Below are 57550 nucleotides of genomic sequence, written 5' to 3'. Positions count from 1 at the left end.
ATCCCCTCCCAGTCCGAGTTCGCGTCGGCTTCCGACCCCTGGTCTTCCGGGTAGTCGCACGGATCGGGATCTGCGAGTCGACGGACCAACTGGGTGGCGATGCATTGCCGCCTGGACGATTCACAACAGTAATACCTGTCCATTCCGGCCAGCACCACCGCGGCGGTCTCGGGTTCCATCGCATCCACCATGTCTGCAAAGTCGGCATAATCGCGGCGACTGTTACGGCACATGATGAGGTAGCCCTTGAGCCGCAGGGTCTCCGCGCCGGTCGGGACCAGCAACCGGTCGCCGGTGGGCAGCTGCACATGGGTCGTCTCCACCGGGCTGCGCCGCGCGTACCTCGGACGGTCGGTGGCCCCCGCCGGTGCGGCGTCCGGGTCGGTCTCGAGCGCGTCGATCGCCACCGACAGGCGGCCGCGCCACAGCGTCACCGGATGAACGGGCCGGTCCGACCCGGAGATGGCCTTGGCGATCCCGTTGCGCGCCGCCAGCCCGCCGACGAGCTTCTTGGGCCCCGACGAACCGTTGGCATGGCCGTTGGTGGCGGTCTTCCTGTCGCCCGCGGTCACCCCGACGGCGACCTTCTCCTCGCCCAGCGCGACCTGGTGGGGGATCTGCCCGGGCCCCAGGCCGCGGGTGCGTTCCTCGTCGGGACCCGACGAAGCCTGACCGCCGCTGCGCCCGCAGCCGCTGAAGGCCAGCGGATCGGTCACGCAGATGGCGTCGGGCGCCAGGTGCTTGAGCTTGGCGGCGGACTTGAGCACCATCCGCAGGTCCGCGCTGGGCGCCACCAGCGCCGAGATGTCGTCGGGAATGACGACGACGTCGCCGAGGTCGACCTCCGGCAGCGGCCGGTCGAAGTCGACCGACGGCAGCACGCGGGACAGCCACGGCGGCAGCCACCAGTTCCACTGGGCGAACATCGCCATCAACGCCGGAACCATCACCAGCCGCACCACGGTGGCGTCCACCGCGATCGCCACGGCGCAGGCCACGCCGATCTCGGCCACCAGCGGCATGCCGGCGAAGGCGAACCCGACGAACACCGCGATCATGATCAGCGCCGCGCTGGTGATGGTGCGGGCGCTGGTGCTGACGCCGTAGGCCACCGCGTCACGGGTGTTGCCCGAATGCAGGAACCGTTCCCGGATGCGGGTGAGCAGGAAGATCTCGTAGTCCATCGACAACCCGAAGGTCATCGCCAGCACCAGCGGGGGAACCGTGCTGTCGATCGAGCTGATCTGGGCGAAGCCGAGATCCTTCAGCCACCCCCACTGGAACACCATCACCAAACTGCCGTAGGCGGCGGCGACCGACAGCAATGTCATCAGGACGCCCTTGAGCGCCAAGAACACCGAGTGGACGGACACCAACAGCATCACGAACGCGATCAGCGCGACGAAGCCCAGCACCAACGGTTCCGTCGCCGACACCTGGTCGTCGAAGTCCTTGATCAGCGCGGTCGGGCCGCCGACGTCCACGCGCGCGGTCCCCAACTGCGGGACCTTGGGGAGCTCCCCGCGCATCCAGCCCACGGTTTCGCGGGCCCGCATGTCCTCGGGGTCCACCGACAGCACCGCGGACAGCAGCGCGCTGCCGTTGTCCTCGGCGTACTGGGGCGGTGACACCGAGACGATGTTCGGCGCCTGCGTCATCCGCTGGCGGACCGCGCCGACGGTGTGGCTGTGCTCGGGCGAGGCCGCCCCGCCCTCGGGGAAGTTGATCAGCACCCGGATCGGCCCGAGCGCGCCCGGACCCAACGCCTGGGCCGCGGCGCCGACGCCGGCGCGGATCTCGTGGGACGAGTCGAACTGGCGTAACAGGCTGTTGCCCAACACCATTGACGCCGCGGGCGCGGCCATCACGAGCAGCACCAGCGACGCCGCCAGCGCGGACATCCACGGCCGGCGCATCACCCATCCGATCCACCGGTTCCAGAACCGCGACTGGGTGCTTTCGGGCCGACGGGACCAGTGCAGGAAGCCCGACCGCTTGGCGGCCGCCCGGCCGAACGTCGCCAGCGCCGCCGGTGTCAGGGTGGTCGAGGTCAGCATCGCGACGGCGACGGCCAGGATCGCGCCGGTGGCCATCGACTTCAGCGCCGGGGTGTTGATCACGTAGATCCCGGTGAGGGACGCGACGACGGTCGCGCCGGACAGCACCACGGCCAGCCCGGAGGTCGCCATCGCGGCGTCGACGGCCTCGCGGGGCTGGCGCCCGCTGCGCAGTTCCTCGCGGAAGCGCATCAAGATGAACAGCGAATAGTCCACGGCCAGCGCGATCCCGAACATCGACACCGTCGAGGTCACGAACACCGACATGGTGGTGTAAGCGGAGAGCAGGTACACCAGGCCCATCGTCACCACGACCGTGCACACGCCCAGTGCCAGAGGGATCGCCGCGGCGGCCAGTGAGCCGAACACGGCGAGCAGGACGATGAGGATCACCGGCAGGTTCCACCGTTCCGCGGCGGCGATGTCGTGCTTGGTGTTGGCGGCCGCGGCGGCGCTCAGCGCGCCCTGGCCGATGACGTAGAGCCGCACCCGGCCGTTGGCGGTCTGGCCGGGCTGGTCGCCCTTGATGCCGACCTTCGTGCGGAGCTTCTTGGCGACGTCGCTGGTGTTGCGGGAATCGAGCCGCACCGACAGCACGTAGGGGCGATCGGGTTGCGGCGGCCGCTGGGTGGGGTTGGGGATCTCCGAGGTGCCGGGGACCTCGGCGGTGAGCCGTCGCAACTGTGCGACCGCCTCGTTCATGTCCTGGTAGGTGGCGTCGGCGCGGGGCGCGGCCACCAGCGCCAGCGATGACCCGCCCTGGTCGTGGTAGAGCTCCTCGAGCTGGTCGTGGACCGCCAGCGATTGGGAACCGGCCACGTCGAAACCGCCGCCGGTGAGGTTGCCGGATTGCGTCAGCGCCAGGTAGACCGCAGGAACCAACGCCAGCAACCAGCCTGTGAAGACCAACCAGCGGTACTTACGCAGGCTGCGGCTGAGGCGCATCATCAACTGCTGGATTTTTCTCGCTCCCCGGTTCTCGCGTAACGCGTGCAGGCGAGGATACCGGAGCACGCTGTGGTTTATGTGGGGTTATGTAGTTCCTGAGCTGCGGTGACGGCGTCGTTGCCAAGAAGCTGCGGAGTCGTTGTGAACCGGTGACCAAGCGGGATCTCGGTCACATCCGCAGTTCGCGGCTGGCCGGGCGATATCGGCGGTGGCAGGATGTCGGTTGGCCTGGCGGGTCCTCGGGGGATTCATTGGGACCCGGCCATCGGTAAGGCCGTCCATTGCAGCTGTTTGCGACGCGCTCATCCGTGGCGGTCCGCGCAAACTGTGAGGAGTTCTCGATGACGACAGGCAGCGCTGGACGGCGTGGCAAAATCTTGGCCGGCCTGATCGCCGCCGCCGCGCCCGGCGCCGCCCTCGCGGTGCTCGCCGGTCCGCCGGCGACCGGCGCCAACGATCCGTGCGCGGCCAGCGAGGTCGCCCGCACCATCGGCTCGGTCTCGAAGTCGATGGGTGACTATCTGGATTCGCACCCCGAGACCAACCAGACGATGACCTCGATGCTGCAGCAGCAGGCGGGGCCGCAGTCGCTGAGCGGGCTGAAGAGCTACTTCGACGCCAACCCGAAGGTCGCCGGGGACATGACGTCCATCGCGCAACCCCTGACCAGCCTGTCGCTGCAGTGCAAGCTGCCGATCTCGATCCCGCAGATGATGGGCATGATGCAGCAGGCGCAGGGGGCCGCGGGCGCCCTGCCCGCGCTTCCCGGTAACCCCCCGGGCGCCTCCCCGCTGGGCGGAACGGGCGCCCCGCCCGCCGCGCCGCAGCCCGCTCCTCTCCCTGCCGGCACCAACCCGCTCTCGGGCCCGCCGCGCGGAAACACCGTCGGCTAGCTGTCCCGGCCCTCGGTCTCCGGGTTTCGGTCGGGCGGCAGCGGCCCCTGCAGGGCGGCCTCGGTCGGGTCGGCGGAAGCGTCGCCCGGCTGCGGCACGATCGGCAGCGGACCGGTGATCGGGTCGTCGTCGGAGTCGTCGACGTTCTCGGTGCGGAACACGAAGAAGAACACCACCCAGCCGACCGCGGCGATGAGCAGCCAGCTGATCAGCCGGTATATCAGCATGGCCGAGATCGCGCTCGACAGGGACATCCCGCTCGAGACCAGCCCCGGCACCAGCACCGCCTCGACGACCAGCAGCCCGCCGGGCATCAGCGGGATGGTGCCGACCGCGCGGGCCGCGGCGTAGGCGACGGTCAGCCCGGCCACCGACGCGTGATCCCCGGCGGCGTACGCGGCGAAGCCGAGGCAGGCGACGTCGGCGACCCAGTTGAACATCGACCACCCGAACGCCACCCCCAGGTCGCGGCGGCCCAGGCTCACCGATTCGAGCTGCATCAGCGTCTCGCGCCACTTGTCCAGGCCGGTGTCGGCGGGCTTTCCGCGCACCGAGTTGACCCACGCCAGGACCCGGCTGCCGATGCCTTCGATCAGCTCCGGCCGCGAGGCGACGGCCTGCGCCAGCAGCAGCAGGGCGACGAAACCGCCGAGCGTGAACAGCAACGAGAACGGGTTGTTCTTCGCGCCCAGCAGGAAAGCGCCGCCCAACCCGAGCAAAGCCAATCCCACCGCCTGCAGCACGCCCGACATCACCAGCTGCCACGACGCCACCACCGTCGAGGCACCCCAGAGCCGTTGCTGGCGGAACAGGAACGTCGCCGACAGCACGGGCCCGCCGGGCAGCGTGGTGCTCAGCGAGTTGGCCGCATAGAACGCGGCCTCCGAGCGCAGTTGCTTGACGTGCACCCCGGCCGACTTGAGCAGGGTGCGCTGGATCTGGGCAAAGCTGTGCATGGACGCGGCCGCCGCCACGACCGAGGCGAGCAACCACCACCAGTTCGCCTCGTACAGGCTCATCCACGCCTTGGCCAGCTGATCCCAGCCCAGGGAAACCTCGACGGCAAGCACGATGGCAACCATCCCGAGGATGACCCAGCGCACCCACCAGTACTTCCCGCGCGGGGTTTGTTCGCGCGGGAAGTCGAGATTGCGGGCGGGTGCGTCGTGCGACACGTGATTTAGGGTAACGGTGCAGGTGGCGCGGCGATCGCTGCGCGCCGCCGACTGTGTCGCCGTCGTAACCGGATCGTGCCGGCTCCGACGGCTGCGGGCGACGCGCAGCCCGTCGCGAACCGATTCGGGGCGGCGCCGCTACCGATAGGCTGGCCAGATGTCAGCAAACGTCGACGACGCGTCGGTGGAACCCGTAGTACGCAAGACCGCAGCCTGGGCGTGGCGTTTGCTCGTCATCCTGGCCGCCGCGGTTGCCCTGTTGTGGGTGGTCAAGAAGCTCGAAGTCATCGTCGTTCCGGTGCTGGTGGCGCTGCTGCTGAGCGCGCTGCTGGTGCCGGTGGTCGACTGGCTGGACCGGCGGGGCCTGCCCCGCGGCGGCGCGGTGGCGCTGGTGTTGCTGGGCGGCTTCGCGATCCTGGGCGGCATCCTGGCGTTCGTCATCCTGCAGTTCATCGACGGCCTGCCCGGCCTGACCGAACAGGTGACGCAGAGCATCGAGTCGACCCGCCGGTGGCTGATCAACGGGCCCGCGCATCTGCGCAGCGAACAGATCGACAGCGCGGGCAACGCCGCCATCGAGGCGCTGCACAACAACCAGGCCAAGCTGACCAGCGGCGCGCTGTCTACCGCGGCGACCGTCACCGAGCTGGTAACGGCTGCTGTGCTGGTGCTGTTCACGCTGATCTTCTTTCTCTACGGTGGCCGCAACATCTGGCGGTACGTGGTGCAGATCATCCCCGCCCACGTCCGCGACCGGGTGCACGAAGCCGGCAACGCCGGGTACGGGTCGCTGATCGGGTACGTGCGGGCCACCTTTCTGGTGGCGCTGACCGACGCGGCCGGGGTGGGCGCGGGCCTGGCGATCATGGGCATTCCGCTGGCGCTGCCGCTGGCCTCGCTGGTCTTCCTGGGTGCCTTCATCCCGCTGATCGGTGCGCTGATTTCCGGCCTGCTGGCCGTGGTGGTCGCCCTGTTGGCCAAGGGCATCGTGTACGCGCTCATCACGCTGGGGGTGTTGATCGCGGTCAACCAGATGGAGGCCCACCTGCTGCAACCGCTGGTGATGGGCCGCGCGGTCTCGATCCACCCGCTCGCCGTGGTGCTGGCCATTTCCACCGGCGGCGTGCTCGCCGGGATCGTCGGGGCCCTGCTGGCCGTCCCGACGGTCGCGTTCCTCAACAACGCGTTCCAGGTGCTGCTGGCGCCCAATCCCGAGGCGGAAGCCGAGAAGCAGACCGAGGAGGCGGACGAGAAGAACGCCATCCTGCAGGCCGAGCCGGACAAACCGGGCTCCGACTGAGACCAGCGTCAAGAGGCGCCGGGGCGCTTTCCTATAACCGTCCCTCGCGGCGCAGCAGATCCGCCGCGGACAGCCCGCCGCCGGAGCGGCGCCGCTGCCGCGCCGGGTCGCCGTTCTCGCCCTGGCCGCGGGGGTTCACCGCGTCGCCGGGGGCGTCGTTGTCGGGGTCGTCGGGCCGGTTGCCGGGGACGGGGATGGCCCGGGTCTGATCGCGGGACGGCGGCGCCGTCGGCGGACGCTGGGGTGCCTGCGGGGCCGGCGGCGAGGGCTTGGCCGGGGGGCGCGGTTCGGCCGGCCGGTCCCGGCCCGGGGCGCCCTGCGCGGCGAAACGTGTGGTCTTGGCCTCGGTCGGCTGGTTCGGCCGGGCCGGGATGCGGGTGGTGTCCACGCTGTCGTCGGCCCGTGTGGTCGACGCGCTCGGGGTGGGTTCCTTTGCGGGCCTGGGTTCCGGCGCCGGGCGCGCCGGTCGCGACGGCTCCAGCGGCGCGGGGTGGGTGGGGTCGTGCGGCGGACGCGGCGCGGCGGCGACCAGGCTGGCCGCCACCGGCGGCCGCGCGGGGCGCCCGTTGAGCGTCGGCCGCTTGCGCTCGTCGGGCAGATCGATCTCGCCCAGCCCGATCTTGTTCTGCAGGCGCCGGGCCCAGCGCGGCGCCCACCAGCAGTCGTCGCCGAGCAACTTCATCACCGACGGCACCAGGAACATCCGGACGACGGTCGCGTCCAGCAGCAGCGCCGCCATCAGACCGAACGCCAGATACTTCATCAACACCAGGTCGGAGAACACGAACGAGCCCGCGACCACGGCCAGCACCAGCGCGGCGGCCGTGATCAGGCGGCCGGTGGTCGCGGTGCCGATCCGGATGGCCTCGGCGGTCGACATGCCGCGTTCGCGCGCCTCGACCATGCGCGAGACCAGGAACACCTCGTAGTCGGTGGCCAGGCCGAAACCGACGGCGACAACCAGCGCGATGACCACCACCATCAGCGGGGTCGGCGTGAAATTCAGCACGCCCGACAGGTGACCGTCGACGAAGATCCACGTCAGGATTCCCATCGTGGATCCCAGCGTGAGAGCGCTCATCACCGCGGCCTTGACGGGCAACACCACCGAGCCGAACGCCAGGAACATCAACAGCATGGTGGCGCCGAGCAACAGCACCAGCATCAGCGGAGCCTTGTCGAACAGGCTGTGGATGCTGTCCTGCTCCAGCGCCGGGGTGCCGCCTACATAGAGATTCAGCCCCTTCGGGGGGTTGACCGCCCGCAGTTCGGTGATCTTCTTGGCGGCGTCGTTCTTGTTGACCAGGCCGTTCTGGATCACCCGCACCGAGCCGTCCTTGGGCACCGTGGTGCCGTTCGGGCCGGCGACGCAGGGATTGCCGGCGATGGTCGGACAGGCCCGCTCCTCCCATTGCTTGTCGGTGAACCCGCCGATCGAGGAGATCCTGTTGCGGATGTCGGCCACCTGCTGGTCGGTGACCTTGCTGTGGTTGTCGCTCTGGATCACCACCGTCAGCTGCTCGGTGCGGTAGCCGGGGAATCGCTTGTCGAAGTGTTCCTGCGCCAGGCGCACGGCGTTGTCGGGCGGCAGATACTTCTCGCTCATGCCGCCGAACGAGAGGTTGCCCAGGGGGATGACCAGCAGGATCATGCCGACGGCGATCGGGATGGCAAACGCCAACGGCCGCTTCATCACCCAGTTGACGAGTTTGCCCCAGAAGCCGGCCTCGACCTCCTCGCGGGTCTTGGTCTTCTGTAGCCGGTCGGCGAGCCAGTTCAGGTAGGCGCGTGAATACTTCCAGTTGCGCAGGAACGGCACCCGGAACGCGGTCCGCACGCCCAGCGCGTCGACGTGGCGGCCGAGGATGCCCAGGCAGGCCGGCAGGAACGTGATCGACAACAGCGCGGCAAGCCCCACCGCCGCGAAGATCGCGTAGGTCAGCGAATGCACGAAGCCCTGGGGCAACACCAACAGGCTGGCGCTCGAGGCGATGATCAGCACCGCCGAGAACGTCACTGTGCGCCCGGCCGTCATCACGGTTCTTCGCACGGCGGCCTCGGTGTCGTAGCCCTCGGCGATCTCCTCGCGGAACCGGCTCACGACGAACAGCCCGTAGTCGATGGCGATACCCAGGCCGATCAGCGAGACCACCGGCTGGGCGAAGAAGTGCACCGGCCCGAACAGGGAGACCAGCCGCAGGATGCCCAGCGAGCCCGCAATGCTCAGCCCGCCGACGATGGCCGGCAGGCCGGCGGCGACCGCGCCGCCGAACACCAGGAACAGGACCACTGCCACCAGCGGCACCGCGAGGACCTCCATGCGGCGCTGGTCGGTTGCGATCGTGCCGGTCAGGGCGTTGGCGATCGGCTCGAGGCCGGCCAGCTCCACGTTGCCGCCGCCGAGCTTCTGCAGGCCGGGCGCGATGGCCTTGTAGTTGTTGAGGATGCTGTCGTCGTCGTCGCCCTTGAGCGGGACGCTGACGAAGGTGTGCTTCTTGTCCTCGCTGACCATCCCCTTGATCACGGGGTTGTCGCTATTGGGGGCCGCCAGCCAGCCCGCCCACCCGACGACCTGGTCGGGATGATCGGCCTTGAACTTGTTGAGCTCGGCGACGACCTTTTCCCGCCACGCCGGGTCCTCGACCGTCTTGCCGTCGGGGGCGGTGAACGTCGCGACGACGTGGCTGGTGCGGTCGCGGCCGTAGGTCTCGTCCCCCAGCACCGAGGCTTTGACGGACTGACTGCCGTCGTCGTAGAAGCCGCTCTGTGTAACATGCTTGCCCAGGCTGATGCCGAAGACGCCGCCGAGCAGACACAGAGCTACCGTGACCCCGATCACGATGTACCGATACCGGTACACAGTTCGACCCCACCAGGCGAACACGCAAGCTCCTTACTGGATCGTCTTAGTCGTCAACGACCCGCGCACTGGTTGTTCAGTGTCACACACGCGCGGTCAACAGCGCTGACAGCGGCCGGAACGGCTGCAGCCATGCGCCCTGGTCAGGCAGCGAATCCAGGCCGATCCGCGGCAATGGTTCCCGGAAGACGCCGGCGATCTCCTCCAGGTCAACGAAGTCCAAGGTATCCGACGCTAGCGCCCAACTCGCATGTTCGCGAAATCCGATCACTTGGACGCTGGTGCCGGTCCGGGCGATCTCCTCGAGCGGTTGGCGGAACGCCTGTCCGTCGGCCGAGGCCACCACCAGGGACGCCAGCCCTTCGGTCCGCCGGAGTTCGATATGGGCCAGCATGTCGCGGTCGACGTCGCTGTCCTCATCGATCTTCGGCTTGGCGAACACCGCGAACCCCACGTTACGCAATGCGTCCACCCAAGGCCGGACGACGTCGGCGCTGCCCGGCGCGATGTTGGTGAACACGGTGGCCTCGGGCTCGACGACGACGCCCGGTCGCTGCGCGCTGATCTCGGCCGTGCGCGACAGCAGCCAGCGTCCCAGGGCGTCGAACCGTGGGCGTTCCAAGGCGGTCGGCCGGCGACCCAGGATCGAGCCCAGGCCCATGTCGAGGTTGGGGGCGTCCCACACCAGCAATACGCGTCCGCCGGACGGCGAAAAGCCGCCCAGGGCGCCCACGCCGTCGTCGGGCAGCACCGCCGGCGGCGCGACGGGTTCCGCGCCGGCGTTGGTCGTCTCAGTCAGGCTCATCACTCATCGCCTACTCATCGTTTAAGCCAAACGAACTCGGTGACGGCGCTGCCCGCTTCTTGGGCTTTCGTCTCGTACTTGGTGGTCGGGCGGACAGTCGAGATGGGCAGCGGGGTTTCGGGCTCCGCCCGGCGCAGCCGGGACTCGCCCGCGCCGACTTCGGCGATGTGCTCGGCGTAGCCGGCGTGGTCCGTCGCAACGTGGAGGACACCACCAGGGAGTAGCCGGTCGGCTATCAAGCCAACCGTGCCCGGCTGCAGGAACCGGCGCTTGTGGTGCCGCGCCTTGGGCCACGGATCGGGGAAGAAGACGCGGACCCCGGTCAGCGAAGCCGGGGCGATGAGCCGCTGCAGCACGTCGAGCGCGTTGCCGCGGACCAATCGGATGTTGGTCACCGCGTCGCGGTCGATCGCGCACAGCAACTGCGCCAGCCCCCGCCGGTAGATCTCGACCGCGATCACATCGACGTCGGGCTCGTCCTTGGCCATCGCCAGCGTCGATGTGCCGCTGCCACAACCGATTTCGAGCACCAGCGGCGCCTGGCGCCCGAACCACGAGCGGGTGTCCAGCGGCGGCTCGTCGCCGACGGCCCCGTCGGCCGGGGCGCCCACCGACAGGCCGAGGTCGGGCCAGCGCCGCTCCCACGTCTGGCGCTGCGCGTCGGACAGCGCGGATCGTCGCGACCGAAACGCCGTCGCGGGCAGGTAGCGCTGGTCGGGGCGGGCCGATTCCCCGATCGGCGTGTCGGCAGACATCGCCACCCCGCGCTGCGCATGCATTTGTCCATGGTGGCCTATAAACCTCGGATGTAGCCGCCCCTGGTCCGGATTGATACCCAACAGTTGCCTTGAACTGGTAACTGATTAACGGTGGCTCGCTTCTTGGCGACGTGAATGCCACCATTCGGTGGGACCGACGGGGCGATCGGGTCATTCGGACCGAACAGGCGGGGTATGAGGGGACAAGGACACCAGATTTTCGTCGACGAGCTGACGCGGTTTGCCGACGGCGTCGTCGATCCGCGCGTGACGGCGATCGCCACGCGAACCGCCGCACCCCTGCGCGTCGTGGTTCGCGGCCGCCGGGGGGTCGGCCGCCGCACGGTGGCCCGCGCGCTGGACCGCGCGGGAACCGCGTCGGGGATCGCGGCCGACCTCCAGCTGAGCGCGGCGGCGCCCGATCCCGGCGCGGACGCGGTGGTCTACGTGGTCGCCGAGGTGGTCAAGCCCGAGGACGCCCACGCCATCGCGGCCGCCGGGCAGCCGGTGGTGGCGGTGCTGAACAAGGCCGACCTGTCGGGCCGGCGCGGCGACGGGCCGATCGCGGCGGCCCGGGCGCGGTGCGCCGATCTGTCGGCGCTGATCGGCGCTCCCATGGAACCGATGATCGGCCTGCTCGCGGTCGCGCTCGACGAACTCGACAAAGCCGACGACCACGCGCTGTGGGCGGCGCTGCACACGCTCGCCACGCACCCCGGGGCCGCCGCGTGCCTCGACGGCTCGTTCGCGGGGTTCCTGGCGGCGGACGGCCCGGTGCCGGCCGGCGTGTGTCAGCGCCTGCTGGACACCCTCGACCTGTTCGGCACCGCGCTGGCCGTCGCCGCGATCCGCCAGGGCAGAACCCCGGCGCAGGTGCGCGCCCTGCTGCGCCGGATGAGCGGCGTCGACGCCGTCCTGGCCAAGGTCGGCGCGCTGGGCGCCGAGGTGCGCTACCAGCGGGTGCTCGGGGCCGTCGCGGAATTGGAGGCGCTGGCCGCCGGTGGCGGCCAGCTCGGCGAGCGGATCGGCGGGTTCCTGTCCCGCGACGACACGGTGGTCGCCCGGATGGCGGCCGCGGTGGATCTGGCCGAGGCGGCCGGGCTGGACCCGGGCGGCCCCGGGCCGGCCGGCGTGGACCGCGACCCGTCCGCGCACCTGCCGCGCGCGGTGCGGTGGCAGCGCTACAGCCGCGCCTCGGCCAGCGAACTGCACCGCGCCTGCGGCGCGGACATCGCCCGCGGATCGCTGCGGCTGTGGTCGCAGGCCTGCGCGTCACTGCCGGGGGAATCCTGGTGAGCGGCGGCGATCCCATCGCCCAGGTGGACGCGATGGTGGCCGCGGTCGCGCCGGACCTGGATCCGCCGGCCGTGCACCGCTGCGACGTGGTCCTGGTGACCGGCCCGTGGATGGCCGGGGTCAGCGCGGTGGCCACGGCGCTGCAAGGCCGCCTGCCGCAGCACAAGTTCGTGGAGTCGACGGACCTGGGACCCGGCGAGGTGCCGATGGCGGTGGTGTTCGTCGTGTCCGCGGCGGCCCATCTGACTGCCTCCGACTGCGCGCTGCTGGACGCCGCGACCGAGCACACCGACGCGGTAGTGGGGGTGGTGTCCAAGATCGACGTGCACCGGAGTTGGCGTGAGGTGGTCGACGCCAATCGCGAAGCGCTGGCCGCACATTCGCCGCGCTACGGCCGGGCGCCGTGGGTGGGCGCGGCCGCCCTGCCCGATACCGGTGAGCCGGACGTCGACGCCCTGGTCGCCGCCGTCTCGGCGCAACTCGACGACCCCGACCTCCCCCGGCGAAACAGGTTGCGGGCGTGGGAATCTCGCCTACAGACCATCAAACGGCGGTTCGACCGCGACGTCGAGGGATCCGGTCGTCGCGCGCGGGTCGAGGCGCTGCGCGAGGAACGCAGCACGGCGTTGCAGCGGCGGCGTCAAGCGAAGAGCGAACGCACCATCACCCTGCGGGGTCAGATCCAGCAGGCTCGGGTGCAGTTGTCGCACTCCGCGCGCAACCAATGCGCGACGGCGCGCACCGAGCTGCAGGAACACGCGGCCGGGTTGTCGCGGCGCGACATGTCCGGGTTCGAGGCGCACACCCGCGCCCGCCTCGACGAGGTGGTGGCCGAGGTCAGCGACGGCACGGACACGCAGCTGTCCGACGTCGCGCAGGCGGTGGGTGTGCCGGTGGACCTGCCGGCCCTCGAGAAGATGCCGGAGGTCGACGTCTCGGCGCCGCCGCTGAAGTCGCGCCGGCAGGAAACCTGGCTGATGATCGTGCTGGGCGTCGGCTTCGGGCTGGGGGTGGCGCTCACGCTGAGCCGGCTGATGAGCGGCGTGGTCTCGCGGCTCAACCCCGCGCTGGCGGTCGTCGCGGCGGTGGTGTGTGTGGTGATCTCGGTGGCGCTCACCTTCCTGGTGATCAACATTCGCGCCCTGCTGCATGACCGGGCGCTGCTGGACCGCTGGGCGGGCGACGCGACGTCCTCGCTGCGCTCGGTGGTCGAGGAACTGGTCGCGACCCGGGTGCTGGTCGCCGAGTCCGTGCTCAGCAAAGCCTTGCTCGCCCACGACGAGGCCGAGAACGCGCAGGCGTCCGCCGCCGTCGGCGTCATCGACACCGAACTGCGCGAGCACGCCCTGGCCGCCGCGCGGGCCGCGGCCGCGCGGGATCGGGAGATGCCCGCGGTCGCCGCCGCCCTGCGGGCGGTGCGTGCAGAACTCGGAGAACCGGGTATACAACCGGCTGAAAGTCCCGCCGAAACCGGCGACGGTGACGAAACCGAAAAACCCGCTTCGAGGAGCGAAGATGGCGACCCGTCGGGAGCTTCTGAATCGTTGTTGTGAGAAGGCTTATACCTGCCCGAGACTTCCCCGACAAGTTCCTCACGATAACCTGTAGTTAACGCCACCAAGTCCTTAATTATGTGGGCGACGGCATACCGAGCAACACAAGCCCGATACGCAACGGATCCAGGAGAGTTCGATGACCTCAGCGACCATTCCCGGTTTGGACACAGCACCCACGAAGCACCAGGGCCTGCTGTCATGGGTGCAGGAGGTTGCCGAGCTCACCCAGCCCGACCGGGTGGTGTTCGCTGACGGCTCCGACGAGGAGTTCAACCGGCTGGCCGCGCAACTGGTCGAGGCCGGCACGCTGAAGAAGCTGAACGAGAAGAAGCACCCCAACTCCTACCTGGCGCTGTCCGACCCGTCCGACGTGGCGCGCGTGGAGTCGCGGACGTTCATCTGCACCGAGCAGGAGAGCGGCGCCGGCCCGACCAACAACTGGATGGACCCGTCCGAAATGCGGTCCATCATGACCGACCTGTACCGCGGCTGCATGCGCGGCCGCACCATGTGGGTGGTGCCGTTCTGCATGGGCCCGCTCGGCGCCGACGACCCGAAGCTGGGTGTGGAGATCACCGACTCCGAGTACGTCGTCATCTCGATGAAGGTGATGACCCGGATGGGCAAGGCCGCGCTGGAGAAGATGGGCGACGACGGGTTCTTCGTCAAGGCGCTGCACTCGGTGGGGGCTCCGCTGGAGGAGGGCCAAAAGGACGTTCCGTGGCCGTGCAACGACACCAAATACATCACCCACTTCCCGGAGACCCGCGAGATCATGAGCTACGGCTCGGGTTACGGCGGTAACGCGCTGCTGGGCAAGAAGTGCTACTCGCTGCGGATCGCCTCGGCCATGGCCCACGACGAGGGCTGGCTGGCCGAGCACATGCTGATCCTCAAGCTCATCTCCCCGGAGAACAAGGCGTACTACTTCGCCGCGGCGTTCCCGTCGGCCTGCGGCAAGACCAACCTGGCCATGCTGCAGCCGACCATCCCGGGATGGCGCGCCGAGACGCTCGGCGACGACATCGCCTGGATGCGGTTCGGCAAGGACGGCCGGCTGTACGCGGTCAACCCCGAGTTCGGTTTCTTCGGCGTCGCGCCCGGCACCAACTGGAAGTCCAACCCCAACGCCATGCGCACCATCGAGGCCGGCAACACCGTCTTCACCAACGTCGCGCTCACCGACGACAACGACGTGTGGTGGGAGGGCCTCGAGGGCGACCCGCAGCACCTGATCGACTGGAAGGGCCGCGACTGGACGCCGGACTCCGGCGAGAAGGCCGCCCACCCGAACTCGCGCTACTGCACGCCGATGTCGCAGTGCCCGATCCTCGCGCCGGAGTGGGACGACCCGCAGGGCGTGCCGATCTCGGGCATCCTGTTCGGCGCCCGCCGCAAGACCACGGTCCCGCTGGTGACGCAGGCCCGCGACTGGCAGCACGGCGTGTTCATGGGTGCCACCATGGGCAGCGAGCAGACCGCCGCCGCCGAGGGCAAGGTGGGCACCGTCCGCCGCGACCCGATGGCCATGCTGCCGTTCCTGGGCTACCACGTCGGTGACTACTTCCAGCACTGGCTCGACCTGGGCAAGAACGCCGACGAGTCGAAGATGCCGAAGGTGTTCTTCGTCAACTGGTTCCGTCGCGGCGACGACGGCGGCTTCCTGTGGCCGGGCTTCGGCGAGAACAGCCGCGTGCTCAAGTGGATCGTCGACCGCATCGAGCACAAGGCCGGCGGCCAGGACACCCCGATCGGCATCGTGCCGAAGGCCGAGGACCTCGACCTGGACGGGCTCGACGCCAGCAGCGACGAGGTCGCCCAGGCGCTGGCGGTCAACACGGCCGAGTGGCGCGAGGAACTGCCGCTGATCGAGGAGTGGTTCGAGTTCGTCGGCGACAAGCTGCCGACCGGCGTCCGCGACGAGTTCGAGGCGCTCAAGCAGCGGCTGTCCGAAGCGGGCTGATCAGCCCGCCAGCCGCGAATTGGGGCTGGCTTTCTTCTGCGCGTACATCAGCTCGTCGGCGCGGGCGAGTAGTTCGCCCACGTTCGCGGTGTCGGAAACCGGCGCCCGCACGAAGCCGATGCTGGCCGAGAGACGGTAGGGCCGCTCACTCGTCTTGTTGAAATTCCCGAACGCGAGCGCGAGCCGCTCCTCGAGCGACGGGGTGTCGCCGGCGCTTTCGGTGATCATCACACAGAATTCGTCGCCGCCGATGCGGGCGAGGATGTCGGACTCGCGCCGGATGGTGCGCAGCACCCCGGCGACGTCTTTGATCAGTTTGTCGCCCATGTCGTGGCCCAGCTCGTCGTTGACCTTTTTGAGGCCGTCGACGTCGAGAAAGGCGAGCACGCAATTGTGGCCGAGGTGGTGTGACCCGCGCAGTTTCTGCTCGGCCAGCAGGTAGAAGCCGCGACGGTTGTTCAACCCGGTCAGCTCGTCGGTGACCGAGAGCCGGCGGATCTCCTCGTTGGCGTCCTCCAGGGCGGCGGTGCGGTCGCGCACCCGCCGTTCCAGCTCGGAGTACACCCGCACGTTCTCCATCGCGATCGACGTCGAGTCCGCCAGGGCCTGCAGCAGGTGGACCTCCTGGTCGGCCGGCTGGTGCCGGCTGGCCCAGTAATTGCCGATCGCGCCGATCGGCTCGAGCTTGCGGATGGGCACCATCACCAGGCTCTTGACGAAGGTGGGGCGGTACAGGGCGTGCGGGATGCGCGGGTCGCCGTAGATGTCGGGGATCACCGCCGCGTCGCGGTTGAGCATCGCCCAGCCGCTGATGCAGGACCCGATGGGGAAACGGCTGCCCTTCCACAGCGGGGCGATCGCGTCCTCGTCGGCGTAATAGCAGCTGTCGTTGTCGCGGAGCACGAACGTCGCGCCGTCACAACCGGTGAGCTCGCGCGCCGAGGAGCGGACGATGCGCTGCAGGTCGGGCAGGGTGCGCGCCAGCGACAGCTCCTGAATGGCGTGCACGAGCCGCTCCATGCCGTCGACATAGTCGGAATCGGCGAACGAAGATGCGGCAGGCTCCGATTCTTGCTCGGCGGTCATGCGCACCTCCGTGCGGCAGTGGCGTATCCCGCCGCGCGTTGCTGACCAAGGTCGGGTTCCAGGGCCCACGGCGCTCTACTTGACTGCATTATGGCTGGCGCCGCGCGCCCCGCGCCGGGATTGACGCAGAAACTCGCCGGGTCCACCCACCACTTAACACCCGTCAAGTTTGGCGGCGGTACAGTCTGCGCATGCAGATCCGCCCGTATATCGGCGCCGACAAACCTGCTGTCATCCTGTACCCGTCCGGCACGGTCGTCACCTTCGATGACCTCGAGGCCCGCGCCAATCGCCTGGCGCACCGGTTCCGCCAGGCGGGCCTGCGCGAGGGTGACACGGTCGCCATCCTGATGGAGAACAACGAGCACATCCACGCAGTGATGTGGGCTGCTCGCCGCAGCGGTTTGTACTACGTGCCCATCAACACCCATCTGACCGCGGCGGAGGCCGCCTACATCGTCGACAACAGCGCCGCCAAGGCGATCATCGGCTCGGCCGCGCTGCGCGAAACCTGCGCCGGCCTCGCCGAGCAGCTGCCGCGCGGGCTACCGGAACTGTTGCTGATCGCCGCCGAGAAGCAAGACGAGGGCCTGCCGGGCTGGGAGCGCTACCCGGAATGCGTTGCCGGCCAACCGGATACCCCGATCGACGACGAAATCGAGGGTGACCTGCTGCAGTACTCGTCCGGAACCACTGGCCGGCCCAAGGGCATCAAGCGCGAATTGCCGCACGTTCCCCCGGCCGACGCCCCCGGCATGATGTCGGCGCTGGTCGGCTTCTGGATGACGCCCGATTCGGTCTACCTGAGCCCCGCGCCGCTGTACCACACGGCGCCGTCGGTGTGGTCGATGAGCGCGCAGGCCGGCGGCATCACCACGGTGGTGATGGAGAAGTTCGACGCGGAGGGCTGCCTGGATGCCATCCAGCGGCACCGGGTCACCCACGGACAGTTCGTGCCGGCGATGTTCACCCGGATGCTGAAACTGCCTGATGCGGTGCGTCATTCGTACGACCTGAGCAGCCTGCAGCGGGTGATGCACGCCGCGGCGCCGTGCCCGGTGGAGATCAAGAAGCAGATGATCGACTGGTGGGGTCCGATCATCGACGAGTACTACGCCTCCTCCGAGGCACACGGGTCGACGCTGATCACCGCCGAAGATTGGCTGGCGCATCCGGGTTCGGTCGGCAAGCCCATGGGCGGCGCCGTGCACATCCTGGACGAGAACGGCGACGAGCTCCCGCCCGGCCAGGCCGGCGAGATCTACTTCGAGGGCGGGTATTCGTTCGAATACCTCAACGACCCAACGAAAACCGCGTCATCGCGCTCCAAGCACGGCTGGGCCACCGTCGGCGACATCGGCTACGTCGACGACGAGGGCTACCTGTACCTGACCGACCGGCGCCACCACATGATCATCTCCGGCGGGGTCAACATCTACCCACAAGAAGCCGAGAACCTTCTGGTCACCCACCCCAAGGTGATGGACGCGGCGGTGTTCGGCGTTCCCGACGACGAGATGGGCCAGCGCGTCACCGCGGTCGTGCAGACCGTCGACCCCGCGGACGCCACCGACGCGTTCGGCGATGAGCTGCTGGCCTGGCTGCGGGATCGCCTGGCGCACTACAAATGTCCGCGATCGATCGCCTTCGAAGCGCAGCTGCCGCGCACCGACACCGGCAAGCTCTACAAGAATGGGCTGATCGAGAAGTACTCGGTGTGACCGATGCTCCGGGTGGTCGACCTGTCGAGCGCGCCGGAGGACGGTCCGGCGTCGCCGCCCGGCGTGATCATCGCCGTCGGCTCGGCCGACGACATCGCTAGGGCCGGAACCTGGCTTGACGCAGCGACTTTCACGCTGACCGAGGACGCCTGCGCCGACCGCCGGGTCATCACCGTCGATTCCGTGTCCGACGCGCTGGTCGAGCTGACCGATCGCTGTCGACGTTGGCCGCACGCCGGCGGGATCTGTGACGACGTATTGCGCGCGGTGGATCCCGAGGGGCCGACGCTGGCCGGGGTGGTGGCCGAGTCGCTGGGGTATTCAACGCTGCAGTCCGGCCCGGAGTTCGCGCGGTGGCTACAGGAGCGCGGCCGGGTCCGCATGCCCGACATCGCCGACCCGGTACTGGCGGACCGTGACGGCGACATCCTGCGCATCGCCTTCAACCGGCCGCAGCGCCACAACGCGTTCTCCACCGACGCCCGCGCGGCGCTGTTGGAGGCGCTGTCCGTCGCGCAGCTGGATCCCTCGGTCACCGGCATCGTGTTGAGCGGCAACGGCCCATCGTTTTGCAGCGGTGGAGATCTCGCCGAATTCGGCACCTTCGCCGACCCGGCGAGTGCCCACCTCGCCCGCACCCGGCACAGCCCCGCCCTCGCGCTCGACGCGCTGACCGCGCGACTCGGCCGCGCGTGCCGCGCCGAGGTGCACGGCCGGGTGATGGGCAGCGGACTGGAGATGGCCGCGTTTTGCGGGTGGGTCACCGCCCGCGGCGACGCGGTGTTCGGGCTACCGGAATTGGCGCTCGGCCTGATCCCCGGCGCCGGCGGCACCGTCAGCGTCACCCGGCGGATAGGCCGGTGGCGCACGGCGTATCTCGTGCTGTCCGGCCACACCGTGGACGCCGAGACCGCGTTGGCCTGGGGGTTGGTGGACGAGGCCTAGCGATCGCGCCGCGGCACGCTCGACGTGGCCCGGGTTCGGCGTCAGAAGCCCGAATACGTGGTCGTGGTCGTCGAGGGCAGATGGGAGACGACAAGCACCCCGGCGACGACGTAGATCAGCACGAAGATCACCGCCGCGACGACGCCCACGATGGCGCCGATGATGGCCCACTTCTTGGCGTTGTTGGCCGCCTCGTGCGCCTCGGCGTAGCGGCCCTGCGCCCACAGCCCGGAGACCTTGTTGGAGTACACAATCGAGACGATCCCCAGCGGCAGGCAGCACAGCACCGTGCACAGGATCGCCCAGACCAGATAGTTCTCGGGTTCCGGCTGGCCCTGCCAGCCCGGCTGGGCCGCGGGCCATCCCGTGGGCGGCTGACCCGGCCACGCCGGGGGCGGCTGCGGCGGATACCCCGGCGGCGGCTGACCTTGCCAGTCCGGCGGCGGCTGGCCTTGCCATTCCGGTTGTTGCCCTTGCCATTCCGGCTGTTGCCCCGGCCATTCAGGCGAACCGCCGGGCGGCGCGGGAGGATAACTCATGGCGGCTGCCTTTCCCTTTGGTTCGGAAGTCAGGCAAATATACTCCCAAACGCCGTTCTGCCGCCGCGCGATTGACAAGCCCGCGTCAGATCCCGCCGCGGGTCACCAGTTGCCGGGCGATCACATTGCGCTGGATCTCGTTGGTGCCTTCACCGACGATCATCAACGGCGCGTCCCGAAAGTAGCGTTCGACGTCGTATTCGGTGGAATAACCGTAGCCGCCGTGGATTCGCACCGCGTTCAGCGCGATCTCCATCGCCACCTCGGAGGCGAACAGCTTGGCCATCCCGGCTTCCATGTCGCAGCGTTCACCGCTGTCGTAGCGCTCGGCGGCGTAGCGGGTGAGCTGGCGGGCGGCGGTGAGTTTGGTCGCCATGTCGGCCAGGTAGTTGCCCACCGATTGGTGCTGCCAGATCGGCTGCCCGAAGCTCTCCCGCTGCTGGGCGTAGGCCAGCGCATCCTCCAGCGCGGCGGTGGCGACGCCCAGGGCGCGGGCCGCCACCTGGATGCGGCCCGTCTCGAGTCCCTTCATCATCTGTGAAAAGCCCTCGCCCGCAACGCCACCCAGTATCGCCGTTTCCGGCACCCGGTAATTGTCGAAGGACAGCTCGCAGGACTCCACGCCCTTGTAGCCCAGCTTGGGCAGGTCCCGCGACACCGTCAGGCCCGGCCCGTGCTCGACGAGCACGATCGAGATGCCCGTGTGGCGCGGCTTGGCGTTCGGGTCGGTCTTGCACAACAGGGCGATCAGCCCGGAGCGGCGGGCGTTGCTGATCCAGGTCTTGGACCCGTTGATCACCAGGCCGCCCGCGTCGTCGCTCAGGGCGGTGGTCGCCATGTTCTGCAGGTCCGAGCCGCCGCCGGGCTCGGTCAATGCCATGGTGGCGCGCACCTCGCCGCCGGCCATCGGAGGCAGGTAGGTCCGCTTCTGCTCCTCGGTGCCGAACAGCGTCAGCAGCTTGGCGACCACGGTGTGCCCGCCCATCGCGCCGGCCAGGCTCATCCAGCCCCGCGCCAGTTCCTCGGTGACCCGCACGTAGCAGGGCATGGACACCGGCGAGCCGCCATACTCCTCGGGCACGGCCAGCCCGTAGATGCCGATCCGCTTCATCTGCTCGATCCACGCCTCGGGATAGGTATCGGCGTGTTCGGTCTCGCGCACGCTCGGCTTGACCTCGCGGTCGATGAACGCCCGCACCGTCGCGACCAGCATGTCCTCTTCGTCGTTCACCTATGAGCACCTCGTCGATTCGCGCCGAACGTCGACTTGCTGGGGAAAATCGGCACCAGCAGGTCGACGTTGGGCCTGATCCGGATTGACCCTCGATTCCACAGCCTGCCAGCATGTGGCGTTGTGACTAGTGACGGGTATGCGCGGATTCGCGAGGGTGGGCCGTACTTCGACGACCTCTCGGTGGGGCAGGTGTTCGACTGGGCGCCGTCGATGACGCTGTCGTCCGGCCTGGCGGGCGCGCACCAGGCGATCGTGGGCGACCGGCTGCGCCTGGCGCTCGACGCCGATCTGTGCGGGGCGGTGACGGGGCTGCCCGCCCCGTTGGCCCACCCGGGGTTGGTGTGTGACGTGGCGATCGGCCAGTCGACGCTGGTGACCCAGCGGGTCAAGGCCAACCTGTTCTATCGCGGCCTGGTGTTTCACCGGTTCCCCGTCATCGGCGATTCCCTCTACACCCGCACCGAAGTGGTTGGGCTGCGGGCCAATTCACCCAAGCCGGGCCGGGCCCCGACGGGCTTGGTGGCGCTGCGGATGATCACGATCGACCAGGCCGACCAGTTGGTACTCGACTTCTACCGTTGCGGGATGCTGCCCGCCGGACCGGATTTCGATGCCGACAACGCACCGCACGACGATCTGTCCACCATCGGCGCCGACGTGCCCGGCCCGGCCCACGATCCCACCGCGCAATGGGACGGTGAGGTTTTCCGCACCAAGGTGCCCGGGCCGCACTTCGATCCCGCTCTGGCGGGATCGGTGCTGCACAGCACCGCCGACGTCGTCACCAATGCCCCCGAGCTCGCCCGGCTCACCCTGAATATCGCTGCGACCCATCATGATTCGCGGGTCGGCGGGCGCCGGCTGGTGTACGGCGGACACACCATCGGGCTGGCGCTCGCGCAGGCCGGCAGGCTGCTGCCCAACCTGGTGACGGTGCTGGGCTGGGAGTCGTGCGATCACACAGGTCCCGTACACGAGGGCGACACCCTCTACAGCGAGCTGCACATCGAATCCGCCGAGCCGACCGAGCATGGGGGAGTGCTCGGGTTGCGGTCGCTGGTGTATGCCGCCGGTGACGCGGAGGGCGGGCCGGACCGGCCGGTGCTGGACTGGCGGTTTCGCGCGCTGCAGTTCTAACGACGATGCGCGCCACGAGCACAATGGGGGGCGTGAGCTCGGCCGCAACCGCCTGGGGAAGCAGCGGGCTGGCCTACCTGACCGGCCCGCCCGACGGACCCGCCGACTTCTCCCGCGCCCGCGTGCTGTCCCGCGCGCACGAGGTGGCCGCGGCGATCGGCGGCCGCTGGGGCATCGACGTCGACGCGGCCGGGCTGCTGACCGGCCGGGCCGCCCTGCGGGGCCTGACCCGCGCCGGCCGGGTGTCGCCCGGCGGCGCCACCCGCCTGCTCGCGGCGCGGGACGGCTGGTGCGCGCTCACCCTCTCCCGCGCCGACGACCTCGCCGCCGTCCCGGCGCTCCTGCAGGTCGACGACGCCGCGGTCGACCCGTGGCCGCAGCTGCGACGGTGGGCCGCCACCCGTGCGGTCCCCGACATCGTCGAGCGGGCGGCGTTGCTCGACATCCCGGCGGCGGGCCTGGGTGAGGCGACGGCCGCGCCGTCGCACACACGCCGCATCGGACCGCCGGCGCCACCGCGCGCGCCGCGGGGGCTGCTGGTGGCCGATCTGTCCTCGATGTGGGCGGGCCCGCTGTGCGGTCGGCTGCTGGCCCACGCCGGGGCGACGGTGGTCAAGGTCGAAAGCCCTCGCCGCCCGGACGGAACCCGCGCCGGGGACCGAACCTTCTTCGACTGGATGAACCACGAAAAGCTGTGCTATGGCATCGATTTCGACAGCCAGACCGACGAATTGCGCGAGCTCCTCACGGTCAGCGACGTCGTCATCGAGGGCTCCCGCCCGGCCGGGCTGGCGCGCCGGGGCCTCGGGCCCGACGACGTCGCGCCACGACCGGGCCGAATCTGGTTGCAAATCACCGCCTATGACGGCCGCCGACCGGGATTCGGGGACGACGCCGCCGTCGGTGGCGGCCTGGTCGGGACCAGCGCCGAGGGGCCGGTGTTCTGCGGCGACGCCATCGCCGACCCGCTGACCGGCCTGCAGGCGGCGCTGGCGGTGGCCGAATCCCTGGCGCGCGGCGGCGGCGAATTGATCCGCCTCTCCATGGCGGCCGTCGCCGCGACCTACGCGGCGCTGCCCACGGGGCCCTCGGAGTCGCCCGCGCCGGTGTCACCGCCGCTAATGCCGCCGGCGGCGCCTCCCGCGTCCGGGCTGGGCGCCGACAACGCGGCGGTGCGCCACCTTGTCGGCCAAAGACGTTGCCCGTCATGCTGATTCGTCAGGCGACCCTGCTGGATGGGACCGTGACCGACATCCGCGTTGGCGCGCAGATCGAGGAGATGGCGCCCTCGGGCGAGGGGCTGACGCCGCGCGCTGGCGAGGGCGTCCTGTACGCGGGCGGCGGAACCGTGCTGCCCGGGCTGCACGACCACCACGTGCACCTGCGCTCGGCGGCCTCGGCGCTCGATTCGTTTTTCGTCGGACCGCCCGGGGTCAGCACCGAAGCCGAGCTCACCCAGTTGCTGGCAAACGCCACGCCCGGGCCCGACGGGTGGATTCGCGCCGTCGGCTACCACGATTCGGTCGCCGGGGAACTCGACCGGACCGCTCTGGACGCGATGGTCCGCAGCGTGCCCGTGCGCATCCAGCACCGCAGCGGCGCGCTGTGGATCCTCAACTCCGAGGCGCTGGGCCGGATCGGCCTGGCCGAACACCCCGACGGGCGACTGCGCAGCGCCGACGACGGCTGGGCGCAGGCCCTGGACCGACGCGAAACCGACCTCGCCGAACTCAGCCGCCGCATCACGGCGACCGGCGTCACCGGGGTCACCGACGCCACCCCCGACCTCGACGCCGACGACAGGGCCTTGCTGGCGGCGGCGCACGGCCGCGGCGAGTTCCGGCCACGGGTCAGCTTCCTGTCCCCGGGCAAGAAAATCCTGCACGACGACCGCCTCGACCTCGACGGCCTCACGGAATGGATTGCCGGGCAGCACAACACGGGCCAACCGGTCGCCGTGCACTGCGTGACCGCGGCCCAGCTGGTGGTGACCATCGGCGCCCTGCGCGCGGCCGGCGGCCACCCGCAGGACCGCATCGAACACGCCGCGGTGGTGCCCGACGACAACGTGGCCGACCTCGCCGAGCTCGGGGTCACCGTGGTCACCCAGCCCAACTTCGTCGCCGAGCGCGGCGATCAGTACCTCGCCGAGGTTCCCGCCGCCGAGCACGATCAGCTGTGGCGCGTCGCGGCGCTGCGCGACGCGGGCGTGCCGGTCGCGCTGTCCACCGACATGCCGTTCGGCCACGGCGACCCGTGGACGGCGATGCGCGCCGCGGTGCACCGCACCACACCGAGCGGTGCCGTTCTGGGCGCCGACGAATGTGTCTCGCCGTCAACGGCTTTGACGATGTTTCTGGGGTGCGCGGATCGACCGGACCGGGTGCGCGCCGTGCGCACCGGGCAGCCGGGCGACCTGTGCGTGCTCAGCGAGCCACCGGCGACGGCGCTGGCCGAGCTGGACGCCGGCATGGTGGCCGCCACCGTCATCGGCGGCGAGCTGGTGTACTTCGCGATGTGACCCGGCGGTCAGGACGCCGGGGCGAGCGCGGCGCGCAGGATGTCGCATTGGCTGCCGAAGAACTGTTGCGACACTTGAAGTTTCGGCGCGATCAGGTCGAACCCGTGGAAGGCGCCGGGAACGATCTCGACCTGGCACGGCACCCCGGCGGCTTTCAGCCGTTCGGCGTAGGCCAGGTCTTCGTCGTGGAACAGGTCATGGGTGCCCACACCGATCCACGCCGGGGGCAGCCCGCTCAGGTCGTCGCGCCGGGCGGGCACCGCGACCTGCGGGTCCGCGCCGCCCAGGTATGCGGCCCAACCGAATCGGTTGCTGCGGTTGTCCCAGAGCCGGTAGTTCGCGCTGGGCTCGGTCGCCGAACTGCGGTCGTCGAGCATGGGATAGGTCAGCAGCTGGAACGAGGGGCTCACCTCGGCGCGGTCGCGGGCCAGCAGGGCCAGGGCCGCGGCGAGGCCACCGCCGGCGCTGGCACCCCCGATGGCCACCCGGTACCGGTCCACCGACGGCAGCCCGGCGAGCCAGGTCAGCGCCGCGTAGCAGTCTTCCAGCGGTGCGGGGTACGGATGTTCGGGCGCCAGGCGGTATTCCACCGACGCCACGGTGATGCCCAGCCGCCTGCTGAACCCGCTGCACAACCGGTCGTCCTGCTGGGCGGTGCCGATCACGTATCCGCCGCCGTGAATCCACAGCAGCGCGGGCGTCGGCTCGCTGACATCGGCGGGCCGGAACAGCCGGACGCCGGCCCCCGACTCGAGGGTGATCACCTCGACGTCGCGGACGGGCTTGCCCAGCCGCGCCCGCCAGTCCATCGCCGCCCGCATGATAGGCAGGGTGCGTGGGCCGACGAGCCGCCGGGGAGCGAAGCGGGCGAGTTTTTGCAGGTCAGGATGAACAGCGTCGTTCGTCACCGATCCAGTATCACCGACGGGGAAAATGAAGGGACCGCTATCGGTGTTCTGCCGTTCATGACACGAGGAGGCCGCGTGCCCGCAAACGTCCCCCACCTCGCCACGCGATTGGTCGACACGACGCTCGGGACGCTTCGGGTCCAGGTGAGTGGCGGAACCGGTCCCGCGGTCCTCATGTGGCCGAGCCTGCTGATGACGGGCGACCTGTGGGCCGGGCAGGCCGCCCGGTTCGGCGACAGCCATCGCCTGGTGCTCGTCGACCCGCCCGGCCACGGCGGCAGCGCGCCGCTGAGCGGGCCCTTCAGCTTCGCCGACTGCGCGCGCTGCGTCGTCGACCTGCTGGACGGGCTCGGCATCGACCGCGCCCACTTCGTGGGCAACTCCTGGGGCGGGATGATCGGCGGCACCTTCGCCGCGCTGCACCCCGAACGGCTCGACCGCGCCGTGCTGATGAATTGCACCGCCTCCAAAGCCGGTGTCGCGCAAAAGATTCAGTACGCCGCCATGCTGTGGCTGGCGAGACTGCTCGGCGGCATCCGGCCGCCGCTGACCCGGTCGAGCATCCGCGCCTTCCTGGGGCCGACCACGCTGCGCACCCGCCCGGACGTGGTCGAGGCCGTGCGGACGAACGTGGCTGCGGTGAACGCCGATTCGGTCCGCTGGGCGGTGCACAGCGTGGTCTCGGCCCGGCCCGATCAGCACGCCCTGCTGGCGCGCGTCACGGCGCCGGTGCTGGTGGTCGCCGGCGCGGAAGACGCCACCTTCCCGGTGGCCGAAACCCGGGCCATGGCCGAGTCGATCCCTACCGCGTCCTTCACCGTCCTGGACGGGGTCGCGCACCTCGCGGCGCTCGAGGACCCCGCCCGGGTGAACGCGCTGCTGGAGTCGTTTCTGTTCGGGTGACGCGGCGCCGCTATCGAACCGAAACACGCGTTGCCACGTAGCCCTAACGGGCCCGCGCAGGGCCCACAAGGCAGTGGATTAACCGAACCGCGATCGGGGTATCGGTGCAATGCTGGCGAACGTGCTTGCCGTCAGCTGTGGGGTTTGTCGGCTCGTGTTCGCTACGTCCCGCCTGGGGCCGCGCGTCCGCAGGCCGCCCGATCGGCCGCGACGCGAGGGGCGAGACATGCTGGGGCAGCTATACGATCGGGCACTCGGCGGGGAGCGATGTTGGATCCGCCATGACGACGGCGAGCTGCGGCCGCTGCCGGCGCACCGCTGGTTGGGCGTGCGATGTCCCCCCGACGGCTCAGGCGGATCCGGTGACGCCGTCGACGAGGTTTTCGACGAGGCCGTCACCCAGATGTGCACCGGGCCGACCATCGAGCTGGGCTGCGGTCCGGGGCGGTTGGTGGCGAGACTGATCCAGCGGGGCATCCCCGCACTCGGTATCGACCGATCCGCGACCGCGATCCAGCTGGCGGGCCGGGGCGGTGCGCCGGCCCTGTTGGGTGACGTGTTCGAGGAGCTGCCCGGAACGGGCTTGTGGCAGACGGTGTTACTGGTCGACGGCAACGTCGGGCTCGGTGGAGACCCGCTGCGGATTCTCGCGCGCGCCTTCGAGTTGTTGGCCCGCGGCGGCCGTTGCATCGCCGAATTCGAAGCCGAGACCATCGGCATCCGGTCGCGCTGGGTCCGCCTCGAGTCGTCGTGCGAGGTCGGACCCTGGTTTCGCTGGGCCACCGTCGGGGTGGACAGCGCCGCCGCGCTGGCCGCGCAGGTGGGGCTGACGCTGACCGGCGTCCGCCTGATCGGCGACCGGGTGATCGCCAGCCTGGCGGCGGTCTGAGCGTGTCGCGCGCAGCTAAATCCGGCGCGCGTAGCGAACCGCCAAATGCGTTCCAAACAGGATGAATAACCCCTTCAGCGACACCCCTGGGCAAAGCGTGAGCGCAACCATAGCCGGTTCTACGTAAACACCGGTTTCGGCGACCTGCCCGGGGGTACAGTTCCCGACATGACGGCGAACCGACCGGGTTTCACACCGTGGATGAAGTGGTTGCTGCGGGCCGGTCCCGCCGACTATGCGCTGGCACTGAGCGTGGCCGGGGCGTCGCTGCCGGTGGTCGGCAAACACCTCGAGCCGCTGGCCGGCATCACCGCCATGGGCGTGTGGGGCGCGCGGCACGCGCCCGAGGCGATCTCCGCGGCGACCAAGGACTGGTTCACGCCGGGGATCAACGACGCGCGGCGCCGGGACCGTGAGAGCACGCGGCAGGTCTCCCTCGCGGCGTTGCGGGGGGTCGTGTCGGCGGCGGACCTCGAGATGGATTGGCCGGCGGCCGAACGGACACCGCCGATCTGGGACGGCCTGCGCCAGCGGCGCCACCTTTATCGCCGGGGCGTCCACTACGGGGACCACCCCGCACAGGTGCTCGACGTCTGGCGCCGCAAAGACCTGCCCGCGCAACCCGCGCCGGTCCTGATCTTCCTGCCGGGCGGCGCCTGGGTGCACGGCAGGTGCATGGGTCAGGGGTCCGCGCTGATGTCGCGGCTGGCCGAGCAGGGGTGGGTGTGCCTGGCGGTCGACTACCGCGTCGCGCCGCACCACCGCTGGCCGCGCCACATCGTCGACGTCAAAACCGCCATCGCGTGGGCGCGCGCCAACGTCGACAAGTTCGGCGGCGACCGCAATTTCGTTGCGATAGCGGGGTGTTCGGCCGGCGGCCACCTGTGCGCGCTGGCCGGGCTGACCCCCGACGACCCGGAGTACCGGGCGAAGCTGCCCGAGGGTGCGGACACGTCGGTGGACGCGGTCGTCGGAATTTATGGCCGCTACGACTGGGAGGACCGCTCGACGGCGGAGCGCGCCCGGTTCGTCGAATTCCTGGAACGGGTCGTGGTGAGAAAGTCGATCGCCCGTCACCCCGAGGTATTCCGGGCCGCCTCGCCGATCGCCCGAGTGCACCGTAATGCGCCTCCCTTCCTCGTGATTCACGGCAGCAAGGACAGCGTCATCCCGGTGGAGCAGGCGCGCAGCTTCGTCGAGCGGCTGCGGACGGTGTCGCATTCGACGGTGGGCTACCTGGAGTTGCCCGGTGCGGGCCACGGATACGACCTCATCGACGGCGAGCGCGCCGGCGCGGCGGCACACGTCGCCTCCCTGTTCCTCAACCAGGTTTATCGCACCAAGACACGGATCGTGGCAAAAGAGGTTATCTGAGCCGGCGCCGCTGAGTATGGTCCCTCTATGGGTAAGGGGCAGCGGTGAAGAGGCTTAGCGGCTGGGACTCGGTGCTGCTGTACAGCGAAACGCCGAACGTGCACATGCACACCATCAAAGCCGCCGTCATCGAGCTGGACGTTGATCGGCGTTCCCTGGACGTCGACGCGTTCCGACAAGTCATCGCCGGCCGGCTGAACAAGCTCGATCCGTTCTGCTACCAGCTCATCGAGGTCCCCCTCAACTTCCACCACCCGATGTGGCGGGAAAACTGCGAGGTCGACCTCGACTATCACATCCGTCCCTGGCGAGTGTCGCCGCCCGGGGGCCGCCGCGAGCTGGACGAAGCCATCGGGCAAATCGCCAGCACCCCGCTCGACCGCAGCCGCCCGCTCTGGGAGATGTACTTCGTGGAAGGGTTGGCCAACAACAGGATTGCGGTCGTCGGCAAAATTCACCACGCGCTCGCCGACGGCGTCGCATCGGCGAATTTGTTGGCCCGCGGCATGGACCTGCAGCCGTGCCCGGACGGCGGACCGTACATGTGCGACCCGCCCCCGACCACGCGGCAGCTCGTCGCCTCGGCGCTCGCCGACCACGTCCGCCACGTCGGGCGGCTGCCGCACACGATCCGCTACACCGCGCAGGGTTTGGGCCGGGTGCGCCGCAGCACACGCAAGTTCTCCCCGGAACTGACGCGGCCGTTCGAGCCGCCGCCGACGTTCATGAACCACAAGCTCACCCCGGAACGCCGGTTCGCCACCGCCACACTGGCCCTGGCCGACGTCAAGGAGACCGGCAAGCGGCTCGGGGCGACGATCAACGACATGGTGCTGGCCATGTCGACGGGCGCGTTGCGCACCCTGCTGTTGCGCTACGACGGCAAGGCCGAGCCGTTGTTGGCTTCGGTGCCAATGAGTTTCGACTTCTCGCCCGAGCGGATCTCCGGTAATCGTTTCACCGGCGTGCTGGTCGGCCTGCCGACCGATTCCGACGATCCGCTGGAGCGGGTGCGGTGCAGCCACGAGAACGCGATCGCCGCCAAGGAAAGCAATCAGCTGATGGGACCGGAGTTGGTCAGCCGGTGGGCGGCCTACATGCCCCCGGGCCCCACCCAGGCCTTCTTCCGGTGGGCGTCCGGCCGCGATGGCCACAACAAGATCCTCAACCTGAACATCTCCAACGTCCCCGGGCCGCGCGAGCGCGGCCGCGTCGGCGGTGCGCTGGTCACCGAGATCTATTCGGTGGGCCCGTTGACCGCGGGCAGTGGGCTCAACATCACCGTGTGGAGCTATGTCGATCAGCTCAACATCTCGGTGCTCGCCGACGGGGCCACGTGCGAGGACCCGCACGAGGTCACCGACGCCATGGTCAACGATTTTATCGAAATACGCAGGGCCGCAGGGATTTCGGAGAAGCTCACCACAATCGAAGCCGCGATGGCGCCGGCCTGACCGGGTCGGTACGGTCGCTGACCTCGCGCGGGCGGTAACCCGAATCTCGCCGGGCCGTTAACGCCGTTCCCGTCGACCGTTACCATCGGTCCGACAAGTCAGTAGCGTGACGAACAAGGGAGCACCGTGAGCGAAGAGGCCAACGAACCCGAAGTCCTGGTCGAACAGCGGGACCGGATCCTCATCATCACGATCAACCGGCCGAAGGCCAAGAACGCGGTCAACTCCGCGGTGGCCAACGGCCTGGCCGCCGCCGTCGACCGGCTCGACGACGAACCCGGACTGTCGGTCGGCATCCTCACCGGCGCGGGCGGCTCGTTCTGCGCGGGCATGGACCTCAAGGCCTTCGCCCGCGGCGAGCTCCCGATCGTCGAGGGCCGCGGCATGGGCTTCACCGAACGTCCGCCAGTCAAGCCGCTGATCGCGGCGGTCGAGGGCTACGCGCTGGCCGGCGGCACCGAGCTGGCGTTGGCGACCGACCTGATCGTGGCCTCCAAGGACTCGGCGTTCGGCATCCCGGAGGTCAAGCGCGGCCTGGTCGCCGGGGGCGGCGGGCTGCTGCGGCTGCCGCAACGCATCCCGTCCGCGATCGCCATGGAGCTGGCACTGACCGGTGAAAACCTGAGCGCCGAGCGCGCGCACGCGCTGGGAATGGTCAACGTCCTCGCCGAGCCCGGATCGGCGCTGGACGCGGCGATCGAGCTGGCCGAGAAGATCGCCGCGAACGGGCCGCTGGCGGTGGCCGCCACCAAGCAGATCATCGTCGAGTCCCGCGGCTGGAGCCCCGAGACCATGTTCGCCGAGCAGAACAAGCTGCTCGCCCCGGTGTTCTCCTCCAACGACGCCAAGGAGGGCGCGATCGCCTTCGCCGAGAAGCGCCCACCCAAGTGGACGGGCACTTAATCGGTCAGATACCGCTGCAGCGTCGGCCCCAGCCGGCCGACCAGGTCCTCGATGCTGGTCGACGCGAGCGGCTCGATCTTGAGCTGGTAGCGCGCGAAGGCGAGCCCGGCCAGGTGGCTGGCCACCAGCTCGACCCGTAGCTCGGCATCGGCAACCCCGAATTCCGTCGCGACCCGCTCGGCGATCGGGCCGGCGAGGCTGTCGTGCAACACCTTTCGCGCCTCGGGGTGGATCGCCGCCGAACGCCACAGCGTCAGGAACGGCTCGAACACGGCGCCTTGTTCCCAGTGCTCGAGGAAGCGGCGCGCCAGCCGTTCGCCGACCCGTTCGGTCCCCTCGTCGAGCAGTGTGGCCAGCTGGTGCAACGGGTGCTCGGGACCGGTCAGCGTGGACGCGGTGAACAGACCTTCCTTGTTGCCGAAAAAGTAGTAGACCATCGCGACGTCCACACCGGCGTCGGCCGCGATCGCGCGGACGGTGGCCCGTTCGTACCCGTCGCGCATGAAGCGTTCTCGCGCCGCATCGATGATGCGCTGTCTGTTCACTTGGCCGGTGCGCCACCGGCCGGCGCGCCGCGCTGCTGGCATGCGCACCAGAATAGTTCAACAGGCGTTGGCGAATGCCGCCGCGCGGCGTACCTTAGTTGTTGAACGAAGGTTGAAGTATTAGCTGAAGGAGGCCTTCAATGGTGACGAGGACGCGGCGACGCCTGTGGTGGCGCCACCTGATATCGGTCCTGTTGTTCCCGGCGACGATGACGCTCGTGGTGCCGGCCCTGATCGTCGGCACGGCCGGCGTGCACGAGCCGCGCCTGGATGCCGCGCCGACGATCGCGCTGATCACGGTCGGCTGCGTGCTGATCGCCGCCGGCCTGGCCCTGATGATCTGGACGAATGTGCTGTTCGACCGGGTGGGCGAGGGGACGCTCGGGCTGGGCAACGTGATGGGGGAGCCGGTCCATCTGGTGGTGCGGGGCCCGTACCGGCACGTGCGGAACCCGATGATCACCGGCGTGCTGTGCATCCTGCTCGGCGAGGCGGCCATCATTGCATCGGGCCCGCTATTGCTTTGGTTCGCAATCTTTTTCACGTTCCAGGCCATCGCCATCCGGTTCTGGGAGGAGCCCCATCTCGCCGAGCGCTACGGCCGTGAATACGTCGACTATCGAAGCAACGTGCCGCGCTGGATCCCGCGGGTCTCGGCCTGGGATCCGCCCGCCCGCTCCTGAGGCGGTGGCAAGCGCCGGCACCGATCGCAACTCGGGGTTCCCGTCCCACCTTTGCCGTCGAGGGACCCGCCGTGACCAGGGCGCCCGTCGCGCGGCAAGCTCGGCATCGAGGGGCAATCCGGCTGAGTTACACTGCAGACGAGATTTGTAAAGGGCCGGGAATCCAGAAGGATCGAGGATGAGCATTTCGTTGCTGCTCGAGATGGCCGTGTCCGGCGACGCCGAGCGCACCGCGGTGGTGTCCGGCGATTTGCGGCTGACCACGCAGCAGCTCAGCGATCTTGCCGACGGCGGGGCGGGGGTGGTCGCGGCCTCGGGCGCCAAGCACCTGGTGTACGTGGGCACCGGCGGCGCGATGCTGCCGGTGTTGATCTTCGCCGCGGCGCGCGCCGGGGTGGCGTTCACGCCGATCAATTACCGGCTCTCCGCCGAGGGCATCCAGGCGCTGATCGAGCGGCTGCCCGAGCCGTTGGTGGTGGTCGACGGTCGCTACCGGGAGATGATCGGCGGGGTGTCGGACCGGGTGATGGTGTCCGACGACTTCCTCGACGCCGCCGGCGGTGCCGAGCCCGCGGCGGAATTCCCCGATCCGGACGCCGTCGCGATCGTGCTGTTCACGTCGGGCACCACCTCGCAGCCCAAGGCCGTCGAGCTCTCGCACAACAACCTGACCAGTTACGTCACCGGGACGGTGGAATTCGGGGCGGCCGCCGACACCGATGCCGCGCTGATCTGCGTGCCGCCGTACCACATCGCCGGGGTCAGCGCCGCGCTGTCGAATCTGTATGCGGGCCGCAAGATGGTGTACCTGCCCAATTTCGATGCGCAGGAATGGGTTCGGCTGATCAACACGGAGAACGTGACCACCGCGACGGTGGTGCCGACCATGCTCGACCGCATCGTCACGGTGCTGGAGAACGGGGACGGGCCGGCCATCGAGTTGCCGTCGCTGCGCAACCTCGCCTACGGCGGCTCCAAGGTCGGTTTGCCGCTGGTTCGCCGGGCCCTCGAGCTGCTCCCCGACGTGGGCTTCGTCAACGCCTACGGCCTGACCGAGACCAGCTCGACGATCGCGGTGCTGACTCCCGACGACCATCGCGCGGCGCTGGCGGCGTCGACTCCGGAGGGCGCGCGGCGGCTGGGGTCGGTCGGGCAGGCGGTGGCGGGCATCGAGCTGCAGATCCGCGACGAGGTCGGCAACGTGCTGCCGCCGGGCGAGACCGGTGAGCTGTTCGTGCGGGGCGAGCAGGTCTCGGGCCGCTACACCGGGATCGGTTCGGTGCTCGACGAGAACGGCTGGTTCCCGACCAAGGACATCGCCATGCTCGACGACGAGGGCTACCTGTTCATCGGTGGGCGCAGCGACGACACGATCATCCGCGGCGGCGAGAACATCGCGCCCGCCGAACTCGAAGAGGTCCTGGTCGAGCACCCCCACGTGCGGGACGTCGCCGTGGTCGGGGTCGAGGATCCGCAGTGGGGCCAGGCGATCGTCGCGGTGGTGGTGCCGGCGCCGGGCGTCGACCCCGACCCCGCGGAACTGCGCGAATTCGTCCGCAAGAGTTTGCGCGGATCACGCACCCCCGACGAGGTAGTGTTTCGCGACGAGCTGCCCACCACCGCCACCGGCAAGGTGTTGCGGCGGGAGATCATCCAGACCCTCACGGAATTGCGCTCCGCGCCGGCCCAGCAGTAAGCGATCAAGGACGGAAATCAATGATCAAGAACGGAACTCGTCTCGCCAGCCAGGTATGCGACACCCAGGTGATCGTCGTCAGAAGCGCGGACAGCCTCGACGACCTGCGGTGTGGCGGTGCGCCGATGGTGCCGGTGGGCGCCGAGCGCTCGGGCGAACTGGACCCGGCGTTCTCCGACGGCACGGTCATGGGCAAGCGCTACGTGGACGAATCCGGCGCCGAGGTGCTGGTGACCAAGCCCGGCGCCGGAAGCCTGAGCATCGGGCAGACCGCGCTGCACCTCAAAGAGGTCAAGCCGCTACCCGCGAGCGACTGACGACGTCACTGCGAGCCGGCAGGCTTGCCCGGGATCTTGTTCCGGAGAACGAATTCCTTTGCCTTGATCAGGAATTCGAGCTGCTCACCCACTTGGTGTAGCGGGCCCGCGTTGCGGGTCGACCGCGACAGGACGATGGCGCCCTCCAGCGCGGAGATCGACATCACGGCCAGCGACGCGGCGTCAGCGTCGTCGAAGCCGTCGTTGACGAACGCGCGGGTGAGCGCGGTGCACCAGCGGCCCAGGATCGCGCCGGCCTCGGTGGAGAGCTTGGGCCCGTCACCGTCGGAACACCCGATCGCCGCCGCCACCACCGGGCAGCCGGCGGTGAAGCCGCCCTCGGTGAGCAGCCGCTCCCAGTACCCGACGAACTCGGCCAACAACTCCCGGGCGCCGCGGCCGGCGGCGTCGTCTATCAGGGCGGTGATGGAGTCGCCGGAGTAGCGCAGCGCTTCGGTCAGGATCTGATTGCGCCCGTCGGGAAAGTGGTAGTAGACCGAGCCACGCGGGGCGCCGCTGCGGGCGAGCACCGCGTCGATCGTCACGCCCGCGGCGCCGCGCTCACGCATCACCTCGGCGGCGCTGGCCAGCATTTTTGTCCGGGTGTCCCCGCGCTTCGTCGGGGCGTCACCGATAGTCGGCACTGTCGTACCTCCCGAGGCTGGCGTCATGCAGCGTGCGAGTGGCGCAGCGCCGGCCAGTGCATATGACGCGGGCTGAAGCGGAATGTCCGGCGCCGCAACTCTGGCATCTCGCGGGTGAATTGATAGCCGGCGACGTTGAGCTCAATGATCCACATGGTGTTCTCCCGGCCTGTGTGCGGCCCTTGATTATGCTAAGAACCATATAAGACATCCGTAAATTAAGCAATTTCTCAGGCGAAATGTGACGTACGCCGCACAAACAGGGCGCGTCGGCGCGGCGGTCCGCACTTGCGGCCGCGTGAACCGGCCGAAAATATGCTCTATTGCATAACCGCTAGAACGCCGCTAGGACGGCCCCCCAAACGCCGAACGCGCACCCACGGCGAAAAATCGGCAGATATCTCGCCCTGCGTGCACGTTCGACGCGGGATTTAGCTTTCGATCGTGTGGCCCATCGGCATCAGCACGCTCTTCTGCTGGGTGAAGTGCTCGACGCCCTCGGGTCCGTTCTCGCGGCCGATGCCGGAGTTCTTGTAGCCGCCGAACGGGCAGCACGGGTCGAACGCGTACCAGTTGATCGCGTATGTCCCGGTGCGGATCTTCTCCGAGACCTCGATGCCCCGCTGCACGTCGGCGGTCCACACGCTGCCGGCCAGCCCGTACACCGAGTCGTTGGCGATCTTGATCGCGTCCTCCTCGGTGTCGTAGGGGATGATCGAGAGCACCGGCCCGAAGATCTCCTCCTGGGCGATCGTCATCTTGTTGTCGACGTCGGCGAACACCGTCGGCTGCACGAAGAAGCCGCCGTCGAGACCCTCGGGACGGCCGCCGCCGCACACCAGCCGCGCACCCTCCTCGATGCCCTTGGCGATGTAGCCCTCCACCCGGGCCCGCTGCTTCTCCGAGATCAGCGAACCGATCTGGGCGGCCGGGTCCGACGGCAGGCCCACCGGCAGCGCCTGCACGAAAGTGCTTACCGCGTCCACGATTTCGTCGTACCGCGAGCGCGGAGCCAGGATGCGGGTCTGGGCCACGCAGGCCTGCCCGCTGTTCATGATCCCGGAGAACACCAGCATCGGGATCGCCGAAGGCAGGTCGACGTCGTCGAGGACGATGGCCGCCGACTTCCCGCCCAGCTCCAGGGTGCACGGCTTGAGCATGTCGGCGGCGCGACGGCCGATCTCCTTGCCCACCGCCGAGCTGCCGGTGAAGGAGAAGATGTCGACGTCCGGGTTGGAGGTCAGCGCCTGCCCGGTCTCGATCCCGCCGGGCACCACCGACAGCACGCCCTCGGGCAGCCCCGCCTCGGCGAAGGCCTCCGCCAAAGCGTTTGCGCTCAGCGGTGTTTCGGCCGCCGGCTTGAGCACCACCGTGCAGCCGGCCAGCAGCGCCGGGCCCAGCTTGTTGACCGCCAAAAACAGCGGCACGTTCCAGGCCACGATCGCGCCCACCACACCGATCGGCTCGCGGTGGACGATGCTCTGCCCGTAGCCGCCGGTGCGGACCTCTTTCCACTTGACCTGGTCGACGGCCGGGCCGGCGAAGAAGTTCAGCGCCCCGATCGAGCTCATCCAGTGCATCGTTTCGACGGTCGTCGGCGGCTGGCCGGTCTCGGCCGCGAGCAGCTGGGTGAACAGGTCCTTGCGCTCCTCCATCACCTTGAGCGCGTTGGCGATGACGGCGGCGCGCTCCTTCGGCGGCGTGGTCGGCCACGGGCCGTTGTCGAAGGCCGCGCGGGCCGCGGCGACGGCGGCGTCGACGTCGGCCGCGGCGGCCAGCGGCACCTTGCCGACGTAGTCACCGGTGGCCGGACAGGTCACCTCGATCACCTCGGAGGTCGACGGTTCCGTCCACTTGCCGCCGATGAAAAGCTTGTCGTATTCGGTCTTAGCGTCTGTCATCTTCCGCCACTCCTCCTGCTTGTTCAGATCGCACTGCCCTGTCATCGTCGTCGGCGGGCATGCGCGCCACCCTACCCAAGCCAGGGCAAAACGAGAACACGTTTCACTCTTGGGGTTGCAGGACCAGCACCAGATTGCTCACCAGAAACTCGCGCAGCACCGGCACGCCCGTCAGCCACCACGCCCATCGCGGGTGGTAGCGGGGAAATGCGGCCAGCGCGGCGCCGGTGTTCGCGGCCCACGTCAGGCCGTCGGCCGCCGACACCTCGAACAACGACGACCCGTAGTTGTTTTTGGCGGGATGGCCGTGCTTGCGCGCGTAGCGCGCCGCGGCGCGCTCGCCCCCCAGGTAGTGGGTCAGGCCCATCTCGTGTCCGCCGAACGGGCCCAGCCAGACGGTGTAGGACAGCACGGCCAGCCCGCCGGGCCGGGTCACTCGCAGCATCTCGGCGCCGAGTTGCCAGGGCCGCGGCACGTGTTCGGCGACGTTGGACGACAGGCAGATGTCCACCGAATCGTCGGCGAACGGCAGCGCCATGCCCGACGCGCGCACGAAGGTTCCCCCGGCCGCCGCGTCGGCGGGTCCGGCCGCGTGCATCTCGCCCGGGTCGGGCTCGACGCCGATGTAGTCGAGTCCGGCGCCGGCGAAGGCCGTCGCGAAGTAGCCCGGCCCGCCGCCGACGTCGAGCAGCGTGCGGCCGGCGGGGGAGTCCGCGTGGGCGGCGCGCCACAGGTCGCTCACCATCGCCACGGTGTCGGCGGCCAGCGCGCCGTAGAAGCGGGCGGGATCGCTCTGCTCGTAGCGAAACTCCGACAGCAACCGCACCGAGCGGGCCAGCGTCGCCCGGCGAGCGAAGAGGTCGGTCACGGCCACCGGCCAACCCTACGGCCGGTCGCGCAACCGGGCGCACACATAGTGTGGCGGCAAAGAGGGTACGGAAGCGACGAAGACCCAGACGACGGCTCCGACGAAGGTGGCTCAGGCAGCGAAATGGATGTTCCCGATTGGGTGTGGGCCCTGACCGTCTTGGCCATCGTCGGGCTGTTGGCCTTCGACTTCTTCTTCCATGTCCGCAAGGCGCACGCCCCGACGCTGCGGGAGGCCGCGCTGTGGTCGATGGCCTACGTCGGCATCGCGCTGCTGTTCGGCGTCGGCCTGCTCGCGTTCGGAGGACACGAGGAGGGCCCGGAATACTTCGCCGGGTACGTCACCGAGAAGGCGCTCTCGGTCGACAACCTGTTCGTCTTCTTGATGATCATGGCCAGCTTCCGGGTGCCGCGCGAGGATCAGCAGAAGGTGCTGCTGTTCGGGATCGTCTTTTCCCTGATCGCGCGGACCGGCTTCATCTTTCTCGGCGCCACGCTGATCAACACGTTCGCATGGGTCTTCTACCTGTTCGGGCTGATCCTGCTGCTCGCCGCCGGCGGCGTGCTGCGGCCCGACGAGCGCGAGGAATCCCGCAAGGCCGACAACGTCGTCATCCGGATCGCGAAGAAGGTCCTGCACACCACCGAGCACTATGACGGCGACAGGTTGTTCACGATGGTGGATGGCCGGCGCGCGATGACGCCGATGCTGCTGGTCATGGTTGCCATCGGTGGAACGGACATCTTCTTCGCGCTCGACTCGATCCCGGCGATCTTCGGCCTCACCCAGAACGTCTACATCGTGTTCACCGCGACGGCCTTCTCGCTGCTGGGCCTGCGCCAGCTGTACTTCCTCATCGAGGGCCTGCTGGACCGGCTGGTCTACCTCTCGTACGGCCTCGGGGCGATCCTGGGCTTCATCGGCGTCAAGCTGATCCTGCATGCGCTGCACGAGAACAACGTCCCCTTCATCAACGACGGCGAGCCGGTCTCGCTGGTCGAGATCAGCACCTACCTGTCGCTGGCCGTGATCGTCGGCGTTCTGGTCGTCACCGTCGTCGCCTCGTTGCTGAGCCCCATGGGCAAGGCCCGGACGGCCATCGCCGGCGCCCGGCGGCACGCGACGGCCTACCTCGACTCCGAATACACCCACGACGCAAGCGAACGCGAGCGCATCTTCCGCAAGCTGCTGGACGAGCGCGACCAGATCCTCGCGCTCGGTCCCAAGTACCGCCAGCTGGTCCGCGACGAGCCGGCGCTGATCGACCTGTTCGACCGCGCGGCCGCCAAGCACGACGAAGCCGTCGGCCGCGGCGAGGCCGAGCCGTTCGTCAGGATGGGCCTGACCTCCTGAGAAGCCGGCCGCCGGCGCGCGCTGTGTAGTGTTGCGCTCTAGTGTTCGATTCCCTGCTTGATGCGCTCGGCAACTCGTGGTGGGCGTATCCGCTGATCCTGGCCTCGTGCACATTCGACGCCATCCTCCCCCTGTTGCCCAGCGAGACGGCGCTGCTGACCGGCGGCATCCTCGCGGCCAACGGTTCGATGCTGCTGGGCTGGGTGATCGTCATGGCGGCCATCGGCGCGTTCGTCGGCGACAACCTCGCGTACGCGATCGGCCACTCGGCCGACGACTTCGCCCGCCGCTGGATCACCCGCGGAGAGAAGGGACAGCGCAGCCTGGACTGGGCCCACCGGGAACTGGAGCGGCACGGGGGCCCGCTGGTGATCGTGGCCCGGTTCCTGCCCGGGGGCCGCACGGCCACCACCATCGCCTGCGGCGTGCTGGACTTCCCGTATCGCCAGTTCGTGGTGTTCGACGCGATCGGCGCCGTGGTGTGGGCGACGCTCAACACCCTGATCGGCTACATCGGCGGCAACGCGTTCGCCGATAACACGGTCGCGGCGTTCGCGGTGGCGTTCGGGACGGCGCTGGCGCTGGCCGGGATCATCGAACTGATCCGGTGGGTGCGCCGTCGCGCCCGGCAGGAAGGGCGGGTGCGGCGCTAGCGGTCCCGCATGGCGCGCCGACCGATTCCCATTAGGCTGACCGGTGATGTCTGCTCTGCGCTCGGTCCTGCTGCTGTGCTGGCGCGATACCGGGCACCCGCAGGGCGGCGGCAGCGAAGCCTATCTGCAGCGCATCGGTGCGCAGCTGGCCGCCTCGGGGATCGACGTCACGCTGCGCACCGCCCGCTATCCCGGCGCGGCGCGCCGCGAAGTCGTCGACGGCGTGCGGATCGACCGCGCCGGTGGCCGGTACTCGGTGTACGTCTGGGCGTTGCTGGCGATGGCGGCGGCCCGGCTCGGGGTGGGCCCGCTGCGCAAGGTGCGGCCCGACGTGGTCGTCGACACACAGAATGGGTTGCCCTTTTTGGCGCGGCTGGTCTACGGCCGCCGCGTGGTGGTGCTGGTGCATCACTGCCACCGCCAGCAGTGGCCGGTGGCCGGCCCGGTGCTCGGCCGGCTCGGCTGGTTCGTCGAGTCGACGCTGTCGCCCCGGGTGAACCGGCGCAACCAGTACGTGACGGTGTCGCTGCCGTCCGCGCGGGACCTGGTCACCCTGGGCGTCAATGGCGCGCAGATCGCGGTGGTGCGCAACGGCCTGGATCTGGCGCCGGCGCAATCGTTGTCGGGCCCGCGCGCGTCCGCGCCGCGCGTGGTCGTGTTGTCGCGGCTGGTGCCCCACAAGCAGATCGAGGACGCGCTCGAAGCGGTCGCGGCGCTGCTGCCGCGGACGCCGGGCCTGCATCTCGACATCGTCGGGGACGGCTGGTGGCGCGAGCGGCTCGTCGAGCACGCGCGACGGCTCGGCATCTGCGCCGCGGTGACGTTCCACGGTCACGTCGACGACGTGACGAAACACCATGTGCTGCAAGCGGCTTGGGTGCACGTGCTGCCCTCGCGCAAGGAGGGCTGGGGGCTGGCGGTCATCGAGGCGGCCCAGCACTCGGTGCCGACCATCGGCTACCGGTCCTCGGGCGGCCTGTCGGACTCGATCGTCGACGAGGTGACCGGGATCTTGGTGGACACCCACGCCGAGCTGGTGGACCGTCTTGAGGAACTGCTCGCCGATCCGGTGCTGCGCGACCAACTCGGCGCCAAGGCGCACACCCGCAGCGGCGAGTTCTCCTGGGCGCAAAGCGCCGACGCGATGCGCGGCGTGCTGGACGCGGTGCACTGCGGCCGCACGGTGCACGGACTAGTCACCGGGCGGGGCTGACCGAGGCGCGGCGCCGCCACGCGCCGATTCCCGCGCCGGCGCCGCCCGCGACCAACAACGCCAGCCACGCCGCATGGGCGATCACCGTCACCACCCGGCGATCGGCCGACACCCCGGCGCTTTGCCCGCCGACCCGGTAGAGCGCGATCGCGTCGTCCCGGTAGACCGGCGCCAGCGCGCCCAGGGTGCGGGCGGCCGCCCCCATGTCGCCGGCGCTGTCCGATTCCACCACCAGCCATCCCACGCCCGCCGCCGCCAGCGCCGACGGATCGGGCCCGGCCAGAAGCAGCCGCTGCACTTCGCGGGCGTGCGCGCCCTCGCCTGCGATGGTGGACCCCGAGATCACCAGGTCGCCGCTGCTCAGCACCTCGGCGCGCACCCAGCGCGGCAGCGGGTCCAGCACCGGCGCGGCGCCCGACCAGAAGAAGAGCCGCATCGTCCCGGCCGGCAATACCGCCACCGCGGCCGGCCGTGCGTTGATCGCCGCGGCGACGGCGGTCCATCCGTGCGGGTAGTGCACCGGCGACACCTTGCCCCACACCCCCCAGGCCAGGTCGGGCAGCGCCAGGAGCAGCGCCAGGCAGCAGACGAGCGCCGCCGCAACGTCCGCAGGCGGCGGCGTCCACCGTCGCAACGTCACCACCGCGCCGGCGCCCGCCACCGTGTAGCCGGGCACGGCGAGCGCCACCCACTTCTGCCCGTCGCGCAGCACGCCGAATCCCGGCACGGCGTCGACCACCGCGCCCAGCAGGTGCAGGCCCGGCCCGGTGGCCAGCGCCGCGGGAACCAGCACCGACACCGCGGCCAGCACCAGCAGCGGAACCGCCACCGACCGGCGGGCGACCGCCGGCAGGCCCGCCGCCACGATCCCGAGCAGCACCACGGCCGAGGACACCGCGAAAAGCGTGGCGCGCGAAGCGGGTACGGCGTCGCCGTTCCAGATTCCGCCGAGGCTGGCCAGGCTGGCGAGCGTGCCCAGGCCGGGCTCGGCGCGCGGCGCGAATGCCTCGACCCCCAGCCGGTTCGCCGCGGTGTGGGCGGTCAGCGAAGCGCCCAGCGCCGACGCGACCAACCACGGCAGCGCGGCCACCAGCGCGACGCCCAGCGCCGCCGCGGCGCACCACCGGCGCGGCCAGGGCCCGGCCGTGCCGTCACCCGGGGCGGCCACGCAGACCAGCGCCACCGTCGCGGCCAACAGCAGCCCGGTCGGGGTCAGACCGGCCAGCGCGATCCAGAAGGCCAGCCCGAACAGCGAGCCGGATCCCGCGCGCAACGTCAGCATGGCCGTCGCCACCCAGGGCAGGCAGCCGTAGCCGACCAGCAGGCTCCAATGGCCCTGCAGAAGTCGTTCGGCGACATAGGGATTCCAGATCGCCAGCGTGATCGCGACGAACTGCCCGGGCGCGCCCGCAGGCGGCAGGGCCACCTCGACGAGCCGGGCCGCGCCCCAGCCCGCCAGCCACAACCCCACCACGAGCAGCGCTTTGACCACGATGCCGCCGTCGACCACATGCGAGGCGAGCGCCACCGCGAAATCCTGGGGGGTGGCGCGCGGCGCCGAGGTCAACCCCAGGGCGGTGTCGGACAGGTATGACCGCGGCGTCGAGACGGCGTCACGCAGCAGCAGGTACCCCGGGGCCAGCAGCGGCCCGACCACCAGCAGCGCCAGGACCAGTGCGTACCCGGGTCGGGTCCAGCGCACGGCTACCGCATCCGGGCCGGGCTATTCGCGGTCGTGCGGGCCGGGCGGGTTGGACTCGGTGGGGCCCGCCTCGGTGGGCTCGTCCGGGCCGGACGGTCCGGGGGCCCCAGGCGAGCCGGCCGAGCCGGGCGGATCCCCGCCGGACTCCTGGCGCAGATCGGGACGCTGGGTGGGCAGCTTCTCCGTCTCGGCCTCGGCCCCGGGCACCGGCTCCTCGAGGCCGCTGCGGCCGAAGAAGTCCTGATCGCCGCGATCCAGGCCGGGGTCGGTCAGCGCGCTCTCGCTGCGCAGGCTGAACGAGGCGAGCAGCCCCCCGCCGACCAGCGCGATCAGCCCGACCGCGGTGAACGTGATGGGCAGCACCCGCGACCACAGCGCCAGCCGGTCGCGCTCGTCGCGGGCGGCGTTGACCTGGGATTCGACGGTGTCCTCGTTCGAGGTGACCTTGTAGTCGGCCAGCGTGAGCTCCGGCTTGAGCGGGTCCCGGGCGAAGTAGTGGTCGGCGTGCACGGTCTGCTTGACGATGGTGCCCGACACCGGGTCCACCCAGAACGTGCGCTGCGCCGCGTAGTAGCGGGTCATGGTGATCTGTTCGTTCGGATCGCCGCCCTGGACGCCCCACATCGACGCCGACGTGGTCTGCTTGGCGTCCTCGTTGCCGGCCAGCAGCGACGGGTACGCCACCGGGGCCACCAGCTTGCCGTCGGCGTTGTAGCCGACGTTCTGGGTGAACTTGTAGGTGGTCAGCCCGTTGACGTCTTCCTCGGTGTCGTAGTTGACGTCGAACGGCTTCTGGGCGATCGGATCGAAGTAGGGATAGGTCTTCTTCTCGGTGTGGAACGGAAACCGGTACGACAGCCCGTCGTGCCGCAGGGGCATCGCCGTGGGCGGGTTCTCGTCGTTCACGGCGCGCGGCTTCTGGACCGAGCCGCCGGTGTGGGTGTCGTCGGAGACGGCCAGCGCGGTCTTGCGGTTGAGCGTGACGGTGTCGACGATTGCCAGCAGCAGCCCGCTGTCCTTCTGCTTGTCCGTGCGCCGCAACGAACTTCCGACCTGCAGGGTGACCACGTCGGCGTTGGCGGGCGACTCGACGCTGATCTGCTGCTGGGAGACCAGCGGCACGTTCTGGTTGACGACGACGTGGTCGGTGGACAACGACGCGGAGTCCAGCGCCGTCCCGGTGCCGTCGCCGACCAGCGTGGCGTCGAGGTCCAGGGGGACCTTGGTGATCCTGCTGGTGGTGTACGTCGACAACAGCAGCGCGGCGATCAGCAGGGCGGCTCCGAGTCCGATGATCCCGCATGCGGCGAACCGCAACATGACTGCTCGGTTCACGTCGCTGTGCCCTCCTCATGTCCTTGCATTTCTCAGCCGCGACCCGACCCGAGCGAGCAGCCCGGGGCAAACTCGTTTGACCCTAACAGCAGAAAGTAAGGCGGCGGCTTACGAACCTGATGCTCGCGCGGGCGGGTCCTTCGGGTGTACCCATTCGCCGGGCAACCCAGCACGGGCACACTGTGGTGGTGAGCGACGACCAGCGGGTGGGCGGGGTGCGCAGCTTCCTGCCGGCGGTGGAAGGGATGCGCGCCTGCGCGGCGATGGGCGTGGTGGTCACCCACGTCGCCTTCCAGACCGGGCACTCCAGCGGCGCCTCCGGCCGGCTGTTCGGCCGGTTCGACCTCGCCGTCGCGGTGTTCTTCGCGCTGTCGGGTTTCTTGCTGTGGCGCGGACACGCCGGGGCGGCAAGGGATCTGGGACCCCGCCCCCGCACCGGCCACTACCTGCGGTCCAGGGTCGTGCGCATCATGCCCGCTTACCTGGTGGCGGTCGTGGTGATCCTGACGCTGCTGCCCGACGCCGACCACGCCAGCCCGACGGTGTGGCTGGCCAACCTGACGCTCACCCAGATCTATGTGCCGCTCACGCTGACCGGCGGGCTGACCCAGATGTGGAGCCTGTCCGTCGAGGTCAGCTTCTATCTGGCGCTGCCGGTGCTCGCGCTGCTGGCCCGCCGGCTCCCGGTGCGCGCGCGGGTGCCAGCGATCGCCGCGCTGGGGGCGCTGAGCTGGGCGTGGGGCTGGGTGCCGGGCCACGCGGCCGAGGGCGTCAACCCGCTCAACTGGCCGCCGGCGTTCTTCTCCTGGTTCGCCGCCGGCATGCTGCTGGCCGAGTGGGTCCACAGCGGCGTCGGGTTCCCGCACCGCATCGCGCGTCACCGCCTGGTGATGGCCGTCGTCGCGGCGGCGGCCTACCTGGTCGCGGCCTCGCCGCTGGCCGGGCCGGAGGGTCTGGTGCCCGGCAAGCCCGCGCAGTTCGCGGTGAAGACCGCGATGGGCGCGCTGGTGGCCTTCGCGTTGGTCGCGCCGCTGGTGCTGGACCGGCCGGACACGCCGCACCGGCTCTTGGGGACCACCGCCATGGTCACCCTGGGCCGCTGGTCCTACGGCCTGTTCATCTGGCACCTGGCCGCGCTGGCCATGGTGTTTCCGGTCGTCGGGACGTTTCCGTTCACCGGCAACATGCCGACGGTGTTGGTGCTGACCCTGGTCTTCGGGTTCGCGATCGCCGCCGTCAGCTACGCGCTGGTGGAGTCGCCCTGCCGAGAAGCCTTGCGGCGCTGGGAGAAACGCGAGCGACCCGCAGATTCCGCGCAGGCCGTCGATGCGGAGGCGGACGCGATCGCGCCCTAGCCGCTGCGGTCCGTCTATCGTTTCCAGCGCGTCAGCGCCAACCGAAGGGCAGGTTCACCGGCGCTGACAGGCTGATACGTTCGTCGGGGTGCGCACGAGATTCGACTTCGACTTGACAACGGCATCGCCTCATGGGGTCGTCGAACTCATGACCGATTTCTCGCCCAACCGACCGCACCGCTGGCCGGCATTGTCGGCCAAGGCGTTCGAGGTGTATCACGTCGGCGCGACCGAGGCCGATGTCCGCGAGGGCCAAGACTTTCCGGTGTCCACCTAGACGTCTGCTGGTGCTATTGGCATGACATACCGCTAGCTGGGCACGGCTTCGATGACGCAGAGCGGCCCTGCCGTCTGCACCACGCGCTGCAGCCGGAAGCCGCCCTGCCGGAGTAGGTCGGTCCACTGCGTGAGGCTGCGTTCCAGTGCGCCCGCCATTACCAGCATCTCCATATCGGCGTAGTGGCCGAGGAATTCGCGGTCGTGATCGGGGACGACCATCTCCAGCAGCAGCAGCGTCGCGCCCGGAGGGGCCGCGGCTTTGACGGTGCCCAGGATCGCGACGGCCTTGTCATCGGGCCAGTCGTGGATGACGTTCTTCATCACATAGGCGTCAGCGGCCGGCACGCTTTCGAAGAACGACCCGCCCGTCACGGTGACTCGGTCGGCGACACCGTGCCCGGTCAACACCGGTGGCGCCCCCTCGACCGCCTCGGGGAGGTCGAACAGCACGCCGCGGGCATCGGGGGCGGCGGCGAGAATCGACGAGAGTAGCCGGCCGTGGCCGCCACCGATGTCGGCGATGACACCGAATTGGGTGAAGTCGTAGGCCGCGACCACCGCCGCCTCCAGCACCGACGACGTGGAGGTCATGGCGCTGTTGAAGATCTCCGCGAACTCGGGGTCGTCGCGGAGATAGTCGAAGAAGTCCTTACCGAACACTTTCGGGGGGTTCGGCTCTCCGGTGCGCACCGCGTCGGCCAGCCGCGTCCAGTTCGCCCGGTGCTGCGGCGAACCGAAAAGCAGGGCGGCCCCACGCGTCGAGACCGGCGAATCGGTGCGCAAGGTGTCGGCCAGCGCGTTCAGTGCGAAACGGCCGTCGCGGCGCCTGCGAAACACGCCGCGGCTGATCAGCAACCGCATCAGCCGCGCCACGCTGTCCGGGTCGGCCCCGATGCGCCCCGCCAGTTCCTCCTTGGTCAGCGGGCCCGCGGCCAGCTCGTCGGCGATACCCAGCTGCGCGGATGCCGAGATGGCCTGCGACAGAAAGGCGCCGAAGATGATGTCGATGACCGCGATCGGCGGGGGAGCCAGGCGCAGGTATAGCCGCCCCACATGATGACGGACTCGTTCGACCGCGCGAGCCACCCGGGCGGGCGGCAGTTTCGGGGTCGATGACGGTGACTTAGGCGGCATCGTTCTCCATTACCCGGTGATGACAGGACTCGACAAGTATCACTTCTTGCTCTCGAGCGCCCCCCGCCGCCTCATATCGAGTGGCTTGCCGCCGATTTCGAAGGTGTCGGGTCAGCCGGCTTCCGCGGTCTGGAGCCGCTGCAGGATCCGGTCCCGCACCGCCGAGCGGCGGGCCTTGCCGGCGTCGTCACGCAACGGGGTGTTGACGAGTTCGATGAAGTCGGGGCTGGGTGGAACCTTGTACGCCGCCAGGTGTTCGCGCAGGAACGCCTGCACGCCAACGGAATCCAGGGTGGAGCCGTCGGCCGTGTGCACCAGGGCGTAGGGCACCTGGCCCAGGTCCCCGTGCGGAACTCCGACGACCAGACACGACAACACGTCCGGGTGCGCCGACAGCGCGTTCTCGATTTCGGCGGGGTAGACGTTGCGGCCGCCGACGGTGAACATGTCGACCCGCCGGTCCGACAGGTACAGGAAGCCGTCGTCGTCGAAATACCCGAGGTCGCCCAGCGAGTCCCAGCCGTCGCGGCTTTTCGCCGTGGCGCCGACGTAGCGGTAGGTGGGCGCGCTGTCTGGCCCGGGCCGCATGTAGATCTCGCCGACCACGCCGGGCGGGCACGGGTTGCCGTCGTCGTCGAGCACCTTCATCTCGCCGGCGACGACCACGCCCACCGAACCCCGGTGCGCCAGCCACTGGTCGCCGGAGATGAAGGTCAGCGCCTGTAATTCGGTGCCGCCGTAGAGTTCCCACACTTTCTCCGGGCCCAGCAGGTCGATCCAGGCCTGCTTGATGGCCGGCGGGCACGGCGCCCCCAGGTGCCAGAACCGTCGCAGCGACGACAGGTCGTACGAGGCGGGGTCGGCGTGATAGACCGGCAGCGTCCGCTGCATGATCGTCGGCACCGTCGTCAGGAACGTGACGCGATGATCGGTGATCAGCCGGAGGAACTGAACCGGATCGAACCGGCTCATCAGCACCAGGTGATGGCGCATCAGCAGGGCGATGGTGGCGGTGGTGAAGCCCGTGTTGTGGCTCAGCGGCACCGGCACCAGCGTGGTGTCGCCCTCCTGGGCGCCCAGCGGGTAGCCGATCAGCGGCGGTATCCGGCTGTCGCCGCCGGATTCGATCAGCTTGGGCCGCCCGGTGCTGCCGCCGGATCCCATCGCCTTCCACACCGGCGACACCGCCTCGGGCAGCGCGCCGTCCGGCAGCGCCGGATCGGGCACGAAACCCGCTGGCACGCAGGGGAATTCGACATGATCGCGCCCCACCAACAAGGCCGGTGGCCGCAATTCGAGCAGGCCCGCCAACTCCGCGTCGGGCAGCCGAGCCGACAGCGGCTGGGGCACCGCGCCCAGCTTCCAGCAGGCCACGGCGGCCTGGATCCACTCGATCGAGTTCGGCAGCACCATGGTCACGTAGTCGCCGACGCCCACGCCCCGCTCTGCGTAGGCCCGGGCCAACCTATTCGTCGAGCGGTCGAGCTCGGCCCGGGTCAGGGTCACCCCGTCACAGGTGACGGCGGGCTCGTCGGGGGCGAGTTGGGCTAGCTGCGAAATCTGGGTGCCGATCGGCGGGACCGGCTCACTCATAGCCACCCTGACGCTCGAAGATGCGGCGCGGATTGTCGACCAGCATGGTGTGCAGCTGCTCGTCGGTGACGCCGCGCTCCTTGAGCGCGGGGATGACGTCGTTGTGGATGTGCAGGTAATGCCAGTTCGGGGCCATCTGCGGCACCAGCTCTTCGGGGAGCGCGTCGAAGTAGCAGTTGGCGTCGTGGGAGAGCACCATCCTGTCGGCGTGCCCACGCTCGCACATCTCCGCCACGATCCGCACCCGCTCCTCGAACGGCGAGATCACGTCGAGGCCGAACCGATCCATGCCGAGGTAGGAGCCGGCGGAGATCAACTCCTCGAGGTAGCCGATGTCGGTGCTGTCGCCGGAATGGCCGATCACCACCCGGGTCAGGTCGACGCCCTCCTCCTCGAAGATGCGTTGCTGCTCGAGGCCGCGTCGCAGTCCGGCGTGGGTGTGCGTGGAGATCGGCACCCCGGTGCGTTTGTGCGCCTGGGCGACGGCGCGCAGCACCCGCTCGACGCCGGGGGTGATGCCGGGCTCGTCGGTGGCGCACTTGAGGATTCCGGCCTTGATGCCGGTGTCGGCGATGCCCTGCTCGATGTCGCGGACGAACATCTCGGTCATGATCTCCGGGCCGCCCAGCAATCCGCCGGGGCCCTCGTAGTGGAACCGGAACGGCACGTCGTTGTAGGTGTAAAGCCCGGTCGCCACAACGATATTCAGCTCGGTGGCCGCCGCGACGCGGGCGATCCGCGGGATGTACCGGCCCAAACCGATCACCGTGAGGTCGACGATGGTGTCCACGCCGCGGGCCTTGAGCTCGTTGAGCCTGTCGATGGCGTCGGCCACCCGCCGTTCTTCGTCGCCCCAGGCTTCGGGATAGTTCTCGGCGATCTCGGTGGTCATGATGAACACGTGCTCATGCATGAGCGTGACGCCGAGGTCGCTGGTATCAATCGGTCCACGTGCGGTATTCAGTCGCGACACGCATCCGATGCTAGAGCTCCGGCCGCCTGAATTCGACGGGTTCGAGGACCTTACCTCCGCGCATCGCTCGTGCACCGGCCGTACCAGTGGATATGACGCATCGGATGACCGCAGAAACGTGCGGCACGTTCCCGTTCTGGTAGCGGGCAGCTGCGGCGGGTACCCGCGAACTGAGCCGCATACAAGGGGAGCCGACATGGACGCCGCAACCGGGACCGATCGATGGCCGTCGCTACGGGTCGACGACTGGACTCCGACTCGCGAAACGCTGCACATGTGGACCCAGATCGTCGGCAAGGTCCGCATGGTGCGCACGCCGATGGTCAACCACTGGTGGCAGGTGACGCTGTACGTGAGCCCGCGCGGATTGACCACGGGCGCGATACCCCACGAAACCGGGGTGTTTGACATAGAATTCGACGTCATCGACGCCGTGCTGCGGATTCGTCACAGCGACGGGCGACAAGTCTCGGTGCCGTTGACGGCCAAACCGGTGGCGCAGTTCTACGACGAAACCATGTCGGCCCTGGACGATTTGGGGGTCGCGACACGCATCAGCGCCAGCCCCAACGAGGTGGATCCGGCCATCCGGTTCGCCGAGGACCATCAGCACGCCTCCTATGATTCCGACGCCGCGCGCTTGTTCTGGCGGCAACTCCTGCAGGCGCACCGGGTGATGAGCCAGTTTCGCGCATCGTTCATCGGCAAGGTCAGCCCGGTGCATTTCTTCTGGGGGGCAATGGATCTGGCGTGTACACGGTTTTCCGGGAGGCCGGCGCCCAAACATCCCGGCGGCGCACCGAACTGCGGCGACTGGGTGATGGTCGAGGGTTATTCGCACGAATTGAGCAGCTGCGGCTTCTGGCCCGGCGGCGGTGAGGAAGGCGCTTTCTACTCCTACGCCTACCCGCAACCGGACGGCTACGCCGACTACCCGATAGCGCCCGCTGCGGCGCATTTCAGTGCAGACCACGGTGAATTCGTCCTGCCCTACGAGGCGGTGCGCATTGCCGAGGATCCCGACGGGGATTTACTGCAGTTCCTGCAAACGACTTACGCGGCCGCCGCGGACCTCGGCCGCTGGGATCGCGGCGCCTTGGAGGCCGATCCCGACCGGTGGCAAAAGCCGTGAGCACCACGCCGATCGCGGACTATGCCCTGCTCTCGGATCGTCATACCGCTGCGCTGGTCAGCCGCGGCGGGTCGGTCGACCGGCTGTGCATGCCGCGATTCGACTCACCGTCAGTGTTTCGGGCGCCTGCTCGACGATGACGCCGGGTGCCGCCGGCTCGACGGCCTCCTGCGCACAAGTGCCCCGACGGGCGCGCCGTTGCAGTACCGTCACCCTCGTCTGCGTCGAGAACCGCTGGGAGTCCCGCCATGTTGCTCAACCCCAATCACCTGCAACGCCAGTACCCGGACCGCCGCTCGGCGGAGATCATGGCCGCCACGGTCGACTTCTTCGAGTCCCGGGGCAAGGCGCGGTTGAAGTCTGACGACCACGAAAGGGTCTGGTACTCCGAGTTTTTGGACCACATCGGTCGGGAGCGCATCTTCGCGTCGCTGCTGACGCCGTCGGCCTACGGTGCCCCCGACTGCCGCTGGGACACCTACCGGATCAGCGCGTTCGCCGAGATCGTCGGCTTCTACGGGCTCAACTACTGGTACCCCTTCCAGGTCACCGCCCTGGGTTTGGGCCCGATCTGGATGAGCGCCAACTCCGACGCCAAGCGCAAGGCCGCCGGGTTGCTCGAGGCCGGCGAGGTGTTCGCGTTCGGCCTGTCGGAGCAGACGCACGGCGCCGACGTCTACCAGACCGACATGAACCTGACGCCCTCCGGCGGGGGCTGGGTCGCCAATGGGGAGAAGTACTACATCGGCAACGCCAACGTGGCCCGGATGGTCTCCACCTTCGGCAAGTTCGCCGGCGCCTCGAAGAACGACGCCGAGTACGTGTTCTTCGCCGCCGACTCCCAGCACGAGCGCTATCAGCTGATCAAGAACGTGGTGAACTCGCAGAACTACGTCGCCAATTACGCGCTGCGCGACTACCCGGTGACCGAGGCCGACATCCTGCACCGCGGCCCCGAGGCGTTCCACGCCGCGCTCAACACCGTCAACGTCTGCAAGTACAACCTCGGATGGGGCGCGGTCGGCATGTGTACCCACGCGATGTACGAGGCGGTCACCCACGCGTCCAATCGCATCCTGTACGGGACCGTCGTCACCGACTTCACGCATGTGCGGCGGCTGCTCACCGACGCGTATGCGCGGCTGGTCGCGATGCGGCTGGTCGCCACCCGCGCCTGCGACTACATGCGCAGCGCGTCAACCGACGACCGCCGCTACCTGCTGTACAGCCCGCTCACCAAGGCCAAGATCACCAGCGAGGGCGAGCGCGTCATCACCGCGCTGTGGGACGTCATCGCCGCCAAGGGCGTGGAGAAGGACACCATCTTCGAGGCCATGGCCCGCGAAATCGGCCTGCTGCCCCGGCTGGAGGGCACCGTCCACATCAACATCGGGCTGCTGGGCAAGTTCATGCCCAACTTCCTGTTCGCCCCCAACGACGCGCTGCCGTCGATCGGCCGCCGGGATGACGCCGCCGACGACACCTTCCTGTTCGCGCAGGGCCCTACGGGCGGCCTGGGCAAGGTGCGCTTCCACGACTGGCGCGCGCCGTTCGAGAGCTTCGGCCACCTGCCCAACGTCGCGCTGCTGCGCTCGCAGGTCGACGTGCTGGCCGAGATGCTGGCCAGCGCCACCCCGGATGCCGCGCAGCAGAAGGACATCGACTTCGCGTTCGCCGTCGGTCAGCTGTTCGCCACGGTGCCCTACGCCCAGCTCATCTTGGAGGAGGCCGGGCTCTCGGGTGTCGACGAGGGATTGCTCGACGAGATCTTCGCCGTGCTGGTCCGCGACTTCAACGCCTACGCCGTGGAGCTGAGCGACAAGCCCGCGACGACGGACGCCCAGGCGCGTTACGCGATGCGGATGATCCGCCGCCCGGTCCACGACCCCTCGCGGTACGCGCAGATCTGGAAGGAGCACGTCCTTCCGCTCAGCGGCGCCTACCAGATGCGCCCCTAGGTTCGTTGCCTTCGGCGCCCGGGCGTGACTGTGCAGTCGCGCCGGGGGCCGAACGTGACTCTGCCGTCACGGTCGGCAAGCAAACCCCCGCCTGAAGTTCGCTCGCCGAGCGCCCGGTCGGCCGGGCGCTGGGATTCGCGTGCCCAGGCCGCCGGGCACTCGGCAAGGCGGCTGGACGCGACCCCTTGACTGTGACGCAGGTCACCGTAATATGACCAGTGGTCATCGAAGCGAGGAGCCAGCATTGCCGACGGTCACCTGGGCGCGCGTCGACCCCGCTCGTCGCGCCGCGATCATCGAAGCCGCGGAGGCGGAATTCGGGGCGCACGGCTTCTCCCGTGGCAGCCTCAACGTCATCGCGCGCCGCGCGGGCGTCGCCAAGGGCAGCCTGTTCCAGTACTTCGCCGACAAGCGCGACCTGTACGCGTTCATCGCCGACATCGCCAGCCAGCGGGTGCGGGCCTACATGGAGGGCCGCATCCGCGAACTCGACCCGAGCCGGCCCTTCTTCGAGTTCCTGACCGACTGGCTCGACGCCTGGGTGGCCTACTTTGCCGACCACCCGCACGAGCGCGCACTGCACGCCGCGGCGACCCTCGAAGTCGACACCGAGGCCCGCGTCAGCGTGCAGAACGTCATCCACCGCCACTACCTGGAAGTGATGCGCCCGCTGGTCCGCGACGCGCACCTGCGCGGCGACCTGCGCGCCGAGTCGGACACCGACGCGCTGTTGTCGTTGCTGCTGTTGATCTTTCCGCACCTGGCGCTGGCGCCCTACATGCGCGGGCTGGACCCGATCCTCGGGCTCGACGAGCCCACCCCCGAGCAGCCGGCGCTGGCCGTGCGCAGGCTCGTCGGCGTGCTGGCCGCGGCATTCTCGGCGGACTCCTCCGTCAACTCAGCCCCCCAACGATCTGAGGAGGTCTCATGAATCGAACCCGAATCGCCTCGATGGCCGAGGGCGGTCTCAACTGGGATAGCTTGCCGCTCAAGCTGTTTGCGGGCGGCAACGCGAAATTCTGGAATCCGGCCGACATTGATTTCTCCCGCGACCGGGAGGACTGGGAACGCCTCACCGAGGACGAACGCAGCTATGCGACGCGGTTGTGCGCCGAGTTCATCGCCGGCGAGGAATCGGTGACCCAGGACATCCAGCCGTTCATGGCCGCGATGCGGGCCGAAGGCCGGCTGGGTGACGAGATGTACCTGACGCAGTTCGCCTTCGAGGAAGCCAAGCACGTCCAGGTGTTCCGCATGTGGCTCGACGCCGTCGGCATCACCGAGGACCTGCACTACTTCCTCGACGACGTCCCGACCTACCGCACCATCTTCTACGAGGAACTGCCGGCGTGTCTGAACGCGCTGACGCTCGATCCGTCGCCGGCCGCCCAGGTGCGGGCGTCGGTGACCTACAACCACATGGTCGAAGGCATGTTGGCGCTGACCGGCTACTTCGGCTGGCACAAGATCTGCGTGGAACGCGGCATCCTGCCCGGCATGCAGGAGCTGGTCCGGCGGATCGGCGACGACGAGCGCCGCCACATGGCGTGGGGCACTTTCACCTGCCGTCGCCACGTGGCCGCCGACGACGCCAACTGGGGCGTCTTCGAAACGCGCATGAACGAACTCATGCCGCTCGGGCTGCGGCTGATCGAGGAGGGCTTCGCCCTCTACGACCCGATGCCGTTCGGCCTGTCGGTCGACGAGTTCATGCAGTACGCCTCCGACAAGGGGATGCGGCGGTTCGGCACCATCTCCAGCGCCCGCGGCCGGCCGCTCGGCGAGATCGACCTGGACTACTCGCCGCTGCAGCTCGAGGACACGTTCGCCGACGAGGACGAAAAGGCGCTGGCGGGCGCGTCGGCCTAGCAGCTCACTCGACCTTGTCGTCGCCCGACGAGGAGCCGCTTTCGGATTCGCCGACCCAGACGGTCTTGGCGTTGACGAACGCGCGGATGCCCAGGCCCGCGAGTTCGCGTCCGTAGCCGGACCGTTTGACGCCGCCGAACCCCAGCTCGGGGTAGGACACCGTCATCCCGTTGATGAAGACCTGGCCGGCCTCGATGTCGTCGATGAAGCGCTGCTGCTCGGCCTCGTCGTTGGTCCAGGCGTTGGACCCCAGGCCGAACGTGGTGGCGTTGGCGATCTCGATGGCCTCGTCGATGTCGGCCGCCCGGTACATCGACGCGACGGGGCCGAACACCTCCTCGGTGTAGAGGGCCATGTCCTTGGTGATGTCGGTCACCACCGTGGGCGGGTAGAACCACCCCGGCCCGTCGATGGGCTTTCCGCCGAGGCGGATGGTGGCGCCCGCGGCGGCGGCGTCGTCGACCTGCTTGGCGATCTCGTCGCGGCCGGACTCGGTGGCCAGCGGGCCCACGTCGGTGTCGGGGTCGGTCGGGTCGCCGACGGTGAGCGCCTGCATGCGCTCGGTGAACTTGTCGACGAACGCGTCGTAGATGTCGGTGTGGACGATGAACCGCTTTGCGGCGATGCAGGATTGGCCGTTGTTCTGCACCCGTGCGGTGACCGCGGTCTTGGCGGCCTCGTCCAGGTCCGCCGAGGGCATCACGATGAACGGGTCGCTGCCGCCGAGCTCGAGCACCGTCGGCTTGATCTCGTCGCCGGCGATGGCCGCCACCGATTGGCCGGCCGGCTCGCTACCGGTCAGGGTGGCCGCCGCGACGCGCGGGTCGCGCAGGATGCGCTCGACGGCGCCCGAGGAGACCAGCAGGGTCTGGAAGCAGCCCTCGGGGAAGCCCCCGCGGGTGATGACGTCGGAAAGGTACAGCGCGCTCTGGGGGACGTTCGAGGCGTGCTTGAGGATCCCGACGTTGCCGGCCATCAGCGCCGGGGCGGCGAACCGCACGGCCTGCCACAGCGGGAAGTTCCAGGGCATCACCGCCAGCACGACGCCGAGCGGTTGATAGCGGATGTAGGCCTTCTTCGCGCCCACCGCCTTGGCGTCGGCCGGCTCGTCGGCGAGCAGCTGCTCGGCGTGCTCGGCGTAGTACCGAAAACCCTTGGCGCACTTCAACACCTCGGCCTTGGCCGATTTCAGGGTCTTGCCCATCTCCAGCGTCATCATGGCGGCGACGTCGTCGGCCTCCGCTTCCAGCAGGTCGGCGGTGGCGTTTGCCCACCCCGCGCGCTGGGCAAACGTGGTGTTGTGGCGGTAGTCGAGGAAGCGTTCGTAGGCACGGGCGATCGCGGCATCGACTTCTTGATCGGTGGCCGGGGTGAAGGTTTTCACCGTCTCGCCGGTAGCCGGGTTAATGGTGGCGATGGGCACCTGGCCCTCCTTCATCGGATGAGTAGCTGAAAAGTCCAACACCCACCCTGCCACTATCGTTCCTTCAAGGGAGGTGCCGGATGAGCAGAGCCGCCGAGTTGATCGTCAAGTGCCTGGAAAACGAGGGCGTTTCCGTCGTGTTCGGGGTGCCCGGCGAGGAGAACATCCGATTCGTGCAGGCCCTGGCGGCGTCGCCCATCCGCTACGTGCTCACCCGGCACGAGCAGGCCGCGTCCTTCATGGCCGAGATGTACGGCCGGGTCACCGGCCGGGCGGCGGTGGTGTCGGCCACCCTGGGGCCCGGCGCGATCAACATGCAGCTCGGCGTCGCCGACGCCACCACCAACAGCACCCCGCTGGTCGCCATCTCCGCGCAGGTGGGCCACGACCGGGAGTTCAAGGAGTCACACCAATACGTCGACCTGGTGTCGATGTTCGCCCCGATCACCCGGTGGGCGGCCGGCATCCCGACCCCGCGCGCCATCCCGGAGATGGTGCGCAAGGCGTTCAAGCTCGCCGAGTCCGAACGCCCGGCCGCGGTCTATCTCGCGGTGCCCGAGCACATCGACGCCGACGAGAAGGATTACGACCTGGGGCCGTTGCCGCGCAACGTCGTGCGCCCCGACGCTCCGGCGCCCCGCCAGGTGGAACGCGCCGTCGCAATCCTGCGCAACGCCAAGCGCCCGGTGGTGCTGGCCGGGCACGGCGCCGCGCGCGCCGACGCCACCAAAGCCCTGGTGCGCTTCTCCGACGAGTTCGGCATCCAGGTGGCCAACACCTTCCACGGCAAGGGCGTCATGCCCGACGACCACCGCAACAGCATCGGCACGCTGGGCTTCATGCGGCACGACTACGTCAACTTCGGGTTCGACAACGCCGACGTCGTCATCGCCGTCGGCTACGAGTTGCAGGAATTCGACCCGGTCCGCATCAACCCCCAGGCCGACAAGAAGATCATCCACATTCACCGGTTCCCCGCCGAGGTCGACGCGCACTACTCGGTCGACGTGGGGATCATCGGGGACATCAGCGATTCGCTGAACGCCCTCACCGACGCGCTCTCCGGTCACAGCTTCAGCCACGCCGCCGACGTGCCCGGGTCGGGCCTGCTCGCCGAGGAATTCGCCCGGGGGCAACAGGATTCGCGCTACCCGCTGGCGCCGGCGCGGGTGGTCGCCGACACCCGCGCGGCGCTGGGCCGCAGCGACGTCGTCCTGGTCGACACCGGCGCCACCAAGATGTGGATGGCCCGGCTCTACCCGACGTATGAAAAGAACACCTGCCTGATCTCAAACGGCCTGTCCACCATGAGCTTCGCCCTTCCCGGGGCGCTCGGCGTCAAGCTGGCGCAGCCGGAGTCCAAGGTGCTGGCCGTCGTCGGCGACGGCGCGTTCCTGATGAACTCGCAGGAGATCGAGACCGCCGTGCGCGAGCGGATACCGCTGGTCGTGCTGATCTGGGAGGACGGCGGGTACGGCCTCATCGAATGGAAGATGGATCTCGAGCTCGGGGCGCACTACTACGTGAAATTCAACAACCCGGACGTGGTGACGTACGCGGAAAGCTTCGGCGCCAAGGGATATCGGATCACTCATGCCGACGAACTGCTCCCGACGCTGCGCGCCGCGCTCGACGACGAGGGCGTCTCGTTGATCAGCTGCCCGGTCGACTACTCGGAGAACCTGCGGCTGACCGACCG

Annotated in this window: 48 protein-coding genes (2 of these 48 cut by a window edge); 28 read left to right on the top strand and 20 right to left on the bottom strand. The window is 69.3% G+C overall.

Going from position 1 to position 57550, the window contains the following annotated elements; genetic code table 11:
- A protein-coding gene (locus OCU_RS48705; RefSeq protein ID WP_014381436.1) for an MMPL family transporter crosses the window boundary here: on the bottom strand, positions 1 to 3005 show its 5' portion. The gene continues 52 nt to the left of window position 1, outside the view; only the first 3005 of its 3057 coding nucleotides appear in the window; its start codon is at positions 3003 to 3005; its stop codon lies beyond the left edge, outside the window.
- Between the two features lie 341 nt (positions 3006 to 3346).
- Between OCU_RS48705 and OCU_RS48700 the strand changes: the two genes are divergently transcribed.
- Positions 3347 to 3898, top strand: a complete 552-nt coding sequence (locus tag OCU_RS48700) for a hemophore (RefSeq protein WP_008261902.1) — start codon at positions 3347 to 3349, stop codon at positions 3896 to 3898.
- Here OCU_RS48700 and OCU_RS48695 read toward each other — a convergent pair.
- Complete coding sequence (locus OCU_RS48695) at positions 3895 to 5073, bottom strand: lysylphosphatidylglycerol synthase transmembrane domain-containing protein (RefSeq protein ID WP_014381434.1); 1179 nt, start codon at positions 5071 to 5073, stop codon at positions 3895 to 3897. The two genes, OCU_RS48700 and OCU_RS48695, sit on opposite strands and share 4 nt — an antisense overlap.
- A 157-nt stretch (positions 5074 to 5230) precedes the next feature.
- Here OCU_RS48695 and OCU_RS48690 point away from each other — a divergent pair, with 157 nt between their 5' ends.
- Positions 5231 to 6373: an AI-2E family transporter gene (locus OCU_RS48690; protein WP_008261889.1), complete on the top strand. Its 1143-nt coding sequence runs from the start codon at positions 5231 to 5233 to the stop codon at positions 6371 to 6373.
- Positions 6374 to 6404: 31 nt separating this feature from the next.
- On the opposite strand, the gene OCU_RS48685 is transcribed toward OCU_RS48690, so the two are convergent.
- Genes OCU_RS48685 through trmB form a run of 3 tightly spaced genes read right to left on the bottom strand, consistent with a single transcriptional unit; the run spans position 6405 to position 10835 of the window.
- On the bottom strand, positions 6405 to 9257 hold the full coding sequence (locus tag OCU_RS48685; protein ID WP_041787131.1) for an MMPL family transporter: 2853 nt from the start codon (positions 9255 to 9257) through the stop codon (positions 6405 to 6407).
- Between the two features lie 58 nt (positions 9258 to 9315).
- Positions 9316 to 10038, bottom strand: a complete 723-nt coding sequence (locus OCU_RS48680) for an NYN domain-containing protein (RefSeq protein ID WP_041787129.1) — start codon at positions 10036 to 10038, stop codon at positions 9316 to 9318.
- Positions 10039 to 10052: 14 nt separating this feature from the next.
- The gene (gene trmB / locus OCU_RS48675; protein ID WP_193375159.1) at positions 10053 to 10835 is read right to left on the bottom strand and encodes a tRNA (guanosine(46)-N7)-methyltransferase TrmB; all 783 of its coding nucleotides are present in this window, start codon (positions 10833 to 10835) and stop codon (positions 10053 to 10055) included.
- Positions 10836 to 10991: 156 nt separating this feature from the next.
- Here trmB and OCU_RS48670 point away from each other — a divergent pair, with 156 nt between their 5' ends.
- From OCU_RS48670 to OCU_RS48660, 3 genes are all read left to right on the top strand, one after another.
- A complete protein-coding gene (locus OCU_RS48670) occupies positions 10992 to 12092 on the top strand; it encodes a hypothetical protein (RefSeq protein WP_014381429.1) in 1101 nt (366 codons plus the stop codon).
- A complete protein-coding gene (locus tag OCU_RS48665; RefSeq protein WP_014381428.1) occupies positions 12089 to 13645 on the top strand; it encodes a hypothetical protein in 1557 nt (518 codons plus the stop codon). Before OCU_RS48670 ends, OCU_RS48665 begins: the two co-directional genes overlap by 4 nt.
- Positions 13646 to 13784: 139 nt before the next feature.
- Positions 13785 to 15611 carry a phosphoenolpyruvate carboxykinase (GTP) gene (locus tag OCU_RS48660; RefSeq protein ID WP_014381427.1) on the top strand — a complete coding sequence of 609 codons (1827 nt, stop codon included), beginning with the start codon at positions 13785 to 13787 and terminating at the stop codon, positions 15609 to 15611.
- On the opposite strand, the gene OCU_RS48655 is transcribed toward OCU_RS48660, so the two are convergent.
- Positions 15612 to 16697 carry a GGDEF domain-containing protein gene (locus OCU_RS48655; protein ID WP_014381426.1) on the bottom strand — a complete coding sequence of 362 codons (1086 nt, stop codon included), beginning with the start codon at positions 16695 to 16697 and terminating at the stop codon, positions 15612 to 15614.
- A gap of 191 nt (positions 16698 to 16888) precedes the next feature.
- Between OCU_RS48655 and fadD4 the strand changes: the two genes are divergently transcribed.
- Together fadD4 and OCU_RS48645 are read left to right on the top strand one after the other, a co-directional pair.
- Positions 16889 to 18418, top strand: coding sequence for a fatty-acid--CoA ligase FadD4 (gene fadD4 / locus OCU_RS48650; protein ID WP_008261872.1), 1530 nt, complete (start codon positions 16889 to 16891; stop codon positions 18416 to 18418).
- Positions 18419 to 18421: 3 nt separating this feature from the next.
- The gene (locus OCU_RS48645) at positions 18422 to 19363 is read left to right on the top strand and encodes an enoyl-CoA hydratase/isomerase family protein (protein WP_008261871.1); all 942 of its coding nucleotides are present in this window, start codon (positions 18422 to 18424) and stop codon (positions 19361 to 19363) included.
- A gap of 41 nt (positions 19364 to 19404) precedes the next feature.
- Here OCU_RS48645 and OCU_RS48640 read toward each other — a convergent pair whose 3' ends face one another.
- Complete coding sequence (locus tag OCU_RS48640) at positions 19405 to 19902, bottom strand: CD225/dispanin family protein (RefSeq protein WP_014381425.1); 498 nt, start codon at positions 19900 to 19902, stop codon at positions 19405 to 19407.
- 85 nt (positions 19903 to 19987) lie between these two features.
- A complete protein-coding gene (locus tag OCU_RS48635; RefSeq protein ID WP_014381424.1) occupies positions 19988 to 21133 on the bottom strand; it encodes an acyl-CoA dehydrogenase family protein in 1146 nt (381 codons plus the stop codon).
- 123 nt (positions 21134 to 21256) lie between these two features.
- On the opposite strand from OCU_RS48635, the gene OCU_RS48630 reads away from it, so the two are divergent.
- The 3 genes from OCU_RS48630 to OCU_RS48620 are packed head-to-tail and all read left to right on the top strand — an operon-like array spanning position 21257 to position 24794.
- On the top strand, positions 21257 to 22273 hold the full coding sequence (locus OCU_RS48630) for a MaoC family dehydratase (RefSeq protein ID WP_014386003.1): 1017 nt from the start codon (positions 21257 to 21259) through the stop codon (positions 22271 to 22273).
- Positions 22274 to 22296: 23 nt separating this feature from the next.
- Positions 22297 to 23487: a CoA transferase gene (locus OCU_RS48625; protein WP_041787128.1), complete on the top strand. Its 1191-nt coding sequence runs from the start codon at positions 22297 to 22299 to the stop codon at positions 23485 to 23487.
- Positions 23481 to 24794 carry an amidohydrolase family protein gene (locus OCU_RS48620; protein WP_014381421.1) on the top strand — a complete coding sequence of 438 codons (1314 nt, stop codon included), beginning with the start codon at positions 23481 to 23483 and terminating at the stop codon, positions 24792 to 24794. The genes OCU_RS48625 and OCU_RS48620 overlap by 7 nt, the downstream gene beginning before the upstream one ends.
- Before the next feature lie 8 nt (positions 24795 to 24802).
- Here the strand turns inward: OCU_RS48620 and OCU_RS48615 are convergent, their stop codons facing one another.
- Complete coding sequence (locus OCU_RS48615) at positions 24803 to 25702, bottom strand: alpha/beta hydrolase (RefSeq protein WP_041787127.1); 900 nt, start codon at positions 25700 to 25702, stop codon at positions 24803 to 24805.
- 174 nt (positions 25703 to 25876) lie between these two features.
- Here OCU_RS48615 and OCU_RS48610 point away from each other — a divergent pair, with 174 nt between their 5' ends.
- The 5 genes from OCU_RS48610 (at position 25877) to OCU_RS48590 (ending at position 31225) form a co-directional block, all read left to right on the top strand.
- Positions 25877 to 26605, top strand: a complete 729-nt coding sequence (locus OCU_RS48610; RefSeq protein WP_014381419.1) for an alpha/beta fold hydrolase — start codon at positions 25877 to 25879, stop codon at positions 26603 to 26605.
- Between the two features lie 226 nt (positions 26606 to 26831).
- Entirely contained in the window at positions 26832 to 27494 is a 663-nt protein-coding gene (locus OCU_RS48605) for a class I SAM-dependent methyltransferase (RefSeq protein WP_008261863.1), read from the top strand.
- A 168-nt stretch (positions 27495 to 27662) separates the two neighbouring features.
- Positions 27663 to 28868: an alpha/beta hydrolase gene (locus tag OCU_RS48600; protein ID WP_014381418.1), complete on the top strand. Its 1206-nt coding sequence runs from the start codon at positions 27663 to 27665 to the stop codon at positions 28866 to 28868.
- A gap of 44 nt (positions 28869 to 28912) precedes the next feature.
- Positions 28913 to 30322 (top strand): WS/DGAT/MGAT family O-acyltransferase, encoded by a 1410-nt coding sequence (locus tag OCU_RS48595; protein ID WP_014385998.1) that lies wholly within the window; start codon positions 28913 to 28915, stop codon positions 30320 to 30322.
- 126 nt (positions 30323 to 30448) lie between these two features.
- On the top strand, positions 30449 to 31225 hold the full coding sequence (locus tag OCU_RS48590) for a crotonase/enoyl-CoA hydratase family protein (protein WP_008261853.1): 777 nt from the start codon (positions 30449 to 30451) through the stop codon (positions 31223 to 31225).
- Here the strand turns inward: OCU_RS48590 and OCU_RS48585 are convergent.
- A complete protein-coding gene (locus OCU_RS48585) occupies positions 31222 to 31812 on the bottom strand; it encodes a TetR/AcrR family transcriptional regulator (protein WP_008261850.1) in 591 nt (196 codons plus the stop codon). The genes OCU_RS48590 and OCU_RS48585 overlap by 4 nt on opposite strands.
- Before the next feature lie 98 nt (positions 31813 to 31910).
- On the opposite strand from OCU_RS48585, the gene OCU_RS48580 reads away from it, so the two are divergent.
- The 3 genes from OCU_RS48580 to OCU_RS48570 all read left to right on the top strand — a co-directional run bounded on the left by OCU_RS48580 (position 31911) and on the right by OCU_RS48570 (position 34466).
- Complete coding sequence (locus tag OCU_RS48580) at positions 31911 to 32453, top strand: methyltransferase family protein (RefSeq protein WP_014381416.1); 543 nt, start codon at positions 31911 to 31913, stop codon at positions 32451 to 32453.
- Positions 32454 to 32631: 178 nt separating this feature from the next.
- Positions 32632 to 34149, top strand: a complete 1518-nt coding sequence (locus tag OCU_RS48575; protein WP_014381415.1) for a class I adenylate-forming enzyme family protein — start codon at positions 32632 to 32634, stop codon at positions 34147 to 34149.
- 20 nt (positions 34150 to 34169) lie between these two features.
- Positions 34170 to 34466 (top strand): hypothetical protein, encoded by a 297-nt coding sequence (locus OCU_RS48570; protein ID WP_008261847.1) that lies wholly within the window; start codon positions 34170 to 34172, stop codon positions 34464 to 34466.
- Positions 34467 to 34471: 5 nt separating this feature from the next.
- Here the strand turns inward: OCU_RS48570 and OCU_RS48565 are convergent, their stop codons facing one another.
- From OCU_RS48565 to OCU_RS48555, 4 genes are all read right to left on the bottom strand, one after another.
- Positions 34472 to 35137: a TetR/AcrR family transcriptional regulator gene (locus tag OCU_RS48565; protein ID WP_172417544.1), complete on the bottom strand. Its 666-nt coding sequence runs from the start codon at positions 35135 to 35137 to the stop codon at positions 34472 to 34474.
- Positions 35134 to 35265, bottom strand: coding sequence for a hypothetical protein (locus tag OCU_RS51800; RefSeq protein WP_014381414.1), 132 nt, complete (start codon positions 35263 to 35265; stop codon positions 35134 to 35136). Before OCU_RS51800 ends, OCU_RS48565 begins: the two co-directional genes overlap by 4 nt.
- A 276-nt stretch (positions 35266 to 35541) precedes the next feature.
- On the bottom strand, positions 35542 to 37011 hold the full coding sequence (locus OCU_RS48560; RefSeq protein WP_041787235.1) for an aldehyde dehydrogenase: 1470 nt from the start codon (positions 37009 to 37011) through the stop codon (positions 35542 to 35544).
- Between the two features lie 103 nt (positions 37012 to 37114).
- Positions 37115 to 37885 carry a class I SAM-dependent methyltransferase gene (locus OCU_RS48555; RefSeq protein ID WP_014381412.1) on the bottom strand — a complete coding sequence of 257 codons (771 nt, stop codon included), beginning with the start codon at positions 37883 to 37885 and terminating at the stop codon, positions 37115 to 37117.
- A 117-nt stretch (positions 37886 to 38002) separates the two neighbouring features.
- Between OCU_RS48555 and OCU_RS48550 the strand changes: the two genes are divergently transcribed.
- From OCU_RS48550 to OCU_RS48540, 3 genes are read left to right on the top strand one after another with little or no spacing between them, the layout of a single operon-like run.
- Positions 38003 to 39232, top strand: coding sequence for a TerC family protein (locus OCU_RS48550; RefSeq protein ID WP_014381411.1), 1230 nt, complete (start codon positions 38003 to 38005; stop codon positions 39230 to 39232).
- A gap of 41 nt (positions 39233 to 39273) precedes the next feature.
- Positions 39274 to 39885 carry a DedA family protein gene (locus OCU_RS48545; RefSeq protein ID WP_008261841.1) on the top strand — a complete coding sequence of 204 codons (612 nt, stop codon included), beginning with the start codon at positions 39274 to 39276 and terminating at the stop codon, positions 39883 to 39885.
- Positions 39886 to 39931: 46 nt separating this feature from the next.
- Positions 39932 to 41098 (top strand): glycosyltransferase family 4 protein, encoded by a 1167-nt coding sequence (locus OCU_RS48540; protein WP_020188402.1) that lies wholly within the window; start codon positions 39932 to 39934, stop codon positions 41096 to 41098.
- Here OCU_RS48540 and OCU_RS48535 read toward each other — a convergent pair.
- Positions 41082 to 42800 carry a hypothetical protein gene (locus tag OCU_RS48535; RefSeq protein ID WP_014381409.1) on the bottom strand — a complete coding sequence of 573 codons (1719 nt, stop codon included), beginning with the start codon at positions 42798 to 42800 and terminating at the stop codon, positions 41082 to 41084. The two genes, OCU_RS48540 and OCU_RS48535, sit on opposite strands and share 17 nt — an antisense overlap.
- Before the next feature lie 21 nt (positions 42801 to 42821).
- Positions 42822 to 44135 carry a porin PorA family protein gene (locus OCU_RS48530; protein ID WP_158020471.1) on the bottom strand — a complete coding sequence of 438 codons (1314 nt, stop codon included), beginning with the start codon at positions 44133 to 44135 and terminating at the stop codon, positions 42822 to 42824.
- Between the two features lie 119 nt (positions 44136 to 44254).
- On the opposite strand from OCU_RS48530, the gene OCU_RS48525 reads away from it, so the two are divergent.
- Complete coding sequence (locus tag OCU_RS48525) at positions 44255 to 45490, top strand: acyltransferase family protein (RefSeq protein WP_085977587.1); 1236 nt, start codon at positions 44255 to 44257, stop codon at positions 45488 to 45490.
- Positions 45491 to 45578: 88 nt separating this feature from the next.
- Entirely contained in the window at positions 45579 to 45767 is a 189-nt protein-coding gene (locus OCU_RS51225) for a hypothetical protein (protein ID WP_014385995.1), read from the top strand.
- Between the two features lie 32 nt (positions 45768 to 45799).
- Here the strand turns inward: OCU_RS51225 and OCU_RS48520 are convergent, their stop codons facing one another.
- The 3 genes from OCU_RS48520 to OCU_RS48510 form a co-directional block, all read right to left on the bottom strand.
- Positions 45800 to 46822 (bottom strand): methyltransferase, encoded by a 1023-nt coding sequence (locus tag OCU_RS48520; RefSeq protein ID WP_014381408.1) that lies wholly within the window; start codon positions 46820 to 46822, stop codon positions 45800 to 45802.
- Positions 46823 to 47014: 192 nt separating this feature from the next.
- The gene (locus OCU_RS48515; protein WP_009957639.1) at positions 47015 to 48496 is read right to left on the bottom strand and encodes an AMP-binding protein; all 1482 of its coding nucleotides are present in this window, start codon (positions 48494 to 48496) and stop codon (positions 47015 to 47017) included.
- Positions 48489 to 49469 (bottom strand): phosphotriesterase family protein, encoded by a 981-nt coding sequence (locus tag OCU_RS48510; RefSeq protein ID WP_009957640.1) that lies wholly within the window; start codon positions 49467 to 49469, stop codon positions 48489 to 48491. Before OCU_RS48510 ends, OCU_RS48515 begins: the two co-directional genes overlap by 8 nt.
- A gap of 196 nt (positions 49470 to 49665) precedes the next feature.
- On the opposite strand from OCU_RS48510, the gene OCU_RS48505 reads away from it, so the two are divergent.
- The 4 genes from OCU_RS48505 (at position 49666) to OCU_RS48490 (ending at position 54428) form a co-directional block, all read left to right on the top strand.
- On the top strand, positions 49666 to 50601 hold the full coding sequence (locus OCU_RS48505; RefSeq protein WP_009957641.1) for a DUF5996 family protein: 936 nt from the start codon (positions 49666 to 49668) through the stop codon (positions 50599 to 50601).
- A gap of 248 nt (positions 50602 to 50849) precedes the next feature.
- Positions 50850 to 52559 carry an acyl-CoA dehydrogenase gene (locus tag OCU_RS48500; protein WP_009957642.1) on the top strand — a complete coding sequence of 570 codons (1710 nt, stop codon included), beginning with the start codon at positions 50850 to 50852 and terminating at the stop codon, positions 52557 to 52559.
- 244 nt (positions 52560 to 52803) lie between these two features.
- On the top strand, positions 52804 to 53490 hold the full coding sequence (locus OCU_RS48495; RefSeq protein WP_009957643.1) for a TetR/AcrR family transcriptional regulator: 687 nt from the start codon (positions 52804 to 52806) through the stop codon (positions 53488 to 53490).
- Positions 53487 to 54428, top strand: coding sequence for a R2-like ligand-binding oxidase (locus OCU_RS48490; protein WP_009957644.1), 942 nt, complete (start codon positions 53487 to 53489; stop codon positions 54426 to 54428). Before OCU_RS48495 ends, OCU_RS48490 begins: the two co-directional genes overlap by 4 nt.
- Positions 54429 to 54432: 4 nt before the next feature.
- On the opposite strand, the gene OCU_RS48485 is transcribed toward OCU_RS48490, so the two are convergent.
- Positions 54433 to 55851: an NADP-dependent succinic semialdehyde dehydrogenase gene (locus OCU_RS48485; RefSeq protein ID WP_026071133.1), complete on the bottom strand. Its 1419-nt coding sequence runs from the start codon at positions 55849 to 55851 to the stop codon at positions 54433 to 54435.
- 80 nt (positions 55852 to 55931) lie between these two features.
- Here OCU_RS48485 and OCU_RS48480 point away from each other — a divergent pair, with 80 nt between their 5' ends.
- Positions 55932 to 57550: the 5' portion of an acetolactate synthase large subunit gene (locus OCU_RS48480; protein ID WP_009957646.1), read on the top strand. 28 nt of this gene lie beyond the right edge of the window; the window shows 1619 of its 1647 coding nt (coding positions 1-1619); its start codon is at positions 55932 to 55934; the stop codon falls past the right edge of the window.

Origin of the sequence: Mycobacterium intracellulare ATCC 13950 (assembly GCF_000277125.1) — a bacterium.
In the GTDB taxonomy this organism is placed as follows: domain Bacteria; phylum Actinomycetota; class Actinomycetes; order Mycobacteriales; family Mycobacteriaceae; genus Mycobacterium; species Mycobacterium intracellulare.
The sequence above is the reverse complement of the archived record's forward strand: the minus strand, read 5'-3'. Positions and strand labels throughout refer to the sequence as shown.

Excerpts from the sequence above, each read along its gene's own strand:
- OCU_RS48525 (WP_085977587.1), top strand. The coding sequence starts at position 44,255 with ATGCTCGCGCGGGCGGGTCCTTCGGGTGTACCCATTCGCCGGGCAACC.
- OCU_RS48580 (WP_014381416.1), top strand. The coding sequence starts at position 31,911 with ATGGTGACGAGGACGCGGCGACGCCTGTGGTGGCGCCACCTGATATCG.
- OCU_RS48645 (WP_008261871.1), top strand. The coding sequence starts at position 18,422 with ATGCTCCGGGTGGTCGACCTGTCGAGCGCGCCGGAGGACGGTCCGGCG.
- OCU_RS48690 (WP_008261889.1), top strand. The coding sequence starts at position 5,231 with ATGTCAGCAAACGTCGACGACGCGTCGGTGGAACCCGTAGTACGCAAG.
- OCU_RS48620 (WP_014381421.1), top strand. The coding sequence starts at position 23,481 with ATGCTGATTCGTCAGGCGACCCTGCTGGATGGGACCGTGACCGACATC.
- OCU_RS48600 (WP_014381418.1), top strand. The coding sequence starts at position 27,663 with ATGACGGCGAACCGACCGGGTTTCACACCGTGGATGAAGTGGTTGCTG.
- OCU_RS48550 (WP_014381411.1), top strand. The coding sequence starts at position 38,003 with ATGGATGTTCCCGATTGGGTGTGGGCCCTGACCGTCTTGGCCATCGTC.
- OCU_RS48505 (WP_009957641.1), top strand. The coding sequence starts at position 49,666 with ATGGACGCCGCAACCGGGACCGATCGATGGCCGTCGCTACGGGTCGAC.
- OCU_RS48640 (WP_014381425.1), bottom strand. The coding sequence starts at position 19,902 with ATGAGTTATCCTCCCGCGCCGCCCGGCGGTTCGCCTGAATGGCCGGGG.
- OCU_RS48655 (WP_014381426.1), bottom strand. The coding sequence starts at position 16,697 with ATGACCGCCGAGCAAGAATCGGAGCCTGCCGCATCTTCGTTCGCCGAT.
- OCU_RS48660 (WP_014381427.1), top strand. The coding sequence starts at position 13,785 with ATGACCTCAGCGACCATTCCCGGTTTGGACACAGCACCCACGAAGCAC.
- OCU_RS48565 (WP_172417544.1), bottom strand. The coding sequence starts at position 35,137 with ATGACGCCAGCCTCGGGAGGTACGACAGTGCCGACTATCGGTGACGCC.
- OCU_RS48625 (WP_041787128.1), top strand. The coding sequence starts at position 22,297 with ATGGGGGGCGTGAGCTCGGCCGCAACCGCCTGGGGAAGCAGCGGGCTG.
- OCU_RS48670 (WP_014381429.1), top strand. The coding sequence starts at position 10,992 with ATGAGGGGACAAGGACACCAGATTTTCGTCGACGAGCTGACGCGGTTT.
- OCU_RS48575 (WP_014381415.1), top strand. The coding sequence starts at position 32,632 with ATGAGCATTTCGTTGCTGCTCGAGATGGCCGTGTCCGGCGACGCCGAG.
- OCU_RS51800 (WP_014381414.1), bottom strand. The coding sequence starts at position 35,265 with ATGTGGATCATTGAGCTCAACGTCGCCGGCTATCAATTCACCCGCGAG.
- OCU_RS48605 (WP_008261863.1), top strand. The coding sequence starts at position 26,832 with ATGCTGGGGCAGCTATACGATCGGGCACTCGGCGGGGAGCGATGTTGG.
- fadD4 (WP_008261872.1), top strand. The coding sequence starts at position 16,889 with ATGCAGATCCGCCCGTATATCGGCGCCGACAAACCTGCTGTCATCCTG.
- OCU_RS48570 (WP_008261847.1), top strand. The coding sequence starts at position 34,170 with ATGATCAAGAACGGAACTCGTCTCGCCAGCCAGGTATGCGACACCCAG.
- OCU_RS48610 (WP_014381419.1), top strand. The coding sequence starts at position 25,877 with ATGTGGCCGAGCCTGCTGATGACGGGCGACCTGTGGGCCGGGCAGGCC.
- OCU_RS48500 (WP_009957642.1), top strand. The coding sequence starts at position 50,850 with ATGTTGCTCAACCCCAATCACCTGCAACGCCAGTACCCGGACCGCCGC.
- OCU_RS48560 (WP_041787235.1), bottom strand. The coding sequence starts at position 37,011 with ATGACAGACGCTAAGACCGAATACGACAAGCTTTTCATCGGCGGCAAG.
- OCU_RS48585 (WP_008261850.1), bottom strand. The coding sequence starts at position 31,812 with ATGCCAGCAGCGCGGCGCGCCGGCCGGTGGCGCACCGGCCAAGTGAAC.
- OCU_RS48540 (WP_020188402.1), top strand. The coding sequence starts at position 39,932 with ATGTCTGCTCTGCGCTCGGTCCTGCTGCTGTGCTGGCGCGATACCGGG.
- OCU_RS48490 (WP_009957644.1), top strand. The coding sequence starts at position 53,487 with ATGAATCGAACCCGAATCGCCTCGATGGCCGAGGGCGGTCTCAACTGG.
- OCU_RS48700 (WP_008261902.1), top strand. The coding sequence starts at position 3,347 with ATGACGACAGGCAGCGCTGGACGGCGTGGCAAAATCTTGGCCGGCCTG.
- OCU_RS48680 (WP_041787129.1), bottom strand. The coding sequence starts at position 10,038 with ATGAGCCTGACTGAGACGACCAACGCCGGCGCGGAACCCGTCGCGCCG.
- OCU_RS48515 (WP_009957639.1), bottom strand. The coding sequence starts at position 48,496 with ATGAGTGAGCCGGTCCCGCCGATCGGCACCCAGATTTCGCAGCTAGCC.